General features: G+C 73.2%; 48 protein-coding genes (1 of these 48 cut by a window edge). 27 read left to right on the top strand and 21 right to left on the bottom strand.

What is annotated here, in order from left to right; genetic code table 11:
• From ACFV6E_RS11100 to ACFV6E_RS11090, 3 genes are all read left to right on the top strand, one after another.
• Window positions 1-303, top strand: partial view of an ATP/GTP-binding protein gene (locus ACFV6E_RS11100; RefSeq protein WP_385161499.1) — the 3' portion only. The gene continues 294 nt to the left of window position 1, outside the view; only the last 303 of its 597 coding nucleotides appear in the window; its start codon lies beyond the left edge, outside the window; the stop codon is at window positions 301-303.
• A gap of 78 nt (window positions 304-381) precedes the next feature.
• Window positions 382-1,107: an ANTAR domain-containing protein gene (locus tag ACFV6E_RS11095; protein ID WP_385460620.1), complete on the top strand. Its 726-nt coding sequence runs from the start codon at window positions 382-384 to the stop codon at window positions 1,105-1,107.
• Between the two features lie 68 nt (window positions 1,108-1,175).
• The gene (locus ACFV6E_RS11090) at window positions 1,176-2,147 is read left to right on the top strand and encodes an LLM class F420-dependent oxidoreductase (RefSeq protein WP_385460617.1); all 972 of its coding nucleotides are present in this window, start codon (window positions 1,176-1,178) and stop codon (window positions 2,145-2,147) included.
• A 62-nt stretch (window positions 2,148-2,209) separates the two neighbouring features.
• On the opposite strand, the gene msrB is transcribed toward ACFV6E_RS11090, so the two are convergent.
• The 4 genes from msrB to ACFV6E_RS11070 all read right to left on the bottom strand — a co-directional run bounded on the left by msrB (window position 2,210) and on the right by ACFV6E_RS11070 (window position 5,576).
• Window positions 2,210-2,617, bottom strand: coding sequence for a peptide-methionine (R)-S-oxide reductase MsrB (msrB, locus tag ACFV6E_RS11085; RefSeq protein WP_385460614.1), 408 nt, complete (start codon window positions 2,615-2,617; stop codon window positions 2,210-2,212).
• Between the two features lie 33 nt (window positions 2,618-2,650).
• A complete protein-coding gene (gene murC / locus ACFV6E_RS11080) occupies window positions 2,651-4,048 on the bottom strand; it encodes a UDP-N-acetylmuramate--L-alanine ligase (protein WP_385165224.1) in 1,398 nt (465 codons plus the stop codon).
• A gap of 70 nt (window positions 4,049-4,118) precedes the next feature.
• A complete protein-coding gene (locus ACFV6E_RS11075; RefSeq protein ID WP_385165226.1) occupies window positions 4,119-4,592 on the bottom strand; it encodes an indole-3-glycerol phosphate synthase in 474 nt (157 codons plus the stop codon).
• Between the two features lie 189 nt (window positions 4,593-4,781).
• Window positions 4,782-5,576 carry a pyrimidine reductase family protein gene (locus ACFV6E_RS11070; protein ID WP_385165228.1) on the bottom strand — a complete coding sequence of 265 codons (795 nt, stop codon included), beginning with the start codon at window positions 5,574-5,576 and terminating at the stop codon, window positions 4,782-4,784.
• Window positions 5,577-5,613: 37 nt separating this feature from the next.
• On the opposite strand from ACFV6E_RS11070, the gene zapE reads away from it, so the two are divergent.
• The 5 genes from zapE (at window position 5,614) to ACFV6E_RS11045 (ending at window position 11,024) form a co-directional block, all read left to right on the top strand.
• Complete coding sequence (gene zapE, locus ACFV6E_RS11065; protein WP_385165230.1) at window positions 5,614-6,714, top strand: cell division protein ZapE; 1,101 nt, start codon at window positions 5,614-5,616, stop codon at window positions 6,712-6,714.
• Window positions 6,715-6,908: 194 nt separating this feature from the next.
• A complete protein-coding gene (locus ACFV6E_RS11060) occupies window positions 6,909-7,247 on the top strand; it encodes a hypothetical protein (RefSeq protein WP_385165233.1) in 339 nt (112 codons plus the stop codon).
• Window positions 7,248-7,320: 73 nt separating this feature from the next.
• Window positions 7,321-7,899, top strand: coding sequence for a carbonic anhydrase (locus tag ACFV6E_RS11055; RefSeq protein WP_385165236.1), 579 nt, complete (start codon window positions 7,321-7,323; stop codon window positions 7,897-7,899).
• A gap of 32 nt (window positions 7,900-7,931) precedes the next feature.
• Window positions 7,932-9,410 carry a SulP family inorganic anion transporter gene (locus ACFV6E_RS11050; protein WP_385165283.1) on the top strand — a complete coding sequence of 493 codons (1,479 nt, stop codon included), beginning with the start codon at window positions 7,932-7,934 and terminating at the stop codon, window positions 9,408-9,410.
• Window positions 9,411-9,575: 165 nt separating this feature from the next.
• On the top strand, window positions 9,576-11,024 hold the full coding sequence (locus ACFV6E_RS11045) for a PhoX family protein (RefSeq protein ID WP_385165239.1): 1,449 nt from the start codon (window positions 9,576-9,578) through the stop codon (window positions 11,022-11,024).
• Window positions 11,025-11,098: 74 nt separating this feature from the next.
• Here the strand turns inward: ACFV6E_RS11045 and ACFV6E_RS11040 are convergent, their stop codons facing one another.
• Window positions 11,099-11,554 (bottom strand): spore germination protein GerW family protein, encoded by a 456-nt coding sequence (locus tag ACFV6E_RS11040; protein WP_385165241.1) that lies wholly within the window; start codon window positions 11,552-11,554, stop codon window positions 11,099-11,101.
• A 330-nt stretch (window positions 11,555-11,884) separates the two neighbouring features.
• Here ACFV6E_RS11040 and thrS point away from each other — a divergent pair, with 330 nt between their 5' ends.
• The 7 genes from thrS to ACFV6E_RS11005 all read left to right on the top strand — a co-directional run bounded on the left by thrS (window position 11,885) and on the right by ACFV6E_RS11005 (window position 19,916).
• Entirely contained in the window at window positions 11,885-13,240 is a 1,356-nt protein-coding gene (gene thrS, locus ACFV6E_RS11035; RefSeq protein ID WP_385165243.1) for a threonine--tRNA ligase, read from the top strand.
• Between the two features lie 218 nt (window positions 13,241-13,458).
• Window positions 13,459-14,322: a polysaccharide deacetylase family protein gene (locus ACFV6E_RS11030; protein WP_385460611.1), complete on the top strand. Its 864-nt coding sequence runs from the start codon at window positions 13,459-13,461 to the stop codon at window positions 14,320-14,322.
• A 113-nt stretch (window positions 14,323-14,435) separates the two neighbouring features.
• Window positions 14,436-14,633 (top strand): hypothetical protein, encoded by a 198-nt coding sequence (locus ACFV6E_RS11025; protein ID WP_385165249.1) that lies wholly within the window; start codon window positions 14,436-14,438, stop codon window positions 14,631-14,633.
• A gap of 103 nt (window positions 14,634-14,736) precedes the next feature.
• On the top strand, window positions 14,737-15,516 hold the full coding sequence (locus ACFV6E_RS11020; protein WP_385460608.1) for a peptidyl-tRNA hydrolase: 780 nt from the start codon (window positions 14,737-14,739) through the stop codon (window positions 15,514-15,516).
• Window positions 15,517-15,724: 208 nt separating this feature from the next.
• Window positions 15,725-17,074 carry a DUF692 domain-containing protein gene (locus ACFV6E_RS11015; protein ID WP_385460606.1) on the top strand — a complete coding sequence of 450 codons (1,350 nt, stop codon included), beginning with the start codon at window positions 15,725-15,727 and terminating at the stop codon, window positions 17,072-17,074.
• 230 nt (window positions 17,075-17,304) lie between these two features.
• Entirely contained in the window at window positions 17,305-18,090 is a 786-nt protein-coding gene (locus tag ACFV6E_RS11010) for a TIGR04222 domain-containing membrane protein (protein WP_385460603.1), read from the top strand.
• A gap of 137 nt (window positions 18,091-18,227) precedes the next feature.
• Complete coding sequence (locus ACFV6E_RS11005; protein WP_385460600.1) at window positions 18,228-19,916, top strand: alpha/beta hydrolase; 1,689 nt, start codon at window positions 18,228-18,230, stop codon at window positions 19,914-19,916.
• Here the strand turns inward: ACFV6E_RS11005 and hemQ are convergent, their stop codons facing one another.
• Both hemQ and hemG read right to left on the bottom strand, forming a co-directional pair.
• Window positions 19,917-20,636: a hydrogen peroxide-dependent heme synthase gene (gene hemQ, locus ACFV6E_RS11000; protein ID WP_385165260.1), complete on the bottom strand. Its 720-nt coding sequence runs from the start codon at window positions 20,634-20,636 to the stop codon at window positions 19,917-19,919.
• A 4-nt stretch (window positions 20,637-20,640) separates the two neighbouring features.
• Complete coding sequence (hemG, locus tag ACFV6E_RS10995; RefSeq protein WP_385460597.1) at window positions 20,641-22,125, bottom strand: protoporphyrinogen oxidase; 1,485 nt, start codon at window positions 22,123-22,125, stop codon at window positions 20,641-20,643.
• Between the two features lie 181 nt (window positions 22,126-22,306).
• On the opposite strand from hemG, the gene ACFV6E_RS10990 reads away from it, so the two are divergent.
• Both ACFV6E_RS10990 and ACFV6E_RS10985 read left to right on the top strand, forming a co-directional pair.
• Window positions 22,307-23,302: a DUF4349 domain-containing protein gene (locus ACFV6E_RS10990; protein WP_385460595.1), complete on the top strand. Its 996-nt coding sequence runs from the start codon at window positions 22,307-22,309 to the stop codon at window positions 23,300-23,302.
• Between the two features lie 24 nt (window positions 23,303-23,326).
• Entirely contained in the window at window positions 23,327-24,751 is a 1,425-nt protein-coding gene (locus ACFV6E_RS10985) for an FAD-dependent oxidoreductase (RefSeq protein ID WP_385165267.1), read from the top strand.
• 22 nt (window positions 24,752-24,773) lie between these two features.
• On the opposite strand, the gene ACFV6E_RS10980 is transcribed toward ACFV6E_RS10985, so the two are convergent.
• The gene (locus ACFV6E_RS10980) at window positions 24,774-25,115 is read right to left on the bottom strand and encodes a hypothetical protein (RefSeq protein WP_385165269.1); all 342 of its coding nucleotides are present in this window, start codon (window positions 25,113-25,115) and stop codon (window positions 24,774-24,776) included.
• Between the two features lie 133 nt (window positions 25,116-25,248).
• Between ACFV6E_RS10980 and ACFV6E_RS10975 the strand changes: the two genes are divergently transcribed.
• On the top strand, window positions 25,249-26,067 hold the full coding sequence (locus tag ACFV6E_RS10975) for a rhomboid family intramembrane serine protease (protein WP_385165272.1): 819 nt from the start codon (window positions 25,249-25,251) through the stop codon (window positions 26,065-26,067).
• A 7-nt stretch (window positions 26,068-26,074) separates the two neighbouring features.
• On the opposite strand, the gene hemE is transcribed toward ACFV6E_RS10975, so the two are convergent.
• The gene (gene hemE / locus ACFV6E_RS10970; RefSeq protein ID WP_385165274.1) at window positions 26,075-27,145 is read right to left on the bottom strand and encodes a uroporphyrinogen decarboxylase; all 1,071 of its coding nucleotides are present in this window, start codon (window positions 27,143-27,145) and stop codon (window positions 26,075-26,077) included.
• A 204-nt stretch (window positions 27,146-27,349) separates the two neighbouring features.
• Between hemE and ACFV6E_RS10965 the strand changes: the two genes are divergently transcribed.
• The 3 genes from ACFV6E_RS10965 to ACFV6E_RS10955 all read left to right on the top strand — a co-directional run bounded on the left by ACFV6E_RS10965 (window position 27,350) and on the right by ACFV6E_RS10955 (window position 30,614).
• Window positions 27,350-27,973 (top strand): DUF3000 domain-containing protein, encoded by a 624-nt coding sequence (locus ACFV6E_RS10965; protein WP_385165286.1) that lies wholly within the window; start codon window positions 27,350-27,352, stop codon window positions 27,971-27,973.
• A 282-nt stretch (window positions 27,974-28,255) separates the two neighbouring features.
• On the top strand, window positions 28,256-28,915 hold the full coding sequence (locus ACFV6E_RS10960) for a LuxR C-terminal-related transcriptional regulator (RefSeq protein ID WP_385165276.1): 660 nt from the start codon (window positions 28,256-28,258) through the stop codon (window positions 28,913-28,915).
• A gap of 406 nt (window positions 28,916-29,321) precedes the next feature.
• Window positions 29,322-30,614: an HRDC domain-containing protein gene (locus ACFV6E_RS10955; protein ID WP_385460591.1), complete on the top strand. Its 1,293-nt coding sequence runs from the start codon at window positions 29,322-29,324 to the stop codon at window positions 30,612-30,614.
• Window positions 30,615-30,645: 31 nt separating this feature from the next.
• Here the strand turns inward: ACFV6E_RS10955 and ACFV6E_RS10950 are convergent, their stop codons facing one another.
• The 3 genes from ACFV6E_RS10950 to ACFV6E_RS10940 are packed head-to-tail and all read right to left on the bottom strand — an operon-like array spanning window position 30,646 to window position 33,777.
• Window positions 30,646-31,476, bottom strand: a complete 831-nt coding sequence (locus tag ACFV6E_RS10950; protein ID WP_385171162.1) for a carbohydrate ABC transporter permease — start codon at window positions 31,474-31,476, stop codon at window positions 30,646-30,648.
• Window positions 31,473-32,417, bottom strand: a complete 945-nt coding sequence (locus ACFV6E_RS10945; protein ID WP_385171165.1) for a carbohydrate ABC transporter permease — start codon at window positions 32,415-32,417, stop codon at window positions 31,473-31,475. The genes ACFV6E_RS10950 and ACFV6E_RS10945 overlap by 4 nt, the downstream gene beginning before the upstream one ends.
• 34 nt (window positions 32,418-32,451) lie before the next feature.
• Window positions 32,452-33,777 (bottom strand): extracellular solute-binding protein, encoded by a 1,326-nt coding sequence (locus ACFV6E_RS10940; protein WP_385171167.1) that lies wholly within the window; start codon window positions 33,775-33,777, stop codon window positions 32,452-32,454.
• Between the two features lie 151 nt (window positions 33,778-33,928).
• On the opposite strand from ACFV6E_RS10940, the gene ACFV6E_RS10935 reads away from it, so the two are divergent.
• The 4 genes from ACFV6E_RS10935 (at window position 33,929) to ACFV6E_RS10920 (ending at window position 40,896) form a co-directional block, all read left to right on the top strand.
• Window positions 33,929-36,355 (top strand): glycoside hydrolase family 2 protein, encoded by a 2,427-nt coding sequence (locus tag ACFV6E_RS10935; protein ID WP_385460588.1) that lies wholly within the window; start codon window positions 33,929-33,931, stop codon window positions 36,353-36,355.
• A complete protein-coding gene (locus tag ACFV6E_RS10930) occupies window positions 36,352-37,392 on the top strand; it encodes a LacI family DNA-binding transcriptional regulator (RefSeq protein ID WP_385171172.1) in 1,041 nt (346 codons plus the stop codon). Before ACFV6E_RS10935 ends, ACFV6E_RS10930 begins: the two co-directional genes overlap by 4 nt.
• A gap of 154 nt (window positions 37,393-37,546) precedes the next feature.
• Complete coding sequence (locus ACFV6E_RS10925) at window positions 37,547-38,773, top strand: thiolase family protein (protein WP_385171174.1); 1,227 nt, start codon at window positions 37,547-37,549, stop codon at window positions 38,771-38,773.
• A complete protein-coding gene (locus ACFV6E_RS10920) occupies window positions 38,770-40,896 on the top strand; it encodes a 3-hydroxyacyl-CoA dehydrogenase NAD-binding domain-containing protein (protein ID WP_385460585.1) in 2,127 nt (708 codons plus the stop codon). The genes ACFV6E_RS10925 and ACFV6E_RS10920 overlap by 4 nt, the downstream gene beginning before the upstream one ends.
• Before the next feature lie 79 nt (window positions 40,897-40,975).
• Here ACFV6E_RS10920 and ACFV6E_RS10915 read toward each other — a convergent pair whose 3' ends face one another.
• The 7 genes from ACFV6E_RS10915 to ACFV6E_RS10885 all read right to left on the bottom strand — a co-directional run bounded on the left by ACFV6E_RS10915 (window position 40,976) and on the right by ACFV6E_RS10885 (window position 52,033).
• Window positions 40,976-41,989, bottom strand: coding sequence for a hypothetical protein (locus ACFV6E_RS10915; protein WP_385171202.1), 1,014 nt, complete (start codon window positions 41,987-41,989; stop codon window positions 40,976-40,978).
• Between the two features lie 76 nt (window positions 41,990-42,065).
• The gene (locus tag ACFV6E_RS10910) at window positions 42,066-42,923 is read right to left on the bottom strand and encodes an endonuclease/exonuclease/phosphatase family protein (protein ID WP_385171178.1); all 858 of its coding nucleotides are present in this window, start codon (window positions 42,921-42,923) and stop codon (window positions 42,066-42,068) included.
• Window positions 42,924-42,943: 20 nt separating this feature from the next.
• Window positions 42,944-44,920, bottom strand: coding sequence for a hypothetical protein (locus tag ACFV6E_RS10905; RefSeq protein WP_385460582.1), 1,977 nt, complete (start codon window positions 44,918-44,920; stop codon window positions 42,944-42,946).
• Entirely contained in the window at window positions 44,917-47,013 is a 2,097-nt protein-coding gene (locus ACFV6E_RS10900) for a glycosyltransferase family 4 protein (protein WP_385171182.1), read from the bottom strand. Before ACFV6E_RS10900 ends, ACFV6E_RS10905 begins: the two co-directional genes overlap by 4 nt.
• The gene (locus ACFV6E_RS10895; RefSeq protein WP_385460579.1) at window positions 47,010-48,773 is read right to left on the bottom strand and encodes a stealth family protein; all 1,764 of its coding nucleotides are present in this window, start codon (window positions 48,771-48,773) and stop codon (window positions 47,010-47,012) included. Before ACFV6E_RS10895 ends, ACFV6E_RS10900 begins: the two co-directional genes overlap by 4 nt.
• Complete coding sequence (locus ACFV6E_RS10890) at window positions 48,770-50,383, bottom strand: sugar phosphotransferase (RefSeq protein WP_385171187.1); 1,614 nt, start codon at window positions 50,381-50,383, stop codon at window positions 48,770-48,772. Before ACFV6E_RS10890 ends, ACFV6E_RS10895 begins: the two co-directional genes overlap by 4 nt.
• Window positions 50,384-50,398: 15 nt before the next feature.
• The gene (locus tag ACFV6E_RS10885) at window positions 50,399-52,033 is read right to left on the bottom strand and encodes a stealth family protein (protein ID WP_385460576.1); all 1,635 of its coding nucleotides are present in this window, start codon (window positions 52,031-52,033) and stop codon (window positions 50,399-50,401) included.
• A 446-nt stretch (window positions 52,034-52,479) separates the two neighbouring features.
• Between ACFV6E_RS10885 and ACFV6E_RS10880 the strand changes: the two genes are divergently transcribed.
• Entirely contained in the window at window positions 52,480-53,586 is a 1,107-nt protein-coding gene (locus ACFV6E_RS10880; protein WP_385171192.1) for an LCP family protein, read from the top strand.
• Between the two features lie 58 nt (window positions 53,587-53,644).
• Here the strand turns inward: ACFV6E_RS10880 and ACFV6E_RS10875 are convergent, their stop codons facing one another.
• Window positions 53,645-54,769 (bottom strand): hypothetical protein, encoded by a 1,125-nt coding sequence (locus ACFV6E_RS10875; protein WP_385171194.1) that lies wholly within the window; start codon window positions 54,767-54,769, stop codon window positions 53,645-53,647.
• Window positions 54,770-54,915: 146 nt separating this feature from the next.
• On the opposite strand from ACFV6E_RS10875, the gene ACFV6E_RS10870 reads away from it, so the two are divergent.
• A complete protein-coding gene (locus tag ACFV6E_RS10870; RefSeq protein ID WP_385171196.1) occupies window positions 54,916-55,332 on the top strand; it encodes an NTP pyrophosphohydrolase in 417 nt (138 codons plus the stop codon).
• A gap of 32 nt (window positions 55,333-55,364) precedes the next feature.
• Here the strand turns inward: ACFV6E_RS10870 and ACFV6E_RS10865 are convergent, their stop codons facing one another.
• Window positions 55,365-56,867 carry an amino acid permease gene (locus ACFV6E_RS10865; protein ID WP_385460573.1) on the bottom strand — a complete coding sequence of 501 codons (1,503 nt, stop codon included), beginning with the start codon at window positions 56,865-56,867 and terminating at the stop codon, window positions 55,365-55,367.
• Window positions 56,868-56,986 lie beyond the last annotated feature (119 nt).

Here is a 56,986-nt window from a genome sequence, read left to right as displayed (position 1 = left end):
CTGTCGTCCGGCGCGCTGGGCGCGGTGGTCCTCGCGGACACCCGCCGCCTGGACGCCTCCTTCGCCTCCGTGGACTTCTTCGAGGCCCGCGACATCCCCTTCGCGGTGGGCGTCAACTGCTTCGACGGCCGCCGCGACTGCACGGCCGAACAGGTCCGCCAGGCCCTCGACCTCGACCCGGCCATCCCGGTCGTCCTCTGCGACGTCCGCGACCGCGCCTCGAGCAAGGAGGTCCTGCTGGCCGTCCTGGAGGCGGCCCGTGCGCAGGCGGAGGCCCGGCTGACGACGGCGGGCGGGGTTTAGGGCGCGCCGATCGGATCACGCGCCAGGTCCGCGGTCCGCGCGCACCGGCCGGCCGGCCTTTGTCGAAGGGACACCACGATGGCCCCTCCTACAGTCTCCGGCGACGTCCGTCACGACGGGGAGGACGCGGGCCGCCCGCTGATCACTCCGGCGCTGGAGAACGTACTGACGGCCGTCGCGCGCCGGATCTGCTCGGTCGCCGGTCCCGGCACCTCCGCGGCGATCGAGCTCGCCCCGCGCGGGCAGTGGCTGGCGACGGTCGGCAGCGACTCGCTGGCGTACACCGTGACGGGGCTTCAGTACCGCTGCAACGACGGTCCGGCCCTGGCGCCGGAGGCCGTCCGGCTGCGTCATGTGAGCGACCTGGGGGCGGATGCGACTTGGCCGGTCTTCGCGGCGGGCGCGCGGCGGCTGGGGGTGCGCGGGCTGCTGGCGGTGCCGCTGGCCGAGCCGGACGAGACGGTGATGGGCCTGCTCGTCGTGTACTCCCGGGCGGCCGAGCCGCTCGCCCCCGAGGCCCGTACCCGGGTACGGGTGTTGGCGCGCGGGCTGTCGGCGACCGTGACGGCGCTGCTCGCGGAGTCCGTACCGCCGGAGGACGCCGGGCGTGATCCGTTCGGCTCGCTGACCGACCGGATCCTGGTCGAGAAGGCCGTCGGGGTGCTGATGGCCCGGCACGAGTGCGCCGCCGGGACGGCCCGGTCCCTCCTCCAGGAGACCGCGTTCCGGCACGGCACGGCTCTGCGGACGGCGGCCGTGACCGTCCTTGCGACCTTCACCCCTCGCCCACTGCACGGGAGTTGACGGCGTCCGCCGGGACCCGCCCGGCCGTGCCGCCCGCCGCCGGCGACGGCGTATTACGGTGAACTGTCATGAACATCAGTGTGGTTGCCGCGGCCCGTGAGGACGACAGTCCGGTGGACGAACCGTTGCGTGTCGCGACGGTGGCGGACCGGCTGGGATACGGAGAGGTGTGGTTGGGCGAGGGGCCCACGTGGGACGCGTTCGCGCTGGCGACGGCGGTCGGCCTGGCCACCGAGCGTGTCACGCTGACCGCGGGTCCGGTGGCCGTCTCGGTCCGCGACCCGCTGTCGATCGTGCGGGGCGCCGCGTCGGCCGCCTCGGTCACCGGCCGCCCGGTCGGCGTGGCGCTCGGCGCGTCCAGCGTGCGGGTGGTGGAGGGGGTGCACGGGGTGCCGCGGACCCGGGTCGCGACCGCCTTGGCCGAGAGCGCGCGGGCCGTGCGGGAGCTGATGCGGGGCGAGCCGGGCGAGGAGATCGTGCCCGGCAGCGGCTTCCGCAGGCGGCTGCCGCCGCCAGGGGGGCTGCTGACGGTGGCGGCGTTCGGCGACCGGGCGATCGCGACGGCCGCCCGGTACGCGGACCGGATGGTGCTCGACTCGGTCTCCCCCGAGCAGGTGGCCGCGCTGCGCGCGAAGCTCGACGCGGCGGCGCGGGAGGCGGGGCGCACCCCGCCCCGGCTGGCCGCCTGGCTGCCGACGGCCGTGGACCCGGAGCCTGAGTCGCTGGCGCAGGTGCTGCGCGGCGTCGCCGGGTATCTGAAGGTGCCCGGCTACCTGGACATGTTCGCCGCGGCCGGTTTCGGCGCCGCGGTGGAACTGGCCCGCACCGGCGCCGGCCCGGCGGAACTGGTCGCGGCCCTGCCACCGGAGGCCGCCGCCACCGTCGGCCTGGTCGGCGACGCGCGCTCCGTCCGCGCCCGGCTCGACGCCTACGCCACCGCCGGCCTCGACGAGGCCGCCCTCGTCCCGGCCACGACCGGCGACCCGGGCGGCGAACGCACACTCACGGCACTGGCGACACTCGCGACGTCGGCGGTGTGAGGAGGGGCCGTGGCCGCCGGTTGTCCGGCGGGCACGGCCCCTCGTCCGCACATTTCGGTGGGTCAGCTCTCGGTGGGTGCCAGCCGCAGCGAGATGCTGTTGATGCAGTACCGCTGGTCGGTGGGGGTCGGGTAGCCCTCGCCCTCGAAGACGTGCCCGAGGTGGGACCCGCACCGGGCGCAGCGGACCTCCGTGCGCACCATCCCGTGGGAGCGGTCCTCGATCAGCTCCACCGCATCGGTGTCCTTCGGGTCGTAGAAGGACGGCCAGCCGCAGTGCGACTCGAACTTCTCGCCGGAGGTGAACAGTTCGGCGCCGCAGGCGCGGCAGGAGTACACACCCTTGGTCTTGGTGTCCGTGTACTCACCGGTGAAGGCCGGTTCCGTGCCCGCCTGGCGGAGCACGGTGTACTCCGCCGGGGTCAGCTCCGTGCGCCACTGCTCGTCCGGCTTCTCGACGTCGTACGACATCAGCTCAACCCCTTACAAGTACGTCTACAGGTGCTACGACTGCTTCGACAGGCGGCCGAGGATCCCGGGACCGAGGTCCGTGACGTCTCCGGCGCCCATGGTGAGAACAAGATCGCCCGGCTTCGCCATTCCCGCGACGACCGCGGCGACCTCCGCCTTGTCGTGGACCGCGGTCACGTCCGCGCCCGCCGCCCGCGCCGCCTCGATGATCAGCCCGCTCGTGACACCCGGGATCGGGTCCTCGCGGGCCGGATAGATGTCCAGGACCAGGGAGGCGTCGGCGAGGGCGAGGGCGTGGCCCATCTCCTTGCCGAGCTCCTGGGTGCGGGAGAACAGGTGGGGCTGGAAGACGACCAGGATGCGGGCGTCGCCCGCCGCAGCGCGCATCGCCTCCAGGTCCGCCGTCATCTCGGTGGGGTGGTGCGCGTAGGAGTCGACGACCTGGACGCCCGCCGCCTCGCCGGTGAGCTGGAGGCGGCGCTTGACGCCGGTGTAGGAGGCCAGGGCCGGGGCCAGCTCCGCCGCGGGGACGCCGAGCGCGACGCCGGCGGCGAGCGCGGCCACCGCGTTGTGCGCGTAGTGGCGGCCGGGGACGGAGACCGTGAAGGTGAGCGGCGCGCCGTCCAGCTCGACGGTGACCTCGCTCTTCAGCCCCTGCGGGACGACCGACAGCACCCGCACACCGGCGTCGGCCGCGTCCCCGTACGTCACCACCCGCACACCGCGTCCGGCGATCCGGCGGGTCAGCTCGCGCGCGCCCTCGTGGTCGGCGTTGATCACCAGGGTGCCGCCCTCGGTGATCCGGTCCACGAACGTCTCGAAGGACTCGTAGATCTCGTCCATGGAGGCGTAGTTCGCGTGGTGGTCCAGCTCCACGTTGAGGATGATCGCGACCTCGGGCGCGTACTTGTGGAAGCTGCGGTCCGATTCGTCGGCCTCGGCGACGAAGATCTCGCCGGTGCCGTGCAGCGCGTTCGAACCGGGGGCGTCGAGGTCGCCGCCGATCGCGTACGAGGGGGCCAGGCCCAGCGTGGACAGCGACACGGCCAGCATGGACGTCGTGGTCGTCTTGCCGTGGGTGCCGGCGACCGCGATCGGGCGCAGCCCGTCCATCAGCCGGGCCAGCGCGTCCGAGCGGTGGACCACCGGGATGCCCAGCTCCGCCGCCCGGGCCAGCTCGGGGTTGTCCTCACGGATCGCCGAGGAGACGACCACGCAGGTGGCCCCGGGCGACAGATGCTCCGCAGCGTGGCCGATGTGCACCGTCACGCCGAGCGCGCGCAGCGCCCCGGCGGTGGCCGACTCCTTGGCGTCACTGCCGGCCACCTCGGCCCCGCGCTGCGCGAGGATCTTGGCGATGCCCGACATTCCGGCGCCGCCGATGCCGATGAAGTGGGGCCGGTCCATGGCGGTGGGAAGGCCGGGTGCCATGCGTGTTCTCTCCAAGCGTCGGACGACGGGGGACGTCCCGGGCGCCGGACGACGGGGACGTCGGCCTAGCCTAAGCCTTGCTGTGGGAGAACAGTTTCAGCACCGGGACGCCCACCTTGTGCCGGGCCCGGGAGGCCCAGTCCCGGTGGAAGAACTCCTCCACGTAGTGCGGGTCGGTCAGCACGATCACCTCGTCCGCGCCGGTGGCCTCGACCAGACTCTTGAGGGCGTCGAGCGGGTGGTCCTCGATCAGGCGCCCGTCCGCCGCGCTGCCCGCCGCCCGCAGCGCCACCAGGGACACCTCCAGAGCCCGCTGCCCCTGCCCGGCCGCCTCCTCGCCCTCCGGCGTCTCGTGCTCGCGCGCCGCCTCGTCCAGCTCCCCCAGGGCCACGTCGTCGATGGCCCGCAGCAGGCGGTCCGCCTGGTCGCCGCGGGGCTGGAGCAGTACGTGGAAGGAAACCGCCTCGTCACCGTGCAAAGTGGTGACGAATTCCACGTCGGCGGACGTCAGGGCCTTCTCGATCATCAAAACGCTTGTGAACACGACAGGCGCCCTTCTCCTCCGCGGGCCGTCTGGGGCCCTGTCTCCTCCGGGGCCGCGCGGGCCCCGTCTCTGCCGCGGGCCGCACCTGGGCAGCCCTGCGGAAACCATCCTGCCCCGTAACCGCACGGGTACCGCCAGATTTAGTGTGCCCGGCGGAAGAGAAACGGAACGATCGATTCCGTGAATTCGTCAGGATCGGCGGTAGCGGCCGAAGACGAAGCCCGCCTCCTCCAGCAGGGAGGTCAGGGCGAAGCGGGCCGGGACCTCGACGCGGGGTCCGCCCGCGATGCGCTGCGCGTCCCCGGCCGTGAGCGTCGGCGACAGCGTCAGGCACAGCTCGTCGAGGACCCCGGCGGCGATGAACTGCCCCAGCAGCCGCGGACCGCCCTCGGTCAGCAGCCGGGTCATCCCGCGCTCGCCGAGCGCCCGCACCGCGCGGGCCGGGTCCACGCCCGCACCGTCCCCGGCGACGACCACCTCGGCGCCCGCCTTGCGCGCGGCCGCGATCCGCGCGGGGTCCGCCGCCGCGCCGGTCAGCACCAGCGTGGGCACCAGGGGCGAGGTGAACAGCGGCAGCGCGAAGTCCAGCTCCAGGCTCGCGCTCACCACGGCGACGGCGGGCGCGGGGCCCTGCCCGGCGGCCTCGCGGAGCGCGGCGAACTCCGCACGCGCGCGTGCCGGACGGTATCCCTCCTGGCGCACGGTCTGGGCGCCCACGACCACCACGTCCGCGAGCGCCCGCAGGGTGCCGAAGATCCGCATGTCGGCGGCGCCCGAGATGGGCTGGGAGCGGCCGTCGTGCTGGGCGGCACCGTCGAGCGTGGACACCATGTTGGCGCGCAGCCAGGGACGCCCGGCGTCGGGATAGGCGTAGGCCGCCGCCAGCTCGTCCAGCCCCCACTCGCGGTCCGCCGTCGCGTCCGGGGCCTGGGCTGCTGTTTCGTCGGTCACGGGGAGGTCGGTCACAGGGAACAGGCGTCGCATGTCGTGCAGTGTGGCACGGCACGTAAAGTGGATAAGCGTGTCGTCATCCACCACCGCCCCCGGGTCCGGCCCGGCAGCCGAGGCGGCCCCGCTCTCCCTGTGCGCCCGCGAGCCGCACGTCCCCGCGGACCGGCTGGTCGCCGAACTGGTGCCGCCGCCGCGGTTCGACTCGGTCCGCTTCGATACGTACATACCGGACCCGAACCAGCCCAGCCAGACCGAGGCCGTGCGGGTGCTGAGCGCCTTCGCCACGGGGCTCGGCGGGGCGCACGCCACCGGTCAGGGCAAGCGGCGGCTCTTCAGCTTCGGCAAGGCGCCCAAGCAGGCGCCCGCCGGCCCCCGCGGCGTCTACCTGGACGGCGGCTACGGCGTCGGCAAGACCCATCTGCTGGCCTCCCTGTGGCACGCGACCCCGGCCGAGCCGGAGCGCAAAGCGTTCGGCACCTTCGTGGAGCTGACGAACCTGGTCGGCGCGCTGGGCTTCCAGCAGACCGTACGGACGCTCTCGGACCACCGGCTGCTGTGCATCGACGAGTTCGAGCTGGACGACCCCGGCGACACGGTCCTGGTCTCGACCCTGCTCGGCAAGCTGGTCGACGCGGGCGTCGCGCTCGCCGCCACCTCCAACACCCTGCCCGGCAAGCTCGGCGAGGGCCGGTTCGCGGCCGCCGACTTCCTGCGCGAGATCCAGGGCCTGTCCGCGCGCTTCCGCCCGCTGCGCATCGACGGCGAGGACTACCGCCACCGCGGGCTGCCCGAGGCCCCGGCGCCGTACTCCGACGACGAGGTCACGAAGGCGGCCTACGCGACGCCCGGCGCCTCGCTCGACGACTTCCCGGCCCTGCTCGACCACCTCGCGCGCGTGCACCCCAGCCGGTACGGCGCGCTGACCGGCGACCTGAGGGCGGTCTGCCTCACCGGCGTGCGGCCGGTCCCGGACCAGTCGACGGCGCTGCGCCTGGTCGTGCTCGCCGACCGGCTCTACGACCGCGAGGTGCCGGTGCTCGCCTCCGGGCAGCCCTTCGACCGGCTGTTCAGCGAGGAGATGCTGAACGGCGGCTACCGCAAGAAGTACTTCCGCGCGATATCCCGGCTCACCGCCCTCGCCCGGGACGCCGGGAAGCTGGTCGGGGCGTAGGGCTCCGCGCTCCGCACGACGGCAGGCCCTGGATCACGGGTGGTATCCCGCCAAGGGTCCCGCTGTTTCCGGTCCGCCGTGCGTCCCGCCGTTTCAGCTCCTCTTCAGGGTGAAACGTTAAGTTAACCCTGCAAACAACTTCCGGCGTCAGCATGGACGTTGACGCACGGGATCAGGAGCCGGGGAGGGGGCGCATGGTGCGAGGTACGACGGCCCGTCACCTGCTTTCGGTGCTCGCCGCCGTCCTGTTGAGTCTGCAACTGCTGGGCCCCGCGGAAGCCTTCGCGTCCGTACACACGAGCGAAACCATCTCGTGCGACGACACCGAGCACCCGCGCAGGACGGCGCTGCCGCTGGGCACGCGCGACCGCGGCCGCGGCGACAAGCCCGCACCTCCCGCCCCCGTGCGCGGCGATCTCGGACGCGACCCCGCGGCGTCCTGCACCCCGCCCGCGCTCCCCGCCGACCACCACCGGCCGTCGAGATCCTCCACATCCCATACTCCGGCCGCACTCCAGGTCTTCCGCTGCTGAGCAGGGCGCCACACCCCCCACGCTCCGTTCTCGCAGACCGACGCGCCACCGAGGCGCGCCAGGAGGAACAGTCATGCAACCCCTCATCGATCATGCCCGCGCACACGGACAGCGCCCTGAGGAGTTCGCCCCACTCGCCCAGGGCCAGTCGCCGCAGGCCCTGTTCATCACCTGCTCGGACTCCAGGGTCGTCCCGGCCCTGATCACCGGCGCCCGCCCCGGCCAGCTCTTCGAGCTGCGCACCGCAGGCAACATCGTCCCGCCCTACGCCTCCGACCGCCCCACCGGCGAGGCCGCCACCATCGAGTACGCCGTCGAGGTGCTCGGCGTCACCGACGTGGTCGTGTGCGGACACTCGCACTGCGGCGCGGTCGGCGCCCTGGTGCGCGGTGACGACCTGACCGCCGTACCCGCCGTGCGCGACTGGCTGGCGCACGCGGCCCAGCGCCCGGCCGGTGCGGCGGAGGATCCGACCGTGGCCGACGCGGTGCAGAGCCACATACTCACGCAGCTCCTGCGGCTGCGGTCCTACCCGTGCGTCGAGGCCCGGCTCGCCGACGGCCGGCTGCGGCTGCACGCCTGGTTCTACGAGGTGCACACCGGAGTCGTCCAGGCGCACAGCGCGGACACCGACGCCTTCGAGGCGCTGTGAGCGCCCCGGGTACGGCCTCGCGGACCGGGCAGGTGCCCGGCGGACCGTCGACCCGCGCGCGGTTCCCGCACTGGCGGCAGGACTTCGCCGCCTCGGTCGTCGTCTTCCTGGTCGCCCTGCCGCTGTGCGTGGGCGTCGCCGTGGCCTCCGGTGTCCCGGCCGAACTCGGCCTGGTCACCGGCATCGTGGGCGGTCTCGTCACCGGCGTGATGCGCGGCAGCAGTCTCCAGGTGTCGGGCCCGGCCGCGGGTCTGACCGTGCTCGTCTTCGAGGCGGTGCGCGAGTTCGGGCTGCCCGTGCTCGGTGTGATCGTGCTCGCCACGGGCGTGCTCCAGGTGGTGATGGGCGCCTTCAGGCTGGGGCGGTACTTCCGGGCCATCTCGGTCGCCGTCGTCGAGGGCATGCTGGCCGGCATCGGCCTCGTACTGATCGCGGGCCAGCTCTACTCGGCGGCGGGCATGACCGCGCCCGCCTCCGGCGTGGACAAGATCACCGGACTGCCGGAGGCACTGGTGGAGGCCGTCGGCAACGGCCGGGCGCTGGCCTCCCTCGCGCTCGGCGCGGGCACCGTCGCCCTGCTCGTGCTGTGGCCGCGGCTGCCGCGGCGGGTGCGTACGGTGCCGGGCCCGCTCGCCGCGGTCGCGCTCGCCACCGTCGCCTCGCTGGCGCTGACCCTGCCGGTCGCCACGGTCGAGGTGCAGGGCCTGCTCGGCTCGCTGCAACCGCCGTCCCTGGACGCGTACGGGGAACTGGCGAGCGTCGGCGTGCTCGGCACGGTTCTGGCCTTCGTACTGATCGCGTCCGCCGAGTCCCTGTTCAGCGCCGCCGCCGTGGACCGGCTGCACGACGGCCCGCGCACCGACTACGACAAGGAACTGGTGGCCCAGGGCGCGGGCAACACCGTGTGCGGGCTGCTCGGCGCGCTGCCGATGACCGCGGTGATCGTCCGCAGCTCGGCCAACGTCCAGGCGGGCGCCCGTACCAAGGCGTCCCGCGTGCTGCACGGCGTGTGGCTGCTGCTCTTCGCGGCGCTGCTGCCCGCCGCGCTCGCCGTCATCCCGCTCCCCGCGCTCGCGGGCGTCCTGGTGCACGCGGGCTGGAAGCTCATCCCGCTGCGCCAGCTCAGGGCGCTGTGGCGGGAGCACCGGGGCGAGGCGCTGATCCTCGTCGTCACTGCCGTGTCCATCGTCGCGGTGAGCATGTTCGAGGGCGTCCTGATCGGTCTCGCGCTGGCCGTGGTGAAGACGGCCTGGGAAGCCTCGCACGTCCGCCTGGAAATTGTGGACAAGGGGGCAGGGCCCGTGCAGGCGCACCTGTCGGGCAACGCGACCTTCCTGCGGCTGCCGAAGATCCTCGACAGCCTGGAGGCGCTCCCCCAGGACCGCCCGGTGGAGCTGAACCTGTCCGGACTGCACCACCTGGACCACGCCTGCCGCGTCGCCCTGGAGAACTGGGCGGCCCGGCACAGCGACACCGGGACCGAGCCGGTGAAGGTCACGCCGGTGCCGTGACCGTGCGGTGACCGAACGGTACGCACAAGGCCCCCGGCCGGATCCGCACACGTCGGACCCGGCCGGGGGCCGCGCGTCACCGTGCCACCGCATGGTTCCCGCCAACCGGAACGCGTGCTACACACAGCGGGGTCACAGTCCTGTCCGCCAGCAGGAAGGTCACCCATGTCAGAGCACGCGGAGTACACAGAGCACACAGCGAACGCGGAGCACGACGCCCGGCACGCCGAACGCACCGGTTCGACCCGCCGTCAGGTCCTCGCCCGTACCGGCGCGGTGGGCGCCTCGATCGCCTTCGCGGGGAACCTCACCGAACTCTTCGCGGGCACCGCCGCCGCCCAGGACCTCGGCCACCACGGCTACGGCCCCCTGATCCCCGACCCGGACGGGCTGCTCGACCTGCCGGAGGGCTTCCGTTACCGGGTGCTGTCCCGCGAGGGCGACCCGCTCCGCTCGGGCGAGGGCCCGGTGCCCAGCAACCACGACGGCATGGCGGCCTTCGCGGGCCGCAGCGGCCGCGTACACCTGGTCCGCAACCACGAGAACCGCCCCACCGCGAAGCACCGCGTCCCCGCCGTCGACGGCCTCACCTACGACCCGGCGGGCCTCGGCGGCTGCACGGCGCTCACCCTGGACCGGCGCGGCGACGCGCTCGGGCACGTGGTCTCGGAACACGTCGCGATCGCCGGTACGGCCGTCAACTGCGCGGGCGGTCCCACCCCGTGGGGCACCTGGCTGACCTGCGAGGAGGCCGAGGACAGAGCGGGCACCAGCGGCTACACCAAGGACCACGGTTTCATCTTCGAGGTCGACCCGGTCGTCCCCCGCCGCACCGGAGCCGTACCGCTCACGGCGATGGGCCGCTTCCAGCACGAGGCGATCGCCGTCGACCCCGGGCGCGGCATCGTCTACGAGACCGAGGACGCCTTCCTCGAACCCTTCGGCCTCTTCTACCGCTTCCTGCCGAACAGGCCCGCGGGCGGCCTCGGTTCGCTGCACGCGGGCGGCAGACTCCAGGCGATGCGGGTGCCCGGCGTCCCCGATCTGTCCGCCGTCCAGGAGACGGGCGCGGTCTTCGACGGCATCCAGTGGGTGGACGTACCGGACCCGCTGGCCGCCGAGACGCCCGTACGCCTCCAGGACTTCGGTCCCGGGGGCATCACGCACGCGCAGAAGCTGGAGGGCTGCTACTGGGGCGGCCGGTGCGTGTACTTCGTGTCGTCCTTCGCGCACAGCGCCGAGGGATCGGCCGCGGACCACTACGGGCAGATCTGGCGGTACGACCCGGCCGCGCGCCGGCTCACCCTGGTGGTCGTGTTCGGCCCGGACACGGACGTGCGACTGCCCGGCGAGTCCCCGGACAACATCTGCCTCGCCCCGAGCGGCGGCCTCATGGTCTGCGAGGACGGCAACGGCGCCCAGCACGTCTTCGGCGTCACCCGGCACGGCGAGGTGTACGCGATGGCCCGCGGCGCCCAGAACATCGGCACGCCCGAGGCGCCCGAGTGGGGCGAGTTCGCGGGCGTCACCTTCGCCCCGGACGGCCGCACGATGTACGTGAACTGCTACACGCCGGGAACCACGTTCGCGATCACGGGCCCCTGGCGGAGGTAGGACCGGGCCGGAGCGGCCACCCCTCGTCCTCGGTCGCCTAGCGCTTCTTGCGGCGGCGGGCCGTCGTCCGTGGCCTAGCGCTTCTTGCGGCGGCGGGCGAGGGCGCGGGCCAGGACGGGGGCGGCGGTGCCGACGAGCAGCGCCGCGAGCGGCAGGACGAAGTCGGCCCAGGGGTCGCGGATCGGGTGGTAGGTGGCGGCACCGTCGGCCAGTTCGATGAACCCCAGCGGCCGGGCGTCGGCCCCGCCACCGCCGCCCCCGCCCTCACCGCTCTTGTCCTTGCCCGTGCTGTGCCCGGTGCCGCCGCCGAACCCGAAGCCGACCCGGGCGACGGGGACGACGGTGACGCCGTCACGGGTGACGGGTTCGCCGAACACGGCGGAGACGCTGGCCTGCCCGCCGAGCCGCCGCGCGAGCCCTTCCAGCAGCCGGGCGGTGGCACTGTCTCCGCCGACGCCGGCCGGGCTCTCGACGGGGACAACGGGTGCGCTGTCGGCATCGTGCGATCCGGCATCGTGCGATGTGGTCACGGTGATCCCCCCAGGTGGAGTGCGTGTGCGTCGGTCCGGAACGGCGTACGACTCCTGCTGCCCCCCAGCATGCGAGGTCCGGGGGCCGGGGGACCAGCCCCGTGCCGGGCGGTAAATGCCGTGCGGGGCATGCCGCGCGGTAATTGCCGTGCGGGCCGGAACGTCCGCTGTTAGCGTCTGCCGCATGAAGCGCGCCGCATGCCAGAAGACGACGCCGGAGAGTGTCCCGGCGCGCTGACTGCTGACTTGAGTCCGAAGCCCCGGGGCGAGTGCCCCGGGGCTTCGCCGTGCGGTCACTCGCCCGCCCACCGCATCCGCGAGGAGACCACGATGAACGACCGACAGGACGACCGTCCCCACGACCACCGCAGACTGGGACGCGAACTGGAGCTGTTCGGCACCGATCCGCTGATGGGTGCCGGACTGCCGTACTGGCTGCCGGACGGCGCGGCCGTGCGGCACGCCCTGGAGGAGTACGTACGCGACACCGAGCGCCGGGCCGGCTACCAGCACGTGTACTCGCCCGTCCTCGGCAAGCGCGAGCTGTACGAGATCTCCGGGCACTGGTCGCACTACAACGAGGACATGTTCCCGCCCATGGACCTCGGCGGCGGCAGCGGAGACGCAGGCAGGAGCGGTGGCGTGGGAGGGGACGGGGGCGGGGCACGGGCCGACGACGGGGAGCCGGCCGGGGAACAGCTCGTACTGCGCCCGAGCCTGTGTCCGCACCACGCGCTGATCTACCGCTCCCGCGCGCGCAGTTACCGCGAACTGCCGCTCCGGATGGCCGAACTGGGCGGCATGTTCCGCGCCGAGCGGTCCGGTGTGCTCGGCGGGCTCGGCCGGGTGCGCGCCATCCAGCTCAACGACGCCCATGTCTTCTGCACCCCGGACCAGGTCGCCGAGGAGGCGTACGCGGCTCTGGAGTTGATCCGCGGCGCGTACCGCGCGCTCGGCATCCGCCCCGCCCGCTACCGGCTCTCGCTGCCGGGCCCCGGCGGCAAGTACGTCGCCGGGGCGGAGCTGTGGGAACGGTCCGCCGCGCTGCTGCGCGACGTCCTGGCCCGGTCCGGCGAACCGTACGAGGCCGTGGCGGGCGAAGCGGCCTTCTACGGTCCCAAGATCGACGTACAGATCGCCGATCCGGCGGGCCGCGAGTCCACCCTGTCCACCGTGCAGGCCGACTTCCACCAGCCCGAACGGTTCGACCTGCGCTACGTCGGAGCCGACGGCGCCAGACACCGCCCCGTCATGGTCCACCGCAGCGTCATCGGCAGCCTGGAGCGGGCCGTGGCCCACCTGATCGAAGTGCACGGGGGCGCGTTCCCGGCCTGGCTCGCCCCGGTCCAGGTGGTGGTCCTGCCGGTCTCGGACGCCGAGACCGGCCAGGCCGTACGGCTGGTGAGGCGCTGCCTGGACCAGGGGCTGCGGGCCCGGCTCGCCGGTCCCGAACAGGGCACCCTGGGCGCCAGGATCCGGGCCGCCCGGCTGGTCCCGTACCAGGCGGTGATCGGCGCCCGGGAGGCCGCGGACGACCTGGTCTCCCTGCGCCTGCGCGACGGCCGCCGCCTGGAGGCCCGGCCGGCCGACGAGGTGCTGTCCCGCGTCGGCGCGCGCGTCGGCGCGTACGACACCGCGCTGTGGGACGGGGACCAGGGGGCGGACCGGGGGGCGGCCGTGCGCTGATCACCGCCGGGCGGGTGACCGCCGCCGGGCGGGTGACCGCCGCCGGGCGGGCGACCGCCGCCGGGCCGGTGACCGCCGCCGGGCCGGTGACCGCCGCCGGGCCGGTGACCGCCGCCGGGTGGGTGACCGCCGCCGGGTGGGTGACGTGTCCGGCGCACCGGCCAGCCCAGGGGCAGAAAGCGGGTATTTAGTTACATTTGCCCCGCTAGATTCGTCGTGTGATCACTCTTGTACGACGTATCGCCGCCGCCTGCGCCCTGGGCTCCGCGCTCGCCGCACTCACCGCGTGCGGGACCGCCGGTGACTCATCGCAGACCGCACGGCAGTCCGCGCACCTCCCGGTGGCCGTCCGCTCGCCGCATCCCACCCTGGCCCCCGGTCCCGCCGGGCTGACCCCGGTCTTCGAGAACGGACCCCGGACACGGGACCGTACCGTCGCCCTCACCTTCGACGCGGACATGACCGCCGACCAGGGGCCCCGGGCCGCGGCGGGCGAGCACTTCGACAACCCGGCGCTGATCGCCGCGCTGCGCGGACTGAAGGTCCCGGCCACGGTGTTCATGACCGGGCGCTGGGCCGAGCAGTATCCGGCGCAGGCCCGGGCCATCGGGCGGGACCCGCTCTTCGAGGTCGCCAACCACTCCTACAGCCACTACGCCTTCACCGCTGACTGCTACGGCCTGCCGACCGTCCGCCGCGACCGGATGCGGTCCGACGTGGACCGGGCCTTCGCCGCCTTCCGCAAGGCGGGGGTCCCCGACCCGATGCCGTACTTCCGTTTCCCCGGCGGCTGCTACGACCGGCGGTCGCTGCGGACGCTGAGCGCGGCCGGTGTCACCGCCGTGCAGTGGGACGTGGTCAGCGGGGACGCGTTCGCGTCGGACGCCGACGCGGTGGCGCGGGAGGTGCTCGACCGGGTGCGGCCGGGCTCGGTCGTCGTCATGCACTGCACGCGCAGCGCCGCGCCGGTGACCGAGCGGGCCGTCCGCGCGATCGTCCCCGAGCTGCGCGAGCGGGGCTTCCGGTTCGTGAAGGTGTCGGACCTGATCGGCGCGACGGCGGCCCACCGCCAGCGCCACTAGGGCGTGTTGCGAAAGTCCCGCCTGCCGCGCGACGCCATGCACGCCCTGGCCGACCCACTGCCCCGCTGACGGCTCCGGGCCATCGCTCACGGCCCCCGGCTTACGCTGGACGTATGAGCGACTACTGCGACACCGGTGCCGGAGCCACCCCGGTCTCCGTCCCGGACGGAACCCCGGCGGCGGGCGGTCCGCCGTTCGCCGAGTGCGTGCTGTGCCGGAAGCCGACCGAGTACCCGGAGTCGTACAAGGGGATCACGCTGTGCCCGGTCTGCGAGTGGCAGGAGGCGCAGCGCACGGCCTGCTCGGGCTGACCGGTCCGGCCGTCCGGCCTCCCCGCCCCTCCCGACCGCCCCTCCCGGTCGCCCCTCCCGACCGCCCCTGAAGAGCCGATCTTCGGCCTGGCAGACTGGGGACGTGAGCAGCGATCCCAGCGCCGTCGGACCCGGTGGACCCGGTCCCGTCGGCGACCCCGCGTCCGCCGACGGCCCCGCCCCGTCCGGCGACAGTCCCTTCCGTTCCGAGCGCACCGCGCGCGACGAGGCGCCGCAGTTCGTCCTGCCACTGGTCGCGCACATCGAGAAGGCCGCTCCCCCGGCGCGTACGGACGCGCTGGAGACCGCGGCACGCGCCGTGCTGACGCTCCTGAGCGACGAGCGGTCGCTCGGCGACGGCGAGTGGGCGCGGGCCGTGCGGGACTGGCAGGACGCCCGCATCCGCAAGGTGGTCCGGCGGGCCCGCGGCGCGGAGTGGCGGCGGGCCGAGGCGCTGCCCGGCATCACGGTCACCGGCAAGTCGGCCGAGGTGCGCGTCTACCCGCCGGTCCCGCTGGACGGGTGGCCCAAGGAGCTGGCCCGGCTCCAGGTCTCCGGCACGGACCTCGACGACCCCGAGCCGCCCGCGGAGCACGACCCGGCGGCGCCGGTGCTGTGGATGAGCCCCGAGGTGGACATGTCCGCGGGCAAGGCGATGGCCCAGGCGGGACACGGCGCCCAACTGGCCTGGTGGGAGCTGTCGGACGCGGACCGGGCGGCCTGGCGCGACGCCGGTTTCCCGCTCGCCGTGCGCACCGCGCCGCCCGCCCGGTGGGGCGAACTCGTCGCGTCCGGGCTCCCGCTGGTCCGCGACGCCGGTTTCACGGAGATCGCCCCCGGCTCCTGCACGGTGGTCGCCGACCACCCGGCGCTGCGCCGCTGACCCCGCCTCACGGATTCCGCCGCCGATCCCGCCTCACGGATTCCGCCCCTGCCCCCGCCTCACACATTTCTTCGAACCTCAAATGTTGCTCTGAACGTCTCCCCCGGCGGGTTCGGCACCGGCCCGCCGGGCGATACCACCGTCACCTGCGGATCTGTCGCGAGGGGGCGGCAGCCGGCCGGCGGGCGGTGCGGAAGGGGACGGGGACATGGAGCGACTGGGGACGGGGATCGGCTGGCGGCCGGAGATCGCGGACGCCGTGGAACGGATGCCGGGCATCGACTGGGTCGAAGCCGTGGCGGAGAACGTGTGCCCCGGGCACCTCCCGGAGTCGCTGCTGCGGCTGCGCGAGCGCGGCGTCACGGTCGTCCCGCACGGCGTCTCGCTGGGCCTGGGCGACGCGGACCGCCCGGCCGAGGCGCGCCTGACCGCGCTCGCCGAGCGGGCCGAGGCGCTGGGCTCCCCGCTCGTCACGGAGCACATCGCGTTCGTCCGCGCGGGCGGCCCCCGTACCGCGTCGCCCGTGCTGGAGGCGGGCCACCTGCTGCCGGTGCCGCGCACCCGCGACGCCCTCGACGTGCTCTGCGAGAACGTCCGTATCGCCCAGGCCGCGCTGCCGGTGCCGCTCGCCGTGGAGAACATCGCCGCGCTGATCTCCTGGCCGGGCGAGGAGATGACGGAAGGGCAGTTCCTGTACGACCTGGTGGACCGTACCGGCGTACGGCTGCTGATCGATGTCGCCAACCTCCACACCAACCACGTCAACCGCGGCGAGGACCCCGCCAAGGCGCTCGACGAACTCCCCGTGGAGGCCATCGCCTACGTCCATGTCGCCGGGGGTTTCGAACGCGACGGCGTCTGGCACGACAGCCACGCCCACCCCGTGACCCAGCCGGTCCTGGACGTGCTGGCCGACCTGGCCTCCCGGGTCCGCCCGCCCGGCGTCCTGCTGGAGCGCGACGAGAACTTCCCGTCCCCGGAGGAACTCGAGCGCGAACTGACCGCGATCCGCCGCACGCTGGAGGACTCCGCTCCCCGCCACGTCATCACGTGCTCTCCCGGCCACGTCATCACGTCCTCTCCCGCCTCCACCGCTGAAGAAGCCGCCACCTCGGACGAAGAACCCGCTTCCGAGCCCGCCCGCCGGCGGCTCGCGCTCGCGGAGGCCGCGCTGCTCTCCGCGCTGGTGGCGGGCGCCCCCGTACCGGAGGGGTTCGACCGCGTCCGGCTCGGGGTGCAGGCACGAGCGCTCGGCGCCAAGCGGGCGGACGTGGTGGCGAAGGTGGCCCCCGAGCTGCCGGAGATCCTCGGGGCGGGGTACCGGGCGGCGTTCCTCGCGTACGCGCGGGGCAATCCGATGACCGGCGGCTACCGGCGCGACGCGCTGTCCTTCGCCGAGGCGCTGCTGCTCGACGGGCGGTCCGGGGTGCTCGCGGACGCGGAGACCCGGCACCGGCTGCGCGACTGGTGGCTGGAGCGGTCAGGACCGGCCCCGCTGTCCCGGCGCCCGGCGGCCCGCCTCGCCCGCGCCACCCGCCGGATCCTGCTCCGCCGCTGACCCCACAACGACGGAGCACCCCACCGGGCCCCGACTCCACCACTGACCCCACAACGGCAGAGCACCCCACCAGACCCCGACTCCACCACTGACCCCACAACGGCGGAACACCCCACCAGACCCCAACTCCACCACTGACCCCACAACGGCGGCCGGAGCGCCCGCCTACCCCGTCCGCATCCTGGGATAAGGCATGGCGCTCCCTCGCGCCCTTCGCATATGAATCGGCCATGCTCTGGGTCCTCTTCCTGCTCCTGGCCTGGGCCGCCGCCGGGCTGGCCTGCACGCGGCTGTGCCTGGCCGCCGTGCACGCCGCGACGGCCGGCACCGGCGCCGTCGCCAGTACCGGTTTCCCCGCGGACAGCGGCGCGGACCGCGCGCCCGCGCTGACGCTGTACGAGGCCGCCTTCCTTTCCGGCGGCCCGGTCCGCGTCGCCGATCTCACCCTGGTGTCGATGGCCCGCCAGCGCCGGCTGCTGCTCGCGCACACCGGCTGGGCGACCGTCGTGGACCCGGACGGGCGGGACGACATGGAGCGTTCGGTGCTGGGGGCGATAGGCCCGCGGGGGCAGGCCCGGATAGCGCCGGTCCGCCGGGTCGCCGCGGCGGCCGACTCCGTGCGCCGGCTGGCCGACCGGCTCGCCGCGGCGGGGCTCGCCGTGCCGGACGGTGCCCCCACGACCGTGGCGGGCGCCGTCCGCCAGGTACGGGCGGCCGCGGCGGCGGCGCCGGTCCTGGGCGCCACCGCGCTGCTGATGCCGGGTCAGTTCTCCGAGAGCCGGGGTGTGATCGCCCTGTGGTTCGCGCTGCCGCTCGCCGTCGCGTTGCTGTGCCTCGCCATCGCGCGGTTCGAGGTCCACCCGTACAACCGCTGGGCCTCCCCCGCCGGGCAGCGCGCGCTCGCCGCGCTGGCCGCACACTCGGACGGCACGTATCTGGCCTCCGTCGCGGTGCACGGTGTCCGTGCGGCCGGCGAGCCGGACCTGCGCGCCGCCTTCGCCCACCGCGAGCGCTGAGAGCCCGGGGCGCATCGGGGTCACCGGCGCCGACACGCGCCCCGGTCCTTTACTTCACCAACCGCCCAACGAAATATCCCTTTCGTCGCCACTGTGACCCTGCCCGTGACTGGGCCCCGTGACCGAAGGGACAAGCGATGAGAGCTGTCGCCGTCTACTCAGCCGCCGGATCCGTGCTCCTGAGCGCGCTCGTCGCCACCCCCGCGAGCGGCCGGTCCGCCGACCCGGCCGCGGCCCTCGCCGCACCGGCGGACCCCGTCGCCGCCCTCGCGGACCCTGCGGACCCCATCGCCGACCTCGCCTATCCGGCCGAGACGCTCGGCACCACGGTGGCCGCCCGGCGCGCCGCGGCGGACGGCATCCGCTTCGGGAAGTGCTCCGAGGAGCAGGACGCGCCGGGCAGCCTGCGGTGCGGCACGGTGACCGTGCCGCTCGACTACGCCCGCCCCGACGGCAAGCGGATCAAACTGACCGTCAGCCGCGTGCGGGCCACCGGCAAGGACCCGCGCAACGCCAAGCGGAAGGTGCCCCGGCAGGGCGCCCTCGTCTTCAACCCCGGCGGCCCCGGCGCCTCCGGCATGTACTTCCCGATGGCCGGCGTGCTGCCCGAGTGGAAGCGCATCGCGGGGGCGTACGACCTGGTCGGCTACGCGCCGCGCGGCGTCGGCCGCTCCGCCCCGCTGTCCTGCGAGGACCCCAGGAGCATGCGCAAGGGGCCGTCGCAGGCGCCGACGGTGCCCTCGGAGTCGTACAAGAGGAAGCGCATCGCGGAGGCGAAGGCGTACGCGCGCGGCTGTGCCCGGCGCGGGGGCGCCGCGCTGCGCCACTGCACCTCGCTGAACAACGCCCGTGACCTGGAGGTGCTGCGCGCCGCCCTGGGCGAGCGGAAGCTGACCTTCCTGGGCTCGTCGTACGGCACGTACTTCGGGGCGCTCTACGCGACGCTGTTCCCCTCGCACGTGCGCCGCATGGTCTTCGACTCGGCCGTGAACCCGGACCCGCGCAAGATCTGGTACCGCAACAACATGGACCAGTCCGCGGCCTTCGAGCGCCGCTGGGCGGACTTCCGCGCCTGGGTCGCCCGGCACGACGACGTGTACGGCCTCGGCTCCACGGCGCGTACGGTCCAGCGCAGCTACGACAAGGCCCGCGCCCGGCTCGCCGCCTCACCGGCGGGCGGCAAGGTGGGGCCGGGGCAGTTGCAGTCGGCGTTCCTCCAGGCGGGCTACTACGACGACTACTGGCCGTCGCGCGCGCAGGCCCTGTCCGCGTACCTCAAGGGCGATGCGAAGCCGCTGCTCCAGCAGGCGGGCCCGCACCCGGAGGCGGCGGCCGGGCAGGACAACACCAACTCCGTCTACACGGCCGTGGAGTGCAACGACGCGCCCTGGCCGGCCGACTGGCGGGTCTGGGACCGGGACAACACCGCCCTCGCGCGCGTGGCACCCTTCGAGACCTGGGACAACGTGTGGATGAACCTGCCGTGCGCGTACTGGAGCGGGCCGCGGCAGCGGCCGCTGGATGTGCGGACGCTGCCCGGTGAGCTGCCGCCCACGCTGATCCTGGCGGCCGAGCGGGACGCGGCGGCCCCGTACGAGGGCGCTCTGGAGCTGCGGCGGCGGCTGCCGGGCGCGGCGCTGGTGACGGAGCGGGACGCCGGCACACACGGGATCGCGGGCGGCGCCAACCGGTGCGTCAACGCCCGTCTCGAGGCGTATCTGCTGCGGGGCGAGGTGCCGGGAGAGGGCACTCAGTGCGCGCCGCACCCGGAGCCCCGCCCGGCACCGCGTTCGACGGCGGCGCCGGGCGGTCACGGGAAGCGCTGATCAGGCGAGGCCCGCGATCAGCTCGGCGACGTCCTTGCGGCGGCCGGTGTAGAACGGGACCTCCTCGCGGACGTGCATCCGGGCCTCGGAGGCGCGCAGGTGACGCATGAGGTCGACGATCCGGTACAGCTCGTCGGCCTCGAAGGCGAGGATCCACTCGTAGTCGCCGAGCGAGAACGAGGCGACCGTGTTGGCGCGCACGTCCGGGTAGCCGCGGGCCATCTTGCCGTGGTCCGCGAGCATCCGGCGGCGGTCCTCGTCGGGCAGCAGGTACCAGTCGTAGGAGCGCACGAACGGGTAGACGCTGATGTAGTTCCGCGGCGTCTCGTCGGCGAGGAACGCCGGGATGTGCGAGCGGTTGAACTCGGCGGGGCGGTGCAGCGCCATGTTCGACCACACCGGCTCCAGGGCGCGGCCCAGCTTCGTGCGGCGGAAGAGGTTGTACGCCTCCTGGAGCTGGTCGCTCGTCTCGGCGTGCCACCAGATCATGAGGTCCGCGTCGGCGCGCAGACCGGAGACGTCGTACGTGCCGCGGACGGTCACGTCCTTGGCCGCGAGCTGGTCGAAGAGCTCCTGGACCTCGTCGGCGTAGCCCGTGCGGTCCGCGGGCAGGACGTCACGGAGCTTGAAGACGGACCACAGGGTGTAGCGGATGACCTCGTTGAGGTCCTTGGCCAGCTTGCCCTTGTTGGGGATCTTGGCGGGGGCGTCGTCACTCATGGGGCTATTCTCCCGCGCCGCCGTGCAGACTCTGCACCGGGTTCGCCGTCAGTTCGTCCACGGCGGCGCGGTCGCCGCGGAGCTGGTCCACCGCCGCGTACGCGCCGGCGATACAGGCCGGGATGCCCACTCCGTCGTACGCGGCGCCGCACACGGCGAGGCCGGGGAGCTTGCCCACGTGCTCGCGGACGCGGGCCACGCGCGCGTGGTGCCCGACCGGGTACTGCGGCAGGCCGTCGTCCCAGCGGGTGACGCGGGTGGCGACGGGCGCGGCCGTCACGCCGACGGCCTCCCGCAGGTCGTGCCGGGAGACGTCCACGAGGTCGGCGTCGTCGCGCTTCAGCACCTCCGTCTCCCCGTACCGCCCGACGGAGGTGCGCACGACCAGCAGGTCCGGGTTCTCGGCGTCGATCCAGCCCCATTTGCGGGAGGCGAAGGTGGCCGCCTTGATGGTGCGCCCGTCGACCGGCGGGACGAGGAAACCGCTGCCCTCGGGGAGGTCGGCCTCGGCGCGGCGGTAGGCGAGGGTGATGAGCGCCATGGACGCGTACTCCACGGCGGCCAGCTCCGCGGCGGCGGCGGGCGCCTCGGCGCGCAGCAGGCGGGCGGCGGCCGGAGCGGGCACGGCGAGCACGACGGCCGGGGCGTGCAGCGCGCCGTCCGCGGTGCCGACCCGCCAGCCCGCGTCCGTCCCCGCCGCCGCGTCCGTGACCCGGCGCAGCCCGGTCACCGGTGTCCCGGTGCGGATGTCGGCGCCCCGCGCGCGCAGCGAGTCGGCGACCGCGAGCGGCAGTCGCCCCACACCGCCCTCGATGCCCATGAAGACCGGGCCCGTGCGCCGGCCCGCGGCGGTCTTCTCCTGGATGCCGCGGACCGCCTCCGTCAGGGAGTCGTGCCGACGGGCCGCCTCGAAGAGCTGCGGGACCGCCGAGCGCATCGAGATGCGGTAGGCGTCGCCCGCGTAGACCCCGCCGAGCAGCGGCTCCACCAGGCGGTCGACGACCTCGCGGCCGAGCCGCGCCGCCACGTACTCCCCCACCGCCACGTCGTCGCCGAACTCCGTGCGGGGCAGCTCCGCGTCGCGCTCGATGCGCCGCAGCCCCTCCTCGGTGAGCAGCCCGGACAGCGCGGCGGCGGTGCCGGGCACGCCCATGACGTGCCCCTTGGGCATGGGGCGCAGGGCGTCGCGGGTCCAGATCGAGGCCGTCGCCGTGGACGGCGGCTGGAGGCGGTCGGCGAGGCCCGCCTCGCGCGCGAGGGCGACTGCCTCCGGGCGGCGCGCGAGCATCGACTCGGCGCCGAGGTCGACCCGCGCGCCCGCGATCTCGCCGGGCAGCAGCTTGCCGCCGAGCCGGTCGGCGGCCTCCAGGACGGTGACCCGCGCGCCCTCGTCGAGCAGCCGGTGGGCGGCGGCGAGCCCCGCGATCCCGCCCCCGATGACGACGACGTGTCCCGGCTCCGTACGAGTACGACTGTCCTGTGCGCGCATGTCTCCACCTTCTCAGACCCCGCCGACAGTCCCGCCCACGGTCCTGACGTCCGCCACGGCTTCCGCCCGGTGTCCGTCGCGAGTCCCGACCGTGACCGCTTCGGGACCTGATCCGGCGCACGTCCCGGGCCGGCCCGGCGTCCAAGGAGCGTCAGTCGACGCGAGACCGGGGGATGCCCACATGCAGACGAAGACTCACCGTTCGACACGGCCCGTCCAGGCGCTGGCCGGGGTACTGCTCGCCGCCGCCCTCGCGCTGGCGGGGTGCAGCGCGGGCGGCGACAGCGGCGAGGCGAGCGGGGCCGCCGACAAGGCCGCCGCCCCGGGCGACGCGAAGGGCGCCGCCGGCGCCGCCGCGGACGACTCGGGCGGCAAGAGGGCCACCGCACCGCCGAAGATCTCCCCGGGCAACGTCATCCGCACCGCCGCACTGTCCGTACGCGTGGGCGACGTCCCCGGGGCACTGGCCGACGCCCGCACCACGGCCGAGGACGCGGGCGGTTACGTCGGCCAGGAGACCACCACCCGGGACGACCGGGGCCACGAGCGCACCCGCGTGGTGCTGCGCGTGCCGACCGAACGGTACGACGAGGTGCTCGCCGAGCTGGAGGGTTCAGGCCGGCTCCTGGAGCGCACGGCGAAGGCGGAGGACGTCACCGACCAGGTGGTCGACGTGGAGAGCCGCGTCAAGTCGCAGCGGGCCAGCGTCGCCCGGATCCGGGAGCTGATGGACCGGGCCGCCAAGCTCGCCGACGTGGTCACCCTGGAGGGCGAACTGAGGAGCCGTCAGGCCGACTTGGAGTCGCTGCTCGCCCAGCAGGCGTCGCTGAAGGACCGCACCGCCCTGGCCACGATCACGCTGACCCTGTCCGAGGCCCCGGCGAAGCGGGCGGCGGACGACGATGCGGACCCGGGCTTCGTGGACGCGCTCGCGGGCGGCTGGCACGCCTTCGTCACGATGCTGCGCTGGCTCGCGGTGGCGCTCGGCGCGGTACTGCCGTTCGCCGCGCTCGCCGCCGTGCTCGCCCTGGTGTGGGTACGCCTCGCCCGCATCAGGTCCGCACGCCGTCCGGTCCCCGCACCCGCCGCGACCCCGGTCCCCGCGCGCGCGGGAGGCGGGGATCACACGGAAAGCGGTGATCGCGCGACCGGCGGCGGTGGCGAGGACGGTCGATGACCAGGACCGCCGTAGCGTGTCCGCATGAGCATGCACTCGGGAGACGCGGGACACGCGAAAGACGTGGGCGCCGCGAGAGAACGGCTGGTCGTGATCGGCGGCGACGCGGCGGGGATGTCCGCCGCGTCGCAGGCGCGCCGGCTGCGGGACCCCGGCGAGCTGGAGATCGTGGCCTTCGAGCGGGGCGGCTTCGCCTCGTACTCGGCGTGCGGGATCCCGTACTGGGTGGGCGGCGACGTCGACGCGCTGGACCGGCTGGTCGCGCGGACCCCGCAGGAGCACCGCGAGCGCGCCATCGACCTGCGGATGCGCACGGAGGTCGTGGCGATCGACACCGGGGGCTCCCGCGTCCGCTCCCGCGATCTGGATTCGGGGACCGAGGAGTGGACGGCGTACGACAAGCTCGTGATCGCGACGGGCGCCCGGCCGATCCGCCCGGACATGCCCGGCATCGACGCGCCGGGCGTGCACGGCGTGCAGACCCTGGACGACGGCCGGGCGCTGCTTCAGACGCTGCACTCGACCGAGGGGCGCCGCGCGGTGGTCGTCGGCGCGGGCTACATCGGCGTCGAGATGGCCGAGGCGCTGATCCGCCGCGGGTACGAGGTGACGGTCGTCAACCGCGGCGAGGAACCGATGTCCACGCTCGATGCGGACATGGGCCGCCTGGTGCACACGGCGATGGAGGGCATGGGCATCGCCATGGTGAACCGTGCCGAGGTCACCGGAATCCGCACCGGCGGCGACGGCCGGGTCCGCGCGGTCGTCACCGAGGACGCCGAGTACCCCGCGGACGTCGTCGTCCTCGGCCTCGGCGTACGCCCGGAGACCGGCCTCGCCGAGGCGGCAGGGCTGCCGCTCGGCGAGTCGGGCGGCCTCCTCACCGATCTGGCGATGCGGGTGCGCGGCCACGAGAACATCTGGGCGGGCGGTGACTGCGTGGAGGTCCTCGACCTGGTCTCGGGCCGCGAGCGGCACATTCCGCTCGGCACGCACGCCAACAAGCACGGGCAGATCATCGGCAGCAACGTGGGCGGCGGTTACGCCACGTTCCCCGGTGTCGTGGGCACGGCGGTGAGCAAGGTCTGCGAGCTGGAGATCGCCCGGACGGGACTGCGCGAGAAGGACGCGCGCCGGGTGGGGCTCCAGTACAAAACGGTCACGGTCGAGTCGACCAGCCGCGCGGGCTATTACCCCGAGGCGGCGCCGATGACCGTGAAGATGCTGGCCGAACGCCGTACCGGGCGCCTCCTCGGCGTGCAGATCGTCGGCCGCGAGGGCGCGGGCAAGCGCGTCGACATCGGCGCGGTGGCGCTGACCGCGGGCATGACGGTGGAACAGATGACGGCCCTGGACCTGGGCTACGCGCCGCCGTTCTCCCCGGTCTGGGACCCGGTCCTGGTGGCGGCCCGCAAGGCGACGGCGGCCATACGCGCACAGGGCGCCTGACCGGACCGGCGAGCGGGCCCGCTCACGCGCTCTCGTGGCCGTTCGCCGTCCCGTTGATCCGGTCGATGGCCTGGCGGGCCTGCTCGGCGGGCGGCCGCGCGGGGAAGGAGGACACCGACCCGGCGCCGGCGGTGACGGCGGCGGGCTGCGCACCGGCCGGCTTCGCGTGGGCGGCGGTACGGGAGGACCGCAGCCGGTGGCTGACGGCCTCGTCGAGCGTCACCGGCCGCTGTAGCCGCGCGGCGAGCCGGCCGGCCTCCTGGCCGAGCGCCGCGACGTCCTCCCAGGGCAGGTGCAGCACGACGGCGATCTCCGCCTCGCCGTCCGGCAGGGCGTGCATCGCAGGAGTGACCCGTTCGTTCATCGCCTGTCTCCCCTGATCTCACGTGTTCCTCGCGTCACGGCTGCCCCGCACCGCGAGCGGTTGAGAAGACATACGCGTGCGGGCCGGGCGGCGTTCACCGGTTCGGATCGCGTTCCGGGGGCACTGGTTCCCCGTGGTCATCCCCGTCCATGACGTGAACCCGGCGCGCCGCACGCCCTACGTGACGTACGCGCTGCTCGCCGCCAACGTGCTGGTCTTCCTGCTCACGCCGGGCACCGCCGGATCGCTGACGGGCGACGCGGGCGGACTGCCGCAGCTCTGCCGCCTCCAGGCGTTCCTGGACCACTGGGCGGCGGTGCCGCAGGAACTGATCCACCATCAGGTGCCGCGGCTGGTGCCGACGGGCGCCACCGGGCTCGGCCCGCACGGCCCCGGCTGCGTGCTGGGCCCGCCGGACTACGACAAGTCACCGCCGCTGTCGGTGCTGACGTCGATGTTCCTGCACGGGAGCTGGGTGCACCTGCTCGGCAACATGCTCTTCCTGCTGATCTTCGGCAACAACATCGAGGACCGCCTCGGGCACGTGCGGTACGCCCTGTTCTACCTCGTGTGCGGCTACGCGGCGGCGTACGGCTTCGCGCTGCTCAACGACGGCTCGGCCGACCCGCTGATCGGCGCGTCGGGCGCCATCGCGGGAGTCCTCGGCGCCTATCTGGTCCTGTATCCGAGGGCCAGGGTCTGGGTCCTGGTCCCGTTCCTCGTCTTCCTGCCGCTGCGGCTGCCGGCCTGGATCGTGCTGGGCTTCTGGTTCGCGCTCCAGGCGGTGTACTCGTCGGGCGGCGGCCTCTCCGGCGCGGGAACCGTGGCGTACGCCGCCCACGTGGCCGGTTTCCTGGTCGGCATGGTGCTTGCCTGGCCGCTGCGCCGGGGCACCCCGCCCCCGCCGGAGCCGCCCCGCCTGCTGTGGGGCAGGCGGGCCCGGCACGCGTGAGGAACCGTCAGCGGGCGGTGCGGGTGTGGACGTACTCGACGAGGCGGGTGAGGGCGTCCGGGTCGGTGGTGGGCAGGACGCCGTGGCCGAGGTTGAAGACGTGGCCCTCGAGTCCGGCGGCGGCGTCGAGCACCTCGCGGGCCTTGGCCTCGACGGCCTCGGGCGTGGAGAACAGCACGGCCGGGTCGATATTGCCCTGGAGCGCCTTGCCGGGGCCGACCCGGCGGGCGGCCTCGTCGAGCGGGACGCGCCAGTCGACGCCCACGACGTCCGCGCCGGCCTCGCCCATGAGACCGAGCAGCTCACCGGTGCCGACGCCGAAGTGGATGCGCGGGACGCCGTACTCCGCGACCGCGTCGAAGACCTTGGCGGAGGCGGGCATCACCGAGCGCCGGTAGTCGGCGGGGGCGAGCGCGCCGACCCAGGAGTCGAAGAGCTGGACGGCGCTGGCCCCGGCCTCGATCTGCACCTTCAGGAACGCGGAGGTGATCCCCGCGAGCCGGTCGAGCAGGTCGGCCCAGAGCTGCGGGTCGCCGTACATGAGCGCCTTGGTGTGCTCGTGGTTCTTGGACGGGCCGCCCTCCACGAGGTAGCTCGCGAGGGTGAAAGGGGCGCCCGCGAAACCGATGAGCGGGGTCTCGCCCAGCTCGGCCGTCAGCAGCTTGATCGCCTCGGTGACGTACCAGACGTCGTCCGGGGTCAGCTCGCGCAGCCGGTCCAGGTCGGCGCGGGTGCGGATCGGGCTGGCGACGACCGGGCCGACGCCCGGCTTGATGTCCAGGTCGACGCCGATCGCCTTCAGCGGTACGACGATGTCGCTGAAGTAGATCGCCGCGTCCACCTTGTGCCGGCGGACCGGCTGGAGGGTGATCTCGGCGACCAGCTCGGGCCGCATGCAGGACTCCAGCATGGGGATGCCCTCGCGCACCTTGAGGTACTCGGGCAGCGAGCGTCCGGCCTGCCGCATGAACCACACGGGCGTGTGCGGCACGGGCTCGCGCCTGCACGCCTTCAGGAAAGCGGACTCGTACGTGGCTGTCGGCTGCGGGCCCGAGGGGCGGCGATCGTTGGCACTCACGACGGAAAGTGTCGCACGCTCCCGAGGACTCACCGCCCCGGCCTCGGCCGTCCCACGGGGGCGCGTACGCGCGGCGCGATACGCGCAGCGCAATACGGACAGTGGTCCCGCGCACGGGTGTCTTCCCTGCACGGAGCCGCGGTTCCCCTTAATCTTCCCCGCATGGCTGCGGCTCAGGGACGACTGTCGGACGGCGCTGGCGGAATGGACGACGCGAAGGAGGGGGACCGGAGTGCTATGGACACCGCTCCGCTGCCCTTCCGGGCCGCCGTCGAGGCGCTGAGAGGCGCGCGGCTGCGGCCGGAGATCGAGATCGACCCGACCCGCCCGCCGCAGCGCCTGGCCCCGTACGCGTACGCGCTGGAGGCCGCGGTCGTCGACGGCGACGAGGACCTGGCCGACGGACGGCTGATCCTGCTGCACGACCCGGCCGGGCACGACGCCTGGCAGGGCTCCTTCCGGCTGGTGACCCTGGTCCGCGCGGAACTGGAGCCGGAGATGGCGGCCGACCCGCTGCTGCCCGAGGTGAGCTGGTCGTGGCTGACGGGCGCGCTCCAGGCCAGGGGCCTGTCGTGCGGGGAGCCGAGCGGCACGGTCACCCGGGCCGGATCGCACTACTTCGGCGGCCTCGCCGAGCGCCCGGCCGCCAACCAGATCGAGATCCGCGCGTCGTGGACCCCCCGGGAGGGCCTGGGCGGAGTGCCGGACACCGCCGCGCACCTGGCCGCCTGGTGCGACCTGCTGTGCCAGATCGCGGGCCTCCCCCCGGCCACCGCCGACCCGTCGGTGGTCACCCTCCCCCAGCGCCGGGGCCCCCACCCCCGCTGAAGCCGCTTCCCTCCTCCCTCCCGGAGCCGCTCACCGCCGACTCATTGCTATCCCTTTGTCGATACGGCCACTTTCGAGCGCACGCGAACGCGAAACGACTCGGTTCGATCTTCGGCTGATCGATCGCGCGTCCGAATTGCACGGATTGTTACTCACTAAATCGTGATCATTCTCTAAAGGCGGACGTGATTGGTGCCGAAGACGTCTGTGACCTTGAAAAGCACGGTCCGCCCGGCTCCATCCCCACAGCCGGTCCCCCGTCCCCACATCCCAGGAGGCCTGGTGTCCGTTCTCCTTGAGCAGCCCGCAAGCCTGGTCGCCTACCGCCCGAACAAACCGACCGCCATGGTGGTCGTGGCAGACCCACGGGTCCGTTCCACCGTCACACGCCATCTGTGGGCGCTCGGAGTGCGCGACGTCATCGAGGCGTCGTCCGTCGCGGAGGCCCGTCCCCGAATCGGCAACCCGCGCGACATCTGTGTCGCCGACGTCCACCTGCCCGACGGCAGCGGGCTCACCCTGCTGTCCGAGACCCGAGCCGCGGGCTGGCCCAACGGCCTCGCCCTCTCCGCCGCCGACGACATCGGCGCCGTGCGCAACGCCCTCGCGGGCGGTGTCAAGGGATACGTCGTCACCGGCACCCGGACCAACCTGGGCCTGCCCAGCCGCCCCGGCGCCGGCCACCTCGGCGCCGCCTCCCGCATGCACCGCCGCCCCCCGGGTGCCCCGAGCCACCCGGGCGGCTACCGCGAGCTGTCGGGCCGCGAGGTAGAGGTACTGCGCCTGGTCGCCGAGGGCCAGTCGAACAAGGCCATCGGCGTCTCGATGGGCCTGTCCGCCCTGACCGTCAAGAGCCACCTCGCCCGCATCGCCCGCAAACTGGGCACGGGCGACCGCGCAGGCATGGTGGCAGTGGCCCTGCGCACGGGCATCATCCACTGACCCCCTGCCCGACCACCCGCGCCCGGACAACACCCGCACCCGGATGTGGCACCCGCACCGGATCCGGTTATGGCACCCCCGCGGCGCCGCGGCCGCGCACGCACGGAAGGGGCCGTGCCGGTACATCACATGCCCGTCGATGACGTGGTCGCACACCAGCAGAACCATCCTGACCGCCGGAGGTGACCGCGGCAGCGACGGGCGGATGTACCGGCGCGGCCCCGACCCCCCTCCGGCCGCACGCGCCCGGACGCGCCCGCGAGACGCGCCCACCCGCGCCCCACACCCCCGCGCCCCCACCCGTTCACCGGATCTTTCACCGCCCTGACTGGTTTACGCCCCTCACGCGCCCGTCGACGGAACGTTCCGTCGACGGGCGTAGTCCATACACAGATACCCTTGACAGGTGACCGACGCCCAAGAGACCGCAGCAGACAGCTCACTGCGAACCACCGGAGGCGCCCCTCCGGACGACGGCGGATCCTCTTCAGGGGTGCCGATCCCGTTGCTGGAGCCCCGCGAGGGCATCCCGCCGGTGACCGCCGACGAGACCGCGCTCGCCGAGGTCATCGCCGCCTTCGCCGCCGGCACCGGCCCCGTCGCCGTGGACGCGGAACGCGCCTCCGGCTACCGCTACGGACAGCGCGCCTACCTCGTACAGCTCCGCCGCGCGGGCGCGGGGACCGCACTGATCGACCCCGTGGCCTGCCCCGACCTGTCCGGCCTCGGCGCGGCGCTGGCAGGCGCCGAGTGGGATCTGCACGCCGCCACCCAGGACCTCCCGTGCCTGCGCGAAATAGGCATGCTCCCCACCCGCCTCTTCGACACCGAGCTGGCGGGGCGGCTCGCCGGGTTCCCCCGGGTCGGCCTCGGCGCGATGGTCGAGAGCGTCCTGGGCTTCGTACTGGAGAAGGGGCACTCCGCCGTCGACTGGTCGACGCGCCCGCTGCCCGAGCCCTGGCTGCGCTACGCCGCGCTCGACGTCGAGCTCCTGGTCGACCTGCGGGACGAGCTGGAGACCGAGCTGGACCGGCAGGGCAAGCTGGAGTGGGCCCGGCAGGAGTTCGCCGCGATCGCCGCGGCCGAGCCGCCCCCGCCGCGCAAGGACCCCTGGCGCCGCACCTCCGGCATGCACAAGGTGCGCCGCCGCCGGCAGATGGCCGTCGTACGGGAGCTGTGGCAGACCCGCGACCGCATCGCGCAGCGCCGGGACGTCTCGCCGGGCAAGGTCCTCGGGGACGCGGCGATCGTCGAGGCCGCGCTCGCACTGCCGCCCAACGCGCACGCGCTGGCCGGACTGCACGGCTTCGGGCACCGTATGGGCCGCAGGCAGCTGGAGCAGTGGCAGGCCGCGGTGGACCGCGCGCGAGCGCTGCCGGAGTCCGAGCTGCCGCAGCCGGGACAGCCGGTCACCGGCCCTCCGCCGCCGCGCGCCTGGGCCGACAAGGACCCCGCGGCCGCGGCCCGGCTCTCCGCCGCGCGCACCGCGGTGTCGGCGCTGGCCGAGCGGCTGAACATGCCGCAGGAGAACCTGGTCGCGCCGGACACGGTGCGCCGGGTCTGCTGGGAGCCGCCGACGGCGCCGGACGCGGAGTCGGTAGCGGCGGCGCTCGCCGGCCACGGGGCGCGCCCCTGGCAGGTCGAGCTGGTGACGCCCGTACTGGTGACGGCGCTGCGGACAGGCACCGCGAAGCCCTGAGCGGCCCCCTCCCGCACCACCCGTCACCCGGTCACTTGGTAGCCCCCCGGGTGAACCCGTTGTAGATGAACCGCTGGAGGAACAGGAAGACGATCAGGGTCGGCACGATGACCAGCACCGCTCCGGCCGAGATCGTCTCCCAGTGCGCCCCGAAGGGCCCCTTGAAGCGGAACAGGGACGTCGAGATCACGCCAAGATCCTCGGACGGCATGTACAGGAACGGGATGTAGAAGTCGTTGTAGACGGTGATGCCCTTGACGATCACCACCGTCGCGATCGCGGGCTTCAGCAGCGGGAAAATGATCTTCCAGTAGACGGTCCAGGTACTCGCGCCGTCCAGCCGCGCCGACTCGTCCAGCGAGACCGGAATGGACCGGACGAACTGAAGGAAGATGTAGATCGAGACGATGTCGGTGCCCGTGTAGAGCGCGATCGGCGCCCAGCGGCTGTCGAACATGCCGAAGCTGTTGACGATCTGGAAGGTCGCGACCTGGGTGGTCACGCCCGGCACGAGCGTGGCGATCAGGAAGAGCGCGACCACCAGCTTCTTCATGCGGAAGGCGAACCGGTCGATCGCGTACGCGGCCATCGACCCGATGACGACCGTGCCGCCGACGGCGAAGAGCAGGATGAAGGCGGTGTTGCCGAACGCCGTCAGCATGCGGCCGTCCTGGAAGGCGGTCGCGTAGTTGTGGAAGTTGAGCAGGTCGTCCGGGAGTGAGAGCGCCCCGCTGTCGTCCGCCATCTCCTCGGGCGTCTTGAGCGAGGTGAGCAGCACGACGGTGAGCGGCAGCAGCACGACGACGGCCGCCACGACCAGCGACAGCTGCACCAGCAGCCGGAACACGACACGGCGTGTCATACGAGATCCGCCTCCTCCTCCGGAACAAGGCGCCGCTGTACCCACGTCACCGCCAGGATGATGAGCAGCAGCACGACGGCCGCCGCCGAGGCCAGCCCCGTCTTGTTGAACTGGAAGGCCAGCTTCACGGTCTGGATCACGAACGTCTCGGTGCCGGTCGCGCCGCCGGTCATGATGAACGGCACCTCGAAGGCGGACAGCGAGCCGGAGACCGACAGGATCACGGTGAGGCTGAGCACGGGCCGGATGCCGGGCGCGATGATGTACCGGAACTGCTGCCACCGGTTGGCCCCGTCCAGCTCCGCGGCCTCGTACAGCTCGCCCGGGACGGCCTGGATGGCGCCCAGGAACAGGACGAAGTTCAGGCCCAGGTAGCGCCAGACGGAGACGCCGGCGAGGGAGACGTTCGCGGAGACGGAGGTGCCGAGCCAGGCCCGGTCGGGTTCGGCGCCGAACAGGCCGAGCAGCGAGTCGAGGGTGCCGCCGTCCTGGAAGAAGTAGAGAAAAACGAACCCGATCGCGACCCCGTTGATCAGGTAGGGAAAGAACAGAACACCCTTGTAGAAGTTACGGAACCGCACGTTGAAGCTCAGCACCGTCGCGAAGTACAGCGCCAGAACGATCTGCACCGCGGACGCGGCGAGGTAGTAGCCGCTGACGAAGAAGACCTGGAACAGCTCGGGCCGGGTGAAGAGCTCGACGTAGTTCTCGGTGCCCGTGTAATGCAGCTCGGGGCTGACGCCGTCCCAGTCGGTGAAGCTGTACGCGACCATGTTGGCGACCGGCGCGTAGGTGAAGGTGATCAGCAGGGCGAGCGGGACGGCGAGGAAGAGCCAGGGCGTGAGGACCCGCCACAGCCGCACCTTGCGCGGCGCCCGGCCGGTCCGGACGGGCGGCGCGGCCACCGGGGGCCGCGCCACCTTCTCGGTGGTGTCCGTCATCAGGACCCCGCAGACTTGTCGACGGTGTCCGTCATCAGGACCCCGCGGCCCGCACGGACTTCTGTGCCTCGCTCCAGCGCTCGCCCAGGTCCGCGAGGAAGTCGTCGAGGCCGCCCTTCTTGGCGCCGCGCGCGAGGTCGACCAGGTCCTGGCGGTAGTCGGGCTTGTAGATGCCGACCTCGGACTCGTTGTCGATCTCCTTGACCGTGCCGCCCTGGCTGTCGTCGAGGTCGAGGAACTTCACCCCGGCGTCCTCGTACGGCTTCAGTACGTCGGGCAGGGGCGCGTCCTGGAGCGGGGAGAGGGCGAGGTTGTCCGCGGCGTAGCCGGACTTGTCGGTGAACCAGTCGATCCAGGCGCGGGCCGCATCCTTGTGGTCGGAGTGGATGTTGACGGCCTGGTTGTAGTCGGGCGAGAGGGTGGCGCAGAACTTGCCGCCGGTCTGGGCGGGGAAGGGCATGAAGCCGATGTCGGCGGGGTCGGTGCCGGCCTTCTGCGCGGCGTCCCGGAACTGGGTGACCGCCCAGGAGCCGAGCCACATGGTGGCGATCTCGCCCTTCGCCAGCTTGGGCTTGGAGCCTTCCCAGTTGGTGGTGGACGGGTCCTTCTCGATCAGCCCCTGGTGCACGATGTCGTAGAGGAGCTGGTCGCCGACGCGCAGGTCCGCGCCCTTGGCCCAGGGGTCGCCCTCGGCCAGCTTCGTGGTCGCCTCGGTGGTGCAGCCGATCGAGCCGTTGACGTAGGTCCAGTGGGACAGCGGCCACATGTCCTTGAAGTTGGTGTAGTACGGCGTGGCGTCGGTCTTCGACTTGATCGCCTTGAGATCGGTGAGGAACTCGGCGGGCGTGGTGGGCCAGTCGGTGACGCCGGCCTCCTGCCACACTCTCTTGTTGTAGAGGAAGCCGGGGACGGTCCCGAGCGGGCTCTGGCCGTAGACCTTGCCGCCGACGGCGGTGTAGCCGGTGAAGCGGTACTTCTTGGCGCGCTCGCTCTGAGTGCCGAGGGACGCGAAGAACTTCGGGTAGTCGTTCTTCTTGATCACGCCGGGGATCATCAGGACGTCGCCGTAGTTCTCGGTGTTCATCCGGATCTTGACCTCGCCCTCGTAGTCCGTGAGGGCCTCGAACTCGACCTTGACCTTGGGATAGGTCTTGTTGAACGCGGCGGCGTACTTTTTCATCGTGCCGTCCTGCACGAGGTCGGTGCGGTGGGTGAGGACCTTGATGGTCCCGGACACCTTGGCGGGATCGTCGGGGGCCTCGGCGTCCGCGCCCTTCGACGTGCCTCCGCTCCCGGTGCAGCCGGCGGCCAGCAGGGTCGCGGCGAGCAGTGTTCCGGCGAACGACTTGCGACGGTTCATCTGCACCAGCTCCGTATCCGTCGGTTGGCTGGTTCGGCACTCTGGCAGTGGTCACTGAACCGGTAAAGTCCTAATCCCGCCAACGATGTCTCTTGCGACCGCGACCTCAAGTCCGCATATTTCTCAACCGGTTTAGCAGTGAGGAGTGCGCATGCTCGACGTCACACCGCTCACCGAGGGATGGACCTTGCGGCACGACGGGGCCGCGCTGCCGGCCGCCGTGCCGGGCTGTGTGCACACCGACCTGCTGGCGGCGGGGGTGATCCCGGACCCGTTCCTCGGCCGGAACGAGACCGAGGTGGCGTGGGTGGGCCGGCGCGACTGGACCTACGGCACCGAGCTGCCCGCCCCCTCGCGGCACGAGGGGCATGAAGGGCACGAGGGGCACGGGGAACGCGAAGGACACGAGCGGACGGACCTGGTCTTCGACGGGCTCGACACCGCGGCCGAGATCCTGCTCGACGGCCGGCCCCTGGGCTCCGTACGTAACATGCACCGCTCGTACCGCTTCGACGTCACCGGCCGCTCGGGCCCGCTGTCGGTGCGGTTCACCTCCGCCTACACCGCGGCCGAGGCGGTGCGCGAGCGGCTGGGCGAGCGCCCGAACGCGTACCCCGAACCCTTCCAGTACCTGCGGAAGATGGCCTGCTCCTTCGGCTGGGACTGGGGGCCGACCCTGGTCACGGCCGGGATCTGGCGGCCGGTGCGGCTGGAGCACTGGTCGACGGCGCGGATCGCCCGGGTGCGGCCCCTCGTCACCGTCGAGGACGGCGTGGGCCGCGTCGAGCTGGCCGTCGACGTCGAGCGCACCCGTGCCGGGGCGGAACTCGCCGTCGAGGCGCGCGTCGGCGGGGTGCGGGCGGGCGCCCGGATCGACGGCACGAGCGGCACGGTGGTCCTGCGGATCCCGGACGCGGAGCTGTGGTGGCCGCACGGCTACGGCGAACAGCCGCTGTATGAGGTCGAGTTGACGCTCACCGACGGGCGGGCGCCGCTCGACACGTGGCGCCGCCGCATCGGCTTCCGCACCGTCGAACTGGACCGGAGCGCGGACGTCCACGGCACCGGCTTCACCCTCGTGGTGAACGGCGTACGGCTCTTCGCGCGCGGCGTCAACTGGATCCCCGACGACGTCTTCCCGTCCCGCGTCACCCCCGGGCGCTACCGCGACCGGCTCACCCGCGCCGCCGAGGCGGGCGTCGACCTCGTACGGATCTGGGGCGGCGGGATCTACGAGAGCGAGGACTTCTACGACGTCTGCGACAAGCTGGGCCTCATGGTCTGGCAGGACTTCCCGTTCGCCTGCGCCGCCTACCCCGAGGAGCAGCCGCTGCGCGGCGAGGTGGAGGCCGAGGCCCGGGAGAACGTCGTGCGGCTGATGCCGCACGCCTCGCTCGTGCTGTGGAACGGCAACAACGAGAACCTGTGGGGTTTCCGCGACTGGCACTGGGAGTCGCGGCTCGGCGGGGACTCCTGGGGCGAGGGCTACTACCTCGGGCTGCTGCCGCGGATCGTCGCCGAGCTGGACCCGAGCAGGCCGTACACGGCAGGCAGCCCCTGGTCCGGGTCGTGGGACCACCATCCGAACGACCCGGCGCACGGCACCCACCACTCGTGGGAGGTGTGGAACCGGCGGGACTACGCGGACTACCGGCTGACCGTGCCCCGGTTCGTGGCCGAGTTCGGCTGGCAGGCGCCGCCCGCGTACGCGACGCTGCGCCGCGCCCTGCCCGGCGAGGCACTCGCCCCCGACTCCCCCGGTGTGCTGCACCACCAGAAGGCGGAGGACGGCAACGGCAAGCTGGCGCGCGGCCTCGAACCCCACTTCGCCCTGCCCGAGGGGGACTTCGACCGCTGGCACTACCTCACCCAGCTCAACCAGGCGCGGGCCGTCGCGGCCGGGATCGAGCACTGGCGGTCGCACTGGCCGGTGTGCGCGGGCACGGTCGTCTGGCAGCTCAACGACTGCTGGCCGGTGACCTCCTGGGCCGCGCTGGACGGGGACGGCCGGGCGAAACCGCTGTACCACGAGCTGAAGCGGCTGTACGCGGACCGGCTGCTGACGCTGGGCGAGCGGCCCGAGGGTCTGGTGCTGGCCGCCGTCAACCAGTCGGCGGCGGCCTGGGACGCCACGGTGACCCTGCGCCGGATGTCGGTCGCCGGCGACGTCCTCGCCGCCCGGGAGCTGACCGTCCCGGCCGCCGCCCGCGCGGTCGGCGTCCTGCGCGTGCCCGGGGAGCTGGAACCGGCGGGCCCGAAGGAGTTCCTGGTGGCGGACGCGGCCGCGGGAACAGAGACACTGAGGGCCGTGCACTTCCCCGTACCGGACCGCGAAGTGGCCTACCCCCGCCCGCACTTCGACGTGTCGGTCACCCCGGACGCGGTCACCGTCACCGCCCGCACCCTCGTACGCGACCTGCTGCTCCAGGCGGACCGGCTGGCCCCGGACGCCACGGCCGACACCGGGCGGGTGACGCTGCTGCCCGGGGAACAGGTGACCATCGGGGTGCGGGGCTGGAAGACTCCGGACGCGGAGACCGCCCGGACCGCCCTGTACTGCGTGGAGCCCGCCCGATGACAGCGGCGCCGGCCCCCCGCGTCACCATCAAGGACGTCGCGGCGCGCGCCGGGGTGTCCAAGGGAGCCGTGTCGCTCGCCTTCAACCGCAAGCCGGGTCTCTCGGACGCCACCCGCGACCGGATCTTCGCCGCCGCGCGGGAGCTGGGCTGGTCGCCGAACCCCACGGCGCGGTCGCTGGCCGGGCGGCGGGTCGACGTGGTCGGGCTGGCGGTCTGCCGCCCGGCCCGGCTGCTCGGCCTTGAGCCGTTCTACATGGAGTTCGTCTCCGGGGTGGAGAGCGTGCTGATCGAGCGGTCGTGCTCGCTGCTGCTGCGCCTGGTGCGCAGCCCGGAGGAGGAGGCGGGGCTCCAGGAGGACTGGTGGAAGGGGCGGCAGATCAGCGGCTCGATCCTGGTCGACTTCCGGGCGGACGACCCGCGGGTGGCCGCCGTCGAGCGGCTCGGGCTGCCCGCGGTGGCCGTCGGGCACCCCTCGCTCACCGGCGGCCTCACCTCGGTCTGGACCGACGACGCCACGGCCGTCACGGAGGCGGTGCGCTATCTCGGCGCGCTCGGGCACCGCAGGATCGCCCGGGTCGGCGGCGCGGCGGCGCTCGGGCACACCGCGATACGGGCCGCCGCGTTCGACGAGGCCGTGGGGTCGCTCGGGGCGTCCGGCGCGTGGCAGGTGGCCACCGACTTCTCCGGGGACGCGGGGGCGCGGGCCACCCGGTCGCTGCTGAGCGCGGCGCCGGAGGACCGGCCGACCGCGATCGTGTACGACAACGACATCATGGCCGTGGCGGGCCTCTCGGTCGCCGCCGAGATGGGCCTGAGCGTCCCCGGCGACGTCTCCCTCCTCGCCTGGGACGACTCCCAGCTGTGCCGGCTGACCCACCCGACGCTGTCCGCGATGAGCCACGACGTGCACGGCTTCGGCGCGGACGTGGCGCGGACGCTGTTCGGGGTGATCACGGGAGAGGGCCCGGGGTCGCATCCGGTGACGACGCCGGTACTTACCCCACGGGGCTCGACGGCACCTCCGCGCCCGCGGTGAGCACCGCCGCGGCGGGTGGATACGGTGTGACCTTCGCCGCTCCCCTCCCCGGGACTGGGCAGCATGGTTACCCGTAAGTAGCATGAGGGGTGAGCGCACGCTCAGGCGTGTGCGTCGCGCAGCAGTGCCACCCCGCATCTGGAGGAGAGCCATCGTGCCTCGTACCGTCAGGGACGTCGTCTTCGTCGACGGCGTCCGTACCCCGTTCGGCAAGGCGGGCCCGAAGGGCATCTACCACGAGACCCGCGCCGACGATCTCGTCGTGAAGGCCATCCGGGAGCTGCTGCGCCGCAACCCCGGTCTCGACCCGAAGAAGATCGACGAGGTGGCCGTCGCCGCGACCACGCAGATCGGCGACCAGGGCCTGACCATCGGCCGTACCGCCGGTATCCTGGCCGGTCTGCCGACCTCCGTGCCCGGCTACTCGATCGACCGCATGTGCGCGGGCGCGCTGACCGCCGTCACCACCACCGCGGGCTCCATCGCCTTCGGCGCGTACGACGCCGTCATCGCCGGTGGTGTCGAGCACATGGGCCGCCACCCGATGGGCGAGGGCGTCGACCCCAACCCGCGGTTCGTCAGCGAGAAGCTGGTCGACGAGTCCGCCCTGTTCATGGGCATGACGGCGGAGAACCTGCACGACCGCTACCCGCACATCACCAAGCAGCGCGCCGACGAGTACGCCGTGCGCTCGCAGGAGAAGGCGGCCAAGGCGTACGCGAACGGCAAGATCCAGGCCGACCTGGTGCCGATCTCGGTGCGCAACACCAACGCGGAGGTCGGTGAGACGGGCTGGGGCCTGGTCACCGCCGACGAGCCGATGCGTCCGGGCACCACGCTGGAGAACCTGGCGAACCTGAAGACCCCGTTCCGTGTCCACGGCCGGGTCACCGCCGGTAACGCGGCCGGTCTGAACGACGGCGCCACCGCCTCGATCATCGCGAGCGAGGACTTCGCCCGCGAGAACGGCCTGCCGGTCAAGATGCGCCTGGTCTCGTACGCCTTCGCGGGTGTCGAGCCCGAGGTGATGGGCTACGGCCCGATCCCGGCGACCGAGAAGGCCCTCGCCAAGGCGGGCCTGTCGATCGAGGACATCAACCTCTTCGAGATCAACGAGGCGTTCGCCGTCCAGGTCCTGGCCTTCCTGGACCACTACGGCATCGCCGACGACGACGCGCGCGTCAACCAGTACGGCGGCGCCATCGCGTTCGGCCACCCGCTGGCCTCCTCCGGCGTGCGGCTGATGACGCAGCTGGCCCGCCAGTTCGAGGAGCAGCCGGAGGTCCGCTACGGCCTCACCACCATGTGCGTCGGCTTCGGCATGGGCGCCACGGTGATCTGGGAGAACCCGCACCACAAGGACGCCGGAGGCGACAAGTGAGCACCGCTGAACTCCTCAAGGGCGCGGCCGAGCTGTTCCCCGACGAGGTCGTGACCTCGGCGCACGTACGCCACCTCGACCTGCCCTTCGGCGCGGGGCGCTTCGCGCTCATCACGCTCGACAACGGCCTGGACCACACCAAGCCGACCACCTTCGGACCGCAGTCGCTGGCGAACCTGAACGCCGCCGTCGACCAGGTCGAGAAGGAGGCCGCGGCCGGTGAGATCGTCGGCGCCGGCATCACCGGCAAGCCGTTCATCTTCGCGGTCGGCGCCGACCTCAAGGGCGTCGAGCTGTTGAAGCAGCACGACCACGCGCTCGCCATCGGCAAGGGCGGCCACGAGGTCTTCAAGCGCCTGTCGGGCCTCGCGGTCCCGACCTTCGCGTACTACAACGGTGCCGCGATGGGCGGCGGCGTCGAGGTCGGCCTGCACTGCACGTACCGCACGGTCTCCGCCGCGCTGCCCGCCTTCTCGCTGCCCGAGGTCTTCCTCGGTCTGGTCCCCGGCTGGGGCGGCTGCACCCTGCTGCCGAACCTGATCGGCGCCGACAACGCCGTCTCGGTCATCATCGAGAACAGCCTGAACCAGAACAAGCAGCTCAAGGGCGCGCAGGTCTACGAGCTCGGGATCGCCGACGCGCTCTTCGAGGGCGCCGACTTCCTGGAGCAGTCGCTGATCTGGACGGCGTCCGTCCTCAAGGGCGAGATCGTCATCGAGCGCCCCGAGATCGACCGCGGCGAGGCCTGGGACCAGGCCGTCGCCAAGGGCCGCTTCATCGCCGACTCCAAGGTGCACGGCGCCGCCCCGGCCGCCTACCGCGCGCTCGACATCATCGCCGCGGCCAAGGACGGCGACCTCCAGAAGGGGTACGACGCCGAGGACCAGGCGCTCGCCGACCTGATCATGGGCGGCGAACTGCGCTCCGGCATCTACGCCTTCAACCTCGTCCAGAAGCGCGCCAAGCGCCCGGCGGGCGCGCCGGACAAGAACCTGGCCCGCCCGGTCACCAAGGTCGGCGTCGTCGGCGCAGGGCTGATGGCCTCGCAGCTGGCGCTGCTGTTCCTGCGCCGCCTGGAGGTGCCGGTCGTGCTGACCGACATCGACCAGGAGCGCGTCGACAAGGGCGTGGGCTACGTCCACGCCGAGATCGACAAGCTGCTGCTCAAGGGCCGCGTCAACCAGGACAAGGCCAACCGCCTCAAGGCGCTGGTCAGCGGTGTCCTGGACAAGGCCGAGGGCTTCTCGGACGCGGACTTCGTGATCGAGGCCGTCTTCGAGGAGATCGGCGTCAAGCAGCAGGTGTTCGCGGAGGTCGAGGCGGTCGCCCCGGCGCACGCGATCCTCGCCACCAACACCTCCTCGCTGTCGGTCTCCGAGATGGCGTCGAAGCTGAAGCACCCCGAGCGGGTCGTCGGCTTCCACTTCTTCAACCCGGTCGCGATCCTCCCGCTCCTGGAGATCGTCCGCGGTGAGCAGACCGACGACGCGGCGCTGGCCACGGCCTTCGGTGTCGCCAAGAAGCTGAAGAAGACCGCGGTGCTGGTGAAGGACGCCCCGGCGTTCGTCGTCAACCGCATCCTCACCCGCTTCATGGGCGAGATCCAGAACGTCATCGACGAGGGCACCCCGGTCGAGGTCGCCGAGAAGGCCGTCGAGCCGCTCGGTCTGCCGATGTCCCCGCTGGTGCTCCTGGAACTGGTCGGCCCCGCGATCGGCCTGCACGTCTCGGAGACCCTCAACCGGGCCTTCCCGGACCGCTTCACGGTCTCCCCGAACCTGGCGGCCGTCGTCAAGGCGGGCAAGCGCGGCTTCTACGTGTACGACAGCGGGAAGCCGGAGCTGGACCCGGAGGTCGCCGCGCTGCTGAAGCAGGGCGACACGGTCCTCACCGAGGAGCAGGTGCGCGAGCGGGTGCTCGGCGCCGTCACCCAGGAGATCGGGCTGATGCTCGACGAGGGTGTCGTCGCCGAGGCCCAGGACATCGACCTCTGCCTGATCACCGGTGCCGGCTGGCCCTTCCACCTGGGCGGCATCACGCCGTACCTGGACCGCGAGGGCGTCTCGGAGCGGGTGAACGGCAAGAAGTTCCTGGCCCCGGGCGTGGCGAGCGTCCCGGCGTAAGCACCGTCCGCATACGGATGCCCGGCACGCCTCACGGTGTGCCGGGCATTTGTGTGCCGGGCATCCGTGTGCCGGGGGCTCACACCTGCCGCCACGCCTCCAGCGCGAGCCCCGGCTCGTCCTTGCGGCGGGCGAGGTACAGCTCGCCCGCCGGGGTGAGGCTCGCCGCGACGACCCGGCCCTCCTCGTCCTCGGCCAGCGCGACCCGGGCGTCCGCCGGGAGCTGCGGGCCCGACTCGGTCCACCAGGCGCCGGCCGTCTCCTGCTCGGTGGGGAAGGCGGCGAAGGCGACCCGGCCGCTCGCCGAGCGCTGGGCGAGCAACGTGCAGTCGTGGCCGTCCAGTTCGCAGCGGACCGCCGCCACGGGTCCGGGTCCCGCGCTCGCGATCACGGGGGCGGGTTCGGCTCCCGGGCGCCAGACGCGCAGATCGCCCGAGGTGTCGGTGAAGAACAGGCTGGTGCGCTCCGGCGAGGTGGCCAGCGCCCGGAGCGTGCCGGGCCGTACCGGCGTCTCCATGGCCTCGTCGAGGACCGGCGGCTGTCCGGGCGCCTCCTGCCGCCAGTGCAGGATCGCGCCGGGGACCGCCGCGTACAGCTCGACCAGTCCCGATTCGCCGGTCACGGCCGCCAGGTCCTCGTGGACCTCGCTGCCCTTGAGGTCGCGCCAGGGGCCCCAGCCGCCCTTCTCCTTCTGGCCGAGCATGCTCACCCCGCCGCCGCCGTTGCGCACGAAGACATGGGCGCGGCCCTGCGCGTCGACCGTGACCGCCGGGGCGCCGGTGCGGTCGCCCTTCTTGTTCGGGTGGCCGAGCGGGGTCCAGTCCAGGGCGGCGAGCCGGGGCCGGAAGTGGGTGGAGTGCACCAGGCCGGACTCGCCCGCCGCGGTGGGGCGCCAGGCCACCAGGTGGGCGTAGCGGTCGGCGCCCTGGCCGACCGCGAGCACGGGGTGCAGGCGCTGGTCGCCGCCCACCGCCCGGGGCGGGTCCCAGGGGCCGCCGGGGCCGTGCTCGGCCCGGCAGAGGGCGGCGGCCTCCGTCGGCAGGTACGCGCTCAGCCTGCCGTCCCGTCCGCGCAGGAACCAGTTACCGTTCACGACCGTCGACACGCGCTCACTCTAGATCGGTGGCGGGGCGGACACCGGACCAGCCCCGGTCCCGGGGCCCCTTCTCTCACCGCAACCGGAACACACCGGTCAGCAGGGCGTGGTCGGACTCGGGGAACGTACGCGCCCGGCCCGTGACCGTGGCGAAGTGGCTGCGGTCGGCGAAGACGTAGTCGATCTTCCGGCCGCCGGCCGTGGGGCCGCCCCGCCGGTCGGCCTCGGTGAAGTACGGCGTGAGGAACCCGAGCGCCGGGGAGTCCGGCGGGGCGTTGAGGTCACCGGCGAGCACGACGCGCCGCCCGGCCGGCAGGTCGAGGAACCGGTCCCTGATCTCCCGCAGTTGGCCGGGGGCGCCGCCGTAGGCGTGGGCCGTGCACGCCGTGAGCGGTTCCCCCGCGAACTCGGTGTGGGCGCACAGCAGTCCGCGGCGCACGTCGACGGTCCGGCCGCCGCCCGTGTACGTCTCGCCGCCGGTGTGCGTGAACGCTTGGAAGTCCTGTACGTCGTCGGGCACGTTCCGGCGGCTGAGCACGGCCTCGCCGAACCGGCCGCCGGGCCCGCAGTTCGGCACGTTGTCCTGGAAGGAGGCGTAGGTGCCGTCCATCCGCCAGCCCGCTCCGGCCAGCCGTTCCTTCAGGGCGGCGTACTGGGTCAGGCAGATCTCGTTGACGGTGAGGATGTCGGGCCGGAACTTCCGGGCCCGCGCCGTGACGCGCTCGATGGACGTACCGGCTCCGGATCCCCCCGCGTTCCAGGTGCAGTGGGCGGCGGCCCCGCACAGGTTGTACTGCATGACGCGCAGGTGGCGCGGGGCCGCCGGGGCGGCGTCGCCCGAACCCTCGGGGGCGGACACGGCAAGCACCGTGAGCACCGCCGCCACGAGGAAGGCCGCGGTGCCCCACACGAACACTCCGGTACGCGTCACCCGTCCAAGGTGACGGGAATTCACCGGGTGCGCCAGGGTCCCGGCGGAGCGCCCACCGACGGCGAGAGCTGACGGCGGACGTGGAGCCTGCCGTCCGTGCCGACGACGGCCGTGACGACGGCGCCCGCCGCGTCGTACGCGAGCACCGGGGCCTGCGCGAACATCCCGCCGGACTCGCGCCAGTGGGTGCCGGAGACGTTCTTGTCCCGGTCGGGCAGGGACGCCACGAGCCGGCCGCGGCTGCCCCGGTGCGCGAGGTACGCCTCCCGGGCGCCGCGCTCGGGTGCCCACAGGGCGGCGACGGCGCCGGTGCCGCCGTGGCCGCCGAGGCCCGCCCCGGAGCCGGGCCAGCGCCCGTCGGGGTGCTGGCGGTAGGCCATCACCTGCCCGGTGCCCGCCTGACGGAAGTACAGGCAGGTCCGGCCCTCGCCGGAGTCGACCGCGGTGATCCCGCCGGTCGCGGGCCTGCCGGTCCTCAGGGTGTCGTCGAGCACGAAGGGGCCGCCGCTCTCCTGCTGGTACCAGCGCCAGACGGTGTTCTTGCCCGGTACGTACAGCTCCACGGTGCCGTGCCCGGTGGTCAGGGCCGTGCCCGCGTCCTGCACGAAAGAGCCGCCGAGGTGCTGCCAGGGCGTCCACGAGCCGTCGGTGTCGCGGCGGCGCAGGCTGACGCCCTGCGCGAAGTCACGGACGAACACGTACAGCCGGCCCTCCGCGTCGACCGCGGCCGAGGGCACCCCGGCCTCCCGCTGGCGCCGCCCGTCGCCGTGCGCCCAGTCGGGGTTCTCCAGGGTCCGCCAGCCGCTGAAGCCGCCGCCGTCCGCGTCCTGCACGGTGTGCACGACGTCGACGGTGACCCCGCCGCCGACGACCGGCTGGCGCCGCAGCCCGACGAGTTCGCCGGGACCGCCGGGCACGCCCGTGACGGCGACGGTGGGCGAGAGCCAGCCGTCGCCGAGGACGTACGGGCCCTTCCACTCGCCGCTCGCGGGTCCCGTCTCGGTCCAGAAGGCGAGCCGCCCGGCCAGCGTCCCGAAGGCGTTGAGCCGGCCGCCGGGCCCGAGCCGCAGCCAGCCGGCCGTCGGCGAGTAGCGGTAGGCGGCGCTGCGCATGTGCGTGCTGCGGTACGGGTCCGGGCCGAGCTGCCGGTCGCCGCACCGCTCGCAGGTGCCGTGCGGGCAGCTCGGCGGCGCGTCGAGACCGGCGTACGTGGCGAGGTACTCGCCCTTCTCGGTGACCGCGGCCGGGTCCAGGTTGTAGCCCCAGAAGCGGTTGGCGTAGGCGCGGTAGTGCTCGACGACCGGGTTGTGCCCGGCCTCGCGGTGCCGGAGCAGGGCGGCGAGGACGAACTCGGCGGTGGCGGTGTGGTCGGCGTGGTCGGAGCAGACGAACTCCTCCTTGCCGCCGTCGTGTTCGGGGTCGGGGTCCATGGTCCGCACCGTGGTCGGGCGGGTGTGGGCGAGCAGCGCGGTCAGCGCGGCGACGACCTGTTCGCGGGTGATGTGCTGCGTCTCGCCGACGGTGCAGCCGCGCACGGGCAGTGTCGCCTGGGTGCGCGAGGTGCCGTCCCACAGCTCGTGCAGGCGGGTGCGGGTGCCCCGCTCGGTGGGCGCGCCCTGGTGGAGCTGGAGGAAGTACAGGCACACGCCGTCCGTCTCCTGGAGCGTGAACCGCTCGGCGGCGAAGCCGGGTACGAGGTCGACGGGCTCGCGCCGCCAGGGGCTGTTGCGGTCGCCGGTCGCCATGCGGGCGTAGGCGGCGCGCAGGCCGCAGCCGCGTGCGGTGCTGTAGCCCGCGAAGTCGGGCGGGACGGCGCCGCGCGCGGGGTCGTCGGTGTCGGCGTTGACGCCGTCGCCCTCGCCCGCGGTGAGCACCACCGTGGTCACCCGGTCCCCGTCCTGGAGGGAGCGGACCAGGTCGGGGTTCATGAAGTACAGGTCGTCGTCCTGGTGGGCGACGACGTGCAGGACGCTGCGGTCCGCCGGGGTCGCGTTCACCGGTCCACCACGTTCATCGCCATCGCTCCCGAGGCCGAGCAGTAGGGCCGTACCCACACCGGGCGGGCCGGGTGGAAGACGGCGTAGGCGGAGGGTTCGTCGCCGACCAGGGGCAGCGACGGGTAGCCGTAGGCGCCCTTGACGTCGGGGAAGTCCTCCAGCAGGTGGCAGACGCGCACCTTGCGCCGGTCGGCCGGGTCCGGCTGGAGCCACCAGTCCCAGTCCTCCCAGCGCTCCAGGCGGTGGTCGACGACGTGGCGCACGGGCGCCTCGGCGCGGAAGCCCTGGCGGCCGAGGACCTGCACGGGCACCGTGAAGTCCTTCGTGTGCCGGCCGCGGCGGCTGACCACGAAGAGCGCGCCGGGTTCGAGCCGGCGTTCCGCGCAGAAGACGCCCTCCAGGCGGATGCCGGTGTCGGTGACCTCCACGCGGGTGCATTCGGCGTGCTCCTGGCGCAGCACCGTACGCAGCATCAGCCGGCCGTTGGGCTGGGCGTAGGGCAGGTTCCAGCCGACGGAGCGGGTCGCCGGGCGGTCGATCAGCCGGGCGCGGGCGTCGATGAGCGCGCGGGTGTCGCGGATGCCCGCCTTCATGTGCACGGCGGCCGACTTCGGCGCGCGCATGGCGACCTGCCAGCGTCCGTCGCCGAGTTCGTCGAGGGCGGAGGGGGTGAGCGCCGCGGTGTAGCGGGTGCCTCCGTTGTCGAGGTTCTTCCGTACGGTACGCAGCGGCATCTCGGGGCGGGCGTCCCCGTCGGAGGGCTTGTGGCGGAGCACGAACTGCCAGCGCCGGCGGCCCTCGCCGGGGCCGTCGGCGCTGAACCGCAGCCAGCCCGCGTCGTCGGCGGTGACGTCGACGGTGGCCGCGCCGATCGCCACGGGGGGCACGGTGACCTGGGCGGTGGCGGTCTCGCGGGGTCCGGCGGGCGGGCGGTAGCCGCGCTCGCCCGCGGCGCGGCGGCGGGCGGCGTCCGCGAAGAGTTCCAGGTAGCGGCCGGCGACGGCCGCGGGGTCGTAGCGGGCGGCGTTGCGCAGCGCGGCGGCCCCCATGTCGCGGCGCAGTGCCTCGTCGCCCATCAGCCGGCGCAGTCCCCAGGCGATGGCGTCGACGTCGCCGTTGGGGACCAGGAAGCCGTCCTCGCCGTCGCGCAGGATCTCCCGGGGGCCCACGGGGCAGTCGGTGGAGACGACGGGCAGGCCGCAGCGCATCGCCTCGACGAGCGTCATGCCGAAGGACTCGGCGCTGGAGGTGACGGCCGCGATGGAGCCCTTGGCCCATTCGGACTCGATGGGCGAGAAGCCGCCCATGAGCAGCGCCCGGCCCGCGAGGCCGAGTTCGCTCACCAGGGCGCGCAGCTTGCCGGCCTCGCCGCCGTCGCCGTAGATGCGCAGCTGCCAGTCGGGGAACTCCTCGGCGAGCAGGCCGAAGGCGCGGATGAGCAGGTCGTAGCGTTTGATGTGGTGCATGCGGCCCGCGCTGACGACGACCTTGTGGGCGCAGTCGGAGGGGGCGACGGCGGGCTGGGGCACGCTGTTGGGGATGCCGACGACGGGGATCCCGGCGATCGGGGTGTTCTCCTGGAAGGAGCGCGCGTCGGCCTCGGTGACGGTGGTGATGGCGTCGAGCCGCGGGTAGACCCGGGCCATCTCGGCGCGTACGGCGGGCGGGATGGCCAGGTGGGTCATGTGTTCCTGGGCGACGCGCAGGGCACCGTCGCGGGTGTGCGCGGCGACGAAGAGGTTGAGGCTGGGCCGGGTGCCGACCACGACGTCGGCGTCCGTCCGCTGGAGCTCGCGGATGATCCGCCCGTCGGTGAACCTGCTGTACTGCGCGGAGAACTCCTCCTGGCGCGGCACCACTTCGCTGGGTTCGTCGCTGCCCGCGGCGGAGCGGTCGGCGGAGCCGGGGCGCAGGTCGACCAGGGCCCGCACGGTGATGCGCGGGGAGATCTCGAACTTGGTCGCGGTGGCGCGCCGGAAGACCGAGACGATCTCCACGTCGTGCCGGACGGCGAGCGCCTCGGCCAGGTTGATGACCGTGCGGTTGGTGCCGCCGATGCCGTAGATGTTGTTGATCAGGAAGGAGATCTTCACCGGACCTCGCCCGCCTTGCGCTCGAAGGGACTGGGGACCGGGTAGTACGAGTCGAGGAACCCGGAGAGCATCGCGGTCTGGCGCTCGGTGTCGTGGCCGTCGGAGAGCGTGTCGTTGATGCAGAACGCCTTGCGGTCGCGGCGGGCCAGCAGGATGCCGAGCCGCCGCTGGATCTCGGGCCTGGCGAGGTCGAGATAGGCGAAGCTGATGGTGGAGGGCACGGCCCGGCCGGTGAAGTACGCGTAGTAGTGGTACAGCGAGGACGGGATCGAGATGTCGGTGGCGCTGCGGAACCGGCTGAGCGAGGTCGCCCGGTGCACGTCGGCGTACTCGTGCTCGATCTCCGCGAGGACGCTGCGGCGCAGGGCGTAGGGGGCGTGCCGGAGCTTCTGGACGATGGCCGAGCCGAAGTGGTCCAGGATGATCCGGCGGTTGTTCTTGCCCGCCGCGTCGACGGGGCGGTCCCCGAGGGTGAGGTCCCAGCGGGGCACCTGGGACGGGGAGAGGAACGTACGGGTCATGCCGTTGGAGAGGAAGAAGTCCTGCGGGGTGACGGGGGCGCCGAGGAACATGTCGTCGTTGAAGTAGAGGAAGTGCTCGGAGAGGCCCTTGATGTGGTGCAGGCGGCTCTCGATGGCGTGCGAGTTGAAGGTGGGCAGCGCGGCGGGGTCGTCGAAGATCTCGGAGTGGTCGACGACGGTGATGCGGGGGTGGCGGTCGGCGAGCCAGGCCGGGCGCTGACGGTCCGTCACCAGGTAGACGTGGCGCACCCAGGGGGCGTGCTGTTCGAGGGCGCGCAGCGAGTAGCGCAGTTCGTCGCGGCTGATGTAGCGGGCGGCGTTGGCTGACTCGGTGTGGTAGCCGCCGGGTCCGTACGCGCCGCGCCGCCGCTGCCACGCGGGGTCGTTGCCGTCGACCCAGGTGTAGACGACGTCGATCGGGAAGCGCACGTCCTCGGGCAGCGCCTCGGCGCAGGGGCGGATGGTGCGCACCGCGCGGGTGCGGCGGGTGTGCAGGGCGGCGAAGCCGGTGAGGCGGCTGACCGGGACGGTGACACGTGGCTCGTCGACGGCGACGTCCTCGGTGACCCGGTTGGGGCGCGGTGCCACCAGGCGCCCGTCCTCGGGCCGCCAGAACTCCAGGTCGCAGCCGTAGTCCAGGCCGAGGACCAGGGATCCGGCCGGGTCGCTCCAGACCATGCCGACGCGCAGCACGGCGGCCTCGCGTGCGAGGTGCCGGGCGCGGCGCGAGCCGGACAGCGCCGGCCGGCCGGTCGCGGCGTCGCCGTGGCAGGCGCTCAGATAGACGGGTCCGGTGCGCGCGGCGGAGTCCAGGGCGGTGCGGACCCGGTCCCGGTCGGCCTCGGCGACCGCGAGGCAGGAGCGGAAGTCGGAGTTGCCGCGGATCGCGAAGTAGTCGACGCCCGCCTCCTCCAGCAGGCTCACCACGAGTTCGAGGTTGGCCTCGCGCAGGCCCAGCGGTGACACGGTCGGCCGGACCAGGGCGATCCGCTCGCCGCGCCCGGCGAGCGCGGCGAGCCGTTCGTCCGCCCGGAACAGGTGCGGCCAGCGGCGGCGGGCCCGCAGGCCGCGCAGCGCCCGGCCGCCCAGGCTGAGGGTCTGGAGCCGGCGCAGCAGTTGTTTGAGCGCGGTGCGCAGCCGGGCCGGTACGCGGCGGGCGATCCGGCGCCGGAGCCGGGCGGGGACGAGGGTGCGGTAGGCGCCGACCGCTGCGGTCGCCTCGGCGTTGGCGGCGCTCATGAGCGGGTGTCCGGCGTCTCGGGTGCCTGGTGTTCGAAGACGCAGGGCACGGGCAGGTAGCGGCGCAGGAAGCCGAGGACGGCTTTGGTGCCGCCTCCGCCGAGGGCTTCCTGGGAGCCGAGGCCGAAGAGCTGGAGCTGCTGGGTGTCCCGGCGCACCAGCAGCCGTTCGAGGCGGTGGGCGATGCCGGGCAGTGCGGCGTGCAGCGCGGCGGTTGCCTCGCCGGAGGGGTCGGCGAGCCCGGCGACGTACCCGTAGTGGTGGGCCACCCCGTCCATGGGGTGGGTGCCGGGCACGGCGCGCAGCAGTTGCCCGTCGGCGGCCCGCGGGGGCTGGACGCCGGTCGCGGCGAGCCGGGCGAGGGCTTCGAGGCGGTAGGGCTGGGGGCCGTCGGCGTAGCCGTGCGCGGTGACGCGTCCGGTCGCGGAGTAGGCGGCGCGGGTCCAGGGGGCGAAGGACTCCTCGGCGGTCCAGGGGCCGCGCCGGGGGCGGGTCTGGCCGTGCGGGGTGAAGTAGTCGAAGGGGCGGACCGGGCGGGTGAGCAGGGCGCCGGGGCGCAGCAGCAGGAAGTTGTCCGCGAGGTCGGGCACCTGGTGCAGGGCCGGGTCGGCGCCGGGCTGCACGGGCACCACGCTGAGCCGTTCGCCGGCCCGCAGCCAGGACGGTACGGGGGCCTCGGCGAGGACGTGGACGACGTCGGTCCAGGGTGCGTACTGGTGCACCGAGCGCAGTGCGGCGCGCAGCAGTTCCTCGCCCCAGTCCGTCGGGTGCCTAAAGAGCAGGACGGCGTCGACGGGGAAGGTGATCTCTTCGAGCCTGGCGATGTCGAAGTCCTCCAGCGTGATCGTCGGCTCCAGGTCGCCGTCGATGTCGCAGTAGCCGGAGAGCCGGTCGAGGCCGATCTCGATGCCGAGGGCGTCGCGCGGGACGGCGCGCTGCACCCGGTTGGGGCGCGGCCCGGTCAGCCGTTCCTCGGGGAGGTCGGTGTTGACGGTCCAGAACTCGATCTCGATGCCCTGGTCCTCGCCGACCCACAGGTTCTGGGTGGGGTCGGTGCGCAGCCAGGTGAGGCGGACCACCCGGGCCTTGCCGTAGTGCTTCCACGCCTTCACGTGGCTGCCGGGGACGGCCTGGGTGTCGCTGTTCGCCGGGGAGACGGAGACGACATAGCCGGTGTGCTCTTCGAGCAACGCGCGTAGCGCCCGGCGGACGGCGCCCTTGTCGCGCTGTTCGACGGCCAGGCAGATCCGGCGGTCGTCGAGCGCGGGGACGGCGAACCAGGGGATGTCGGCGGCGTCGAGCGCGTGCGTGACGAGGTCGTGGTCGAGGCGGCGGGCCCGGTCGACGGAGAGTCCGGTGTGCACGTGCCCGATCCGGCCGTCGGGCGCGGTGACCCGGCGCTCGGAGTGCCCGAACTCCGCCCTGCGGACACGGCGCAGGGCCCGCCGGTGCAGCCTGGCCTCGCGGCGGCCGAGCGTGCGGGCGAGGCCGCGCTTGACCTTGCGGCGGACCCGGACGGGTACGGTGCCGGCCGCGGCGGAGCGCACCGGGCGGGGGACGAGCCGCTGGTAGACGTGGGACGCGGAGCTCAGCGACGTCGAGTCGGACACGTCAGGAACTCCGTTTCATCGCTCGTGCGGGCTGGGGGTCGGGAAGTAGGCGTCGAGGAAGCCGTCGAGCAGTTCCTGCTGGGCCTCGATGTCCTCGGGGGTGGAGAAGGCGTCGTTGAGACAGAAGGAGTCCTGGTTGCGGCCGTCGAGGAGCCGTTGCAGCCGGTCCGCGAGGTCGGGGACGGCCAGTTGCAGATAGGTGAAGGGCATCGAGCCGGGCTGGGCGCGGCCGGTGAGCGCGGCGTAGTACAGCGCGAAGGACGAGGTCGGCGACAGGTCCGTCATGGCGCGGAACCGGCTGGCGGAGGTGCGGGCCCAGGCCTCGGGGAAGTCGGCCTCGGCCTCCTCCATCGCGGAGCGGCGCAGCGCGTACGGGATGTGCTCCATGGGCTGGGTGATCACCCTGCCGAAACGTTTTTGCAAAAGCGCGCGGTTGTTCTTGCAGGCCGCGTCCACGGGGGTGTCGGTCTCGGCGACCGGGCCCTGCGGGATGCGGTTGCGGGAGGGGAAGTAGCGCGCGGTGCCGTTCGGGGTGAAGAAGGCGTGCGGCGCCACCGGGCGGCCCATGAACATATCGTCGTTGAAGTACAGGAAGTGCTCGGCCAGGCCCTCGATGTGGTGGAGCTGGCTCTCGATCGAGTGCGAGTTGAAGGTCGGCAGGTCCGCGGGGTTGCGGAAGATCTCGCGGTGGGTGGCGATGCGCAGCCCCGGCACGTCCTCGTCCAGCCACGCCGGCACCTGGTCGTCGGTGACGATGTAGATGTTCCGGATCCAGGGCGCGAACAGGTGCAGCGAGCGCACCGAGTAGCGCAGTTCGTCGCGGCTGATGAAGCGGGCGTCGCTGGCCGACTCGGCGTGGTAGACCTCGCCCTTCGCCTGCGCCTTGCGCTGCTTCCAGGCGGGGTCGTCGCCGTCCACCCAGGTGTAGACGGCGTCGACGGGGAAGGCGATGTCGTCGGCGCAGTTGACCAGGAACTCGGGGCGGGTGGCGAGCGCGGGCGCCAGGTGCGCCGGGGTCCAGTCGGAGACGAAGCGGCTGAAGAGCCGGGCCGCGCCCAGGACGTTCACGCCGTCGGCGGCGACCGCCCAGGTGGCGCGGTTGGCGCGGGGCGCGACGAGGTGGGTGCCGCGGCGCTGCCAGAACTCGACGGCACAGCCGTACTCGTGTCCGAGCAGCAGGTGGCGGCCGGGGTCGGTGCGGTACCAGCTCACCTGGACGACGGGCGCGGTGGCGACGTCCCGCCACGCCTTCGGGTCGCGGGTGGAGACGGGGCGGGCGGCGCGCGGGGCGTCCGGGTCGACGACGCTGAGGTGCCCCGGGTACTGGCCCAGGCCGCGGAAGACGGCGCCGAGCACCCGCTCGCGGTCCTCCTCGGCGACGGCGACGACGGTGCCGTGGTCGCCGGTGCCGCGGACCGCGAAGTGGCCGACGCCCGCGGCGTCGAGCAGCGCGGTCAGCGCGGACCGGTTCGCCTCGCGGGCGGCCAGCGGGGTCAGTCCCGGCTCGACGTAGACGTCGCCCCGCTCGGCGGTGACCGAGGCGTGGCCCGTCTGCGCGGAAGTCTGCCGCGGTGCTTCGGCGGCCGGCGCCGGGGCATGCCCGTGGACGCCCGCGGCCCGGTGGACGGCGGGTTCGGAAACGGTCGTCACGCCGGCTGCCCCCCACGGGCAGACGCATGCAGCGGCACAGCCACCCTCCCCTTCCTCGCCCCGGCCGGAACCGGCGACGAGACACTCTGCGGCCGCCCGCCCTCCAGCCCCCCGGCTCGAATCGGCGCCCGCACACTCGCCGGCCAGATCGCCGGCGTCAATCATTAAAAGTTTCAACCTTCACAGGTCTCGCACATCATTACTAGGCGATGCACAGCTGTCAACACCAGTCGCAAATGACAGAAAACACACAGGGAGTGACAGACCGAATGAACGGAAGGCGACGGTTCGGCAACGGGCGGGCGCCCGCCGTGTCCGGACATCGGTTTATAGTTCACCCACATCGCGGCAGTCGAGCCGCGCGGGCCCGGCCTCTCCCCCCACTCGTGCCCTGACCCCGTTGGAACCCAAGGCACCGAGCCGGCAGCGAGAGAGGAACCCGAGGCATGACGCACGCCCCGACGGACACCGAGCCGGGACCCCGCCGAGCCCGGAGAGCACCGTCGAACCGGCGGGCCAAGGCACCGCGCGGCCGCCGCCGGGTGTGGCGCTGGGTCGGCCTGAGCCTCGTCGTGCTGCTGCTCGCGGCCGGCGGCACGGGCTGGTGGATGTACCAGAACCTGAACTCCAACATCTCCGACGTCGACATCGACAAGGCGCTCGGCGACGACCGGCCCGGGAAGCTGCCCACCAGCGGCCAGAACCTGCTGATACTCGGCTCCGACTCGCGCTCGGGCGCCAACGCCGCCCTGAAGACCGGCAACGTCAGCGGCGCCCGCTCCGACACCGCGCTGATGGTGCACATCCCCGAGGGACGCACCCGCGCCACCGCCGTCAGCATCCCCCGCGACACCCTGGTCACCCGCCCCGCCTGCACTACCGCCTCGGGTGAGAAGCTGCCCGAGGCCAAGCGCGTGATGTTCAACTCGGTCTACTCGTCCGGCGGCCCGGCCTGCGTGGTCAAGACCGTCGAGTCGGTCTCCGGCATCCGCATGGACCACTACATGGAGATCGACTTCGCCGGCTTCAAGGACCTCGTGGACGCGCTCGGCGGAGTGTCCGTGACCCTCGACGAGGACATCAAGGACACCAAGAGCGGCCTCGACCTGGCCAAGGGCACCCACCGCCTGGACGGCACCGACTCGCTCGCCCTCGTGCGCACCCGCTACGGCTACGGCGACGGCAGCGACCTCGGACGCATCGGCCTCCAGCAGAAGTTCATGCTCGCCGTCCTCGCCGAGATCAAGCGCCAGGACGTCCTGGGCAGCCCCACGAAGCTGTACGGCATCGCCAGCTCCGCCACCAAGTCGCTGACCACCGACTCCGGTCTGGGCTCGCTCACCAAGCTCGCCCAGTACGGCGGCAGCCTGAAGGCCATCGACCCGTCAAGTATGGAGACGATCATGCTGCCGGTGCGGTACGACACCGAGGACCCCAACCGGGTCGTCGCGGCCGAGCCGCAGGCCGGGCAGTTGTGGAAGGCCCTGCGCACCGACACGACGATCCCCGAGTCGGCCAAGAAGTCGCCCGCCACCGGCGGTTCGCAGTCCTGACACGTGCCAGCGGGCCGGGGTCCGCGCGGACCCCGGCCTGCTTTTCGGCGGTACGGCCTCAGACGCGCGTCGAGGGCGCCATGACCAGCCCCGGCTCGTCCTTCTGCCGGGCGACGTAGAGCGCTCCGTCCGCGCCGAGCAGCGCGAGCACCACCCGGCCGCGGGCGTCGAGCGCCAGCGCGGGCCCGCCCACGCAGCGCTCGCCGGTCGGCGACCACCAGAGCCCGGCCTGCTCGTTCTCGGTACCGCCGACGGCGAGCTGCACCTGCCCCTCGTGGTCCCGGTGGGCGAGGACGGTGCAGTCGTAGCCGTCGAGCGCGGCGCGCAGCGCGGTCACGGGATCCCCGGCCGGGGCGCCGCCCAGCGGCAGCACCCAGCCGCCGGGGCGGTGCGCGACGAGCTGTCCGGTGGCCGGGTCGGTCCAGTAGAAGGTGGCCCGGCCGGGCGCGGTCTCCAGGACCGAGGCCGAGCGCGGTGTCAGTACGACGGGGATGTTCGGGTCCTGCCGGAAGTCGCCGTCCGGCTCGGACTGGAGCCACCGCATGGCGTCGTTCTCACCACCCGCCAGCACCTCGATGCGACCGGAGGCGTGGGCGACGACGGCGAGCCCGTCCCGCACCCGGCTGCCCTTGAGGTCGGCCCACGCCTCCCACTTTCCGGTGGGCGACTCGCGGCGCATCATCAGCCCGCCGCCCGCGTTGCGCGCGAAGACGTGCACCCGGCCCGACGCGCTGACCGCGCCCACGGGCACCCCGAAACGCGCGGCCTTCTCCCGGTCCTTGTGCGGATTGCCGAGCGAGCGCCACTCGGTGACCGGCCGCCCGGTCTGGTACTGGATGGCGTGCACGATGTCGACCGCGGGCGGCCCGTCGCCCTTGGCCACGGAGCGGCGGCCGAGGAAGTGCACATAGGTGTCGGCGCCCCGGGCCACCGACAGATCGGTCAGATGCGGCACCGGGAAGAGCTCGGGCCCCGTCCAGCGCGGGCCGCCCGGCCGCTCCTCGGTCCAGCGCAACAGGCCCGCACGGGTGCGGGCGTACGCGGTGAACCTGCCGTCCTTGCCCAGCGTGAGCCACGGGCCGCCGAGGGTCGCCTCGGCCGCGTACCGCTCGGCGTTGTCGTCAGCGACGGCCGCGGCCGTCGCTCTCCCCCGGGCGGCGCCGCGCCCGGATCTGGTCCGCATGACGTGACCTGCCCCTTCTCATGACGCTCGGCGCGGCTCCCCTGCCGCCTCCGCGTACGGTCACGCGGGGGCCGAGCGCGTTCCATCATAAGATGAACGTTCTACGAACGACGTGTGATGTCGGCGTGCCGTGCGACCCTGACGGCATGGACGACTCCGCCGCCTCCACCGGTCCCGCCGCCCCGGCCGCCTCCGCCGATCCGCTGCTCGTGATCGTCGACGCCGCCAATGTCGTGGGCTCCGTCCCGGACGGCTGGTGGCGCGACCGCAGAGGCGCCGCCGAGCGGCTGCGGGACCGGCTCGCCCGCGACGGACTGCCGGGGCACGCCGGACCCGTGGAGATCGTGCTCGTGGTGGAGGGCGCTGCCCGCGGGGTGACGGCGGTGCCGGGCGTACGGGTGGAGTCCGCGCCCGGCAGCGGCGACGACCGCATCGTGGAGCTGGCCGCCGCCCACCCGGACCGGGCGCGCCTGGTGGTGACGGCCGACCGGGAGCTGCGGCGCCGGGTGAGCGCGTCGGGGGCGGAGGTCACGGGGCCGCGGGCGGTACGGCAGGACGGCTGACCGGCCTGGGCCCCGGTGGGAGTCGGCCGCGGTCAGGACTTGGCGGCCTCCGCCGGCGTCCGGCCCCCCTGCGCCAGCCGGCTGTGGAAGCGCCCGTACAGGAAGTACACCAGGAAGCCGATCACCATCCAGATCGCGAACCGCAGCCAGGTCTCCGCCGGCAGGTTCAGCATCAGCCAGAGCGAGGCGAGGACCGACACGATCGGCACGAACGGCACCAGCGGGGTGCGGAAGGAACGGTGCAGGTCGGGCCGCTTCCTGCGGAGGATGATCACGCTGATCGCCACGACGATGAAGGCGAAGAGCGTGCCGATGTTCACCAGTTCCGCCAGTTCGCTGAGGCTGGTGAAGCCCGCGACGATCGCGATCACCACGCCGAGCAGGATGGTCGGCCGGTGCGGGGTGCGGAAGCGGGGGTGGACGCGGGAGAAGAACCGCGGCAGCAGCCCGTCCCGGCTCATCGCGAAGAACACCCGGGTCTGGCCGAGCAGCAGGATCATGCAGACGGTGGTGAGTCCGACCGCGGCGCCGAAGCTGATGACACCGGAGAAGAAGGGGTGCCCGGTGGCCTTGAAGGCGTCGGCGAGCGGCGCGTCCACGGAGAGCGCGCTGTACTTCTGCATGCCGGTGACGACGAGGGAGACGGCGACGTAGAGCACGGTGCAGATGAGCAGCGAGCCGAGGATGCCTCGGGGCATGTCCCGCTGCGGGTTGCGGGTCTCCTCGGCGGCGGTCGCGACGATGTCGAAGCCGATGAAGGCGAAGAACACGACCGAGGCGGCGGTGAAGATGCCCATCACACCGAAGTTCGAGGGCGCCCAGCCGAACATGAGCTGGATCAGCGGGGAGTCGAGACTGCCGCCGGCCTCCTGCGGCTGCGCCTTGGGGACGAAGGGCTTGTAGTTGTCGCCCTTGACGAAGAACGCGCCGGCGACGATCACGATCAGCACCACGGCCACCTTGATCGCGACCACGAGCGAGGTGATCCGCGCCGACAGCTTCATCCCGACGACGAGGATCGCGGTGAGCACCAGGACGAGCGCGGCGGCCAGGATGTCGAAGCCGAAGCCGTCGGCCCCGTCCCGGCTGCCGAGCGCGGCGGGCAGGTGCCAGCCCGCGTTGTCGAGCAGCGAACGGACGTAGCCCGACCAGCCGACGGCGACCACCGCCGTACCGAGGGCGAACTCCAGGACGAGGTCCCAGCCGATGATCCAGGCGGGCAGCTCACCGAGCGAGGCGTACGAGAACGTGTACGCCGATCCGGCGACCGGGACCGTGGACGCGAACTCCGCGTAGCACAGCGCGGCGAGGGCGCAGACGACACCGGCGACGACGAAGGCGAGGGAGACCGCGGGTCCCGCGTTCTCCTTGGCGACCTTGCCGGTGAGGACGAAGATGCCGGTGCCGATGACCACACCGACGCCGAAAACCGTGAGGTCGAGCGCGGACAGCGACTTCTTGAGCGCGTGTTCCGGTTCCTCGGTGTCCGAGATCGACTGCTCTACGTTCTTCGTCCTGAAGAGGGTGTTGCTCACGAACGTACCTCCCGCGCTTGTCGTCCTCGACATGATCGAGGGGGCTCTCGCTCCGCATGCCCCGACGCGGGGAAGTTCACGCAAACGGGCCGGTGCCGCCACCCGTACAGGGTGGCGGC

The sequence above is a fragment of the Streptomyces sp. NPDC059785 genome (assembly GCF_042732375.1).
Taxonomy (GTDB): Bacteria; Actinomycetota; Actinomycetes; order Streptomycetales; family Streptomycetaceae; genus Streptomyces.
This window is presented reverse-complemented; position numbering and strand designations above follow the sequence as displayed.

Coding starts and splice junctions, on each gene's coding strand:
- ACFV6E_RS11095 (WP_385460620.1), top strand. CDS start 382: ATGGCCCCTCCTACAGTCTCCGGCGACGTCCGTCACGACGGGGAGGAC.
- ACFV6E_RS11090 (WP_385460617.1), top strand. CDS start 1,176: ATGAACATCAGTGTGGTTGCCGCGGCCCGTGAGGACGACAGTCCGGTG.
- msrB (WP_385460614.1), bottom strand. CDS start 2,617: ATGTCGTACGACGTCGAGAAGCCGGACGAGCAGTGGCGCACGGAGCTG.
- murC (WP_385165224.1), bottom strand. CDS start 4,048: ATGGCACCCGGCCTTCCCACCGCCATGGACCGGCCCCACTTCATCGGC.
- ACFV6E_RS11070 (WP_385165228.1), bottom strand. CDS start 5,576: ATGCGACGCCTGTTCCCTGTGACCGACCTCCCCGTGACCGACGAAACA.
- ACFV6E_RS11060 (WP_385165233.1), top strand. CDS start 6,909: ATGGTGCGAGGTACGACGGCCCGTCACCTGCTTTCGGTGCTCGCCGCC.
- ACFV6E_RS11055 (WP_385165236.1), top strand. CDS start 7,321: ATGCAACCCCTCATCGATCATGCCCGCGCACACGGACAGCGCCCTGAG.
- ACFV6E_RS11045 (WP_385165239.1), top strand. CDS start 9,576: ATGTCAGAGCACGCGGAGTACACAGAGCACACAGCGAACGCGGAGCAC.
- thrS (WP_385165243.1), top strand. CDS start 11,885: ATGAACGACCGACAGGACGACCGTCCCCACGACCACCGCAGACTGGGA.
- ACFV6E_RS11025 (WP_385165249.1), top strand. CDS start 14,436: ATGAGCGACTACTGCGACACCGGTGCCGGAGCCACCCCGGTCTCCGTC.
- ACFV6E_RS11015 (WP_385460606.1), top strand. CDS start 15,725: ATGGAGCGACTGGGGACGGGGATCGGCTGGCGGCCGGAGATCGCGGAC.
- ACFV6E_RS11010 (WP_385460603.1), top strand. CDS start 17,305: ATGCTCTGGGTCCTCTTCCTGCTCCTGGCCTGGGCCGCCGCCGGGCTG.
- ACFV6E_RS11005 (WP_385460600.1), top strand. CDS start 18,228: ATGAGAGCTGTCGCCGTCTACTCAGCCGCCGGATCCGTGCTCCTGAGC.
- hemQ (WP_385165260.1), bottom strand. CDS start 20,636: ATGAGTGACGACGCCCCCGCCAAGATCCCCAACAAGGGCAAGCTGGCC.
- hemG (WP_385460597.1), bottom strand. CDS start 22,125: ATGCGCGCACAGGACAGTCGTACTCGTACGGAGCCGGGACACGTCGTC.
- ACFV6E_RS10990 (WP_385460595.1), top strand. CDS start 22,307: ATGCAGACGAAGACTCACCGTTCGACACGGCCCGTCCAGGCGCTGGCC.
- ACFV6E_RS10985 (WP_385165267.1), top strand. CDS start 23,327: ATGAGCATGCACTCGGGAGACGCGGGACACGCGAAAGACGTGGGCGCC.
- ACFV6E_RS10980 (WP_385165269.1), bottom strand. CDS start 25,115: ATGAACGAACGGGTCACTCCTGCGATGCACGCCCTGCCGGACGGCGAG.
- ACFV6E_RS10965 (WP_385165286.1), top strand. CDS start 27,350: ATGGACGACGCGAAGGAGGGGGACCGGAGTGCTATGGACACCGCTCCG.
- ACFV6E_RS10950 (WP_385171162.1), bottom strand. CDS start 31,476: ATGACACGCCGTGTCGTGTTCCGGCTGCTGGTGCAGCTGTCGCTGGTC.
- ACFV6E_RS10945 (WP_385171165.1), bottom strand. CDS start 32,417: ATGACGGACACCACCGAGAAGGTGGCGCGGCCCCCGGTGGCCGCGCCG.
- ACFV6E_RS10940 (WP_385171167.1), bottom strand. CDS start 33,777: ATGAACCGTCGCAAGTCGTTCGCCGGAACACTGCTCGCCGCGACCCTG.
- ACFV6E_RS10935 (WP_385460588.1), top strand. CDS start 33,929: ATGCTCGACGTCACACCGCTCACCGAGGGATGGACCTTGCGGCACGAC.
- ACFV6E_RS10930 (WP_385171172.1), top strand. CDS start 36,352: ATGACAGCGGCGCCGGCCCCCCGCGTCACCATCAAGGACGTCGCGGCG.
- ACFV6E_RS10895 (WP_385460579.1), bottom strand. CDS start 48,773: ATGAGCGCCGCCAACGCCGAGGCGACCGCAGCGGTCGGCGCCTACCGC.
- ACFV6E_RS10880 (WP_385171192.1), top strand. CDS start 52,480: ATGACGCACGCCCCGACGGACACCGAGCCGGGACCCCGCCGAGCCCGG.
- ACFV6E_RS10875 (WP_385171194.1), bottom strand. CDS start 54,769: ATGCGGACCAGATCCGGGCGCGGCGCCGCCCGGGGGAGAGCGACGGCC.
- ACFV6E_RS10870 (WP_385171196.1), top strand. CDS start 54,916: ATGGACGACTCCGCCGCCTCCACCGGTCCCGCCGCCCCGGCCGCCTCC.